General features: G+C 41.1%; 58 protein-coding genes (2 of these 58 cut by a window edge). 2 read left to right on the top strand and 56 right to left on the bottom strand.

Going from position 1 to position 57,671, the window contains the following annotated elements; all coding sequences use genetic code 11:
• The 36 genes from BN2425_RS06255 to BN2425_RS06080 all read right to left on the bottom strand — a co-directional run.
• Positions 1-310: the 5' portion of an isoprenyl transferase gene (locus BN2425_RS06255; RefSeq protein WP_042456378.1), read on the bottom strand. It extends 467 nt beyond the left edge of the window; 310 of the gene's 777 nt are visible here — the first part of the coding sequence; the start codon lies at positions 308-310; its stop codon lies off the left edge, out of view.
• A 254-nt stretch (positions 311-564) separates the two neighbouring features.
• Positions 565-1,122: a ribosome recycling factor gene (frr, locus tag BN2425_RS06250; protein ID WP_042456375.1), complete on the bottom strand. Its 558-nt coding sequence runs from the start codon at positions 1,120-1,122 to the stop codon at positions 565-567.
• Positions 1,122-1,847, bottom strand: a complete 726-nt coding sequence (gene pyrH / locus BN2425_RS06245) for a UMP kinase (protein ID WP_042456372.1) — start codon at positions 1,845-1,847, stop codon at positions 1,122-1,124. Before pyrH ends, frr begins: the two co-directional genes overlap by 1 nt.
• Positions 1,848-1,971: 124 nt before the next feature.
• Entirely contained in the window at positions 1,972-2,856 is an 885-nt protein-coding gene (gene tsf, locus BN2425_RS06240) for a translation elongation factor Ts (protein WP_042456369.1), read from the bottom strand.
• 177 nt (positions 2,857-3,033) lie between these two features.
• Complete coding sequence (gene rpsB, locus BN2425_RS06235) at positions 3,034-3,738, bottom strand: 30S ribosomal protein S2 (protein WP_042456366.1); 705 nt, start codon at positions 3,736-3,738, stop codon at positions 3,034-3,036.
• A 196-nt stretch (positions 3,739-3,934) separates the two neighbouring features.
• A complete protein-coding gene (gene codY, locus BN2425_RS06230) occupies positions 3,935-4,714 on the bottom strand; it encodes a GTP-sensing pleiotropic transcriptional regulator CodY (RefSeq protein WP_042456363.1) in 780 nt (259 codons plus the stop codon).
• A gap of 99 nt (positions 4,715-4,813) precedes the next feature.
• Positions 4,814-6,217, bottom strand: a complete 1,404-nt coding sequence (hslU, locus tag BN2425_RS06225) for an HslU--HslV peptidase ATPase subunit (RefSeq protein ID WP_042456361.1) — start codon at positions 6,215-6,217, stop codon at positions 4,814-4,816.
• 22 nt (positions 6,218-6,239) lie between these two features.
• Positions 6,240-6,782 carry an ATP-dependent protease subunit HslV gene (gene hslV / locus BN2425_RS06220; protein WP_042456359.1) on the bottom strand — a complete coding sequence of 181 codons (543 nt, stop codon included), beginning with the start codon at positions 6,780-6,782 and terminating at the stop codon, positions 6,240-6,242.
• Positions 6,783-7,297: 515 nt separating this feature from the next.
• Positions 7,298-9,376, bottom strand: coding sequence for a type I DNA topoisomerase (gene topA / locus BN2425_RS06215; protein ID WP_042456355.1), 2,079 nt, complete (start codon positions 9,374-9,376; stop codon positions 7,298-7,300).
• A 320-nt stretch (positions 9,377-9,696) separates the two neighbouring features.
• The gene (gene dprA, locus BN2425_RS06210) at positions 9,697-10,569 is read right to left on the bottom strand and encodes a DNA-processing protein DprA (RefSeq protein ID WP_042456352.1); all 873 of its coding nucleotides are present in this window, start codon (positions 10,567-10,569) and stop codon (positions 9,697-9,699) included.
• Positions 10,570-10,656: 87 nt separating this feature from the next.
• The gene (gene sucD / locus BN2425_RS06205; protein ID WP_042456349.1) at positions 10,657-11,559 is read right to left on the bottom strand and encodes a succinate--CoA ligase subunit alpha; all 903 of its coding nucleotides are present in this window, start codon (positions 11,557-11,559) and stop codon (positions 10,657-10,659) included.
• 23 nt (positions 11,560-11,582) lie between these two features.
• Positions 11,583-12,743, bottom strand: a complete 1,161-nt coding sequence (gene sucC, locus BN2425_RS06200) for an ADP-forming succinate--CoA ligase subunit beta (protein ID WP_042456347.1) — start codon at positions 12,741-12,743, stop codon at positions 11,583-11,585.
• A 499-nt stretch (positions 12,744-13,242) separates the two neighbouring features.
• A complete protein-coding gene (locus tag BN2425_RS06195; protein WP_042456344.1) occupies positions 13,243-14,025 on the bottom strand; it encodes a ribonuclease HII in 783 nt (260 codons plus the stop codon).
• Between the two features lie 52 nt (positions 14,026-14,077).
• On the bottom strand, positions 14,078-14,950 hold the full coding sequence (gene ylqF / locus BN2425_RS06190; RefSeq protein WP_042456342.1) for a ribosome biogenesis GTPase YlqF: 873 nt from the start codon (positions 14,948-14,950) through the stop codon (positions 14,078-14,080).
• A gap of 21 nt (positions 14,951-14,971) precedes the next feature.
• Positions 14,972-15,529, bottom strand: coding sequence for a signal peptidase I (gene lepB / locus BN2425_RS06185; protein WP_042456339.1), 558 nt, complete (start codon positions 15,527-15,529; stop codon positions 14,972-14,974).
• Between the two features lie 198 nt (positions 15,530-15,727).
• Entirely contained in the window at positions 15,728-16,072 is a 345-nt protein-coding gene (gene rplS / locus BN2425_RS06180; protein WP_042456336.1) for a 50S ribosomal protein L19, read from the bottom strand.
• A 147-nt stretch (positions 16,073-16,219) separates the two neighbouring features.
• The gene (trmD, locus tag BN2425_RS06175) at positions 16,220-16,957 is read right to left on the bottom strand and encodes a tRNA (guanosine(37)-N1)-methyltransferase TrmD (RefSeq protein WP_154663468.1); all 738 of its coding nucleotides are present in this window, start codon (positions 16,955-16,957) and stop codon (positions 16,220-16,222) included.
• On the bottom strand, positions 16,957-17,475 hold the full coding sequence (rimM, locus tag BN2425_RS06170; RefSeq protein WP_042456330.1) for a ribosome maturation factor RimM: 519 nt from the start codon (positions 17,473-17,475) through the stop codon (positions 16,957-16,959). Before rimM ends, trmD begins: the two co-directional genes overlap by 1 nt.
• A gap of 14 nt (positions 17,476-17,489) precedes the next feature.
• Positions 17,490-17,876: a YlqD family protein gene (locus BN2425_RS06165; protein WP_042456326.1), complete on the bottom strand. Its 387-nt coding sequence runs from the start codon at positions 17,874-17,876 to the stop codon at positions 17,490-17,492.
• Positions 17,877-17,964: 88 nt separating this feature from the next.
• Complete coding sequence (locus BN2425_RS06160; protein WP_042456323.1) at positions 17,965-18,195, bottom strand: KH domain-containing protein; 231 nt, start codon at positions 18,193-18,195, stop codon at positions 17,965-17,967.
• A 12-nt stretch (positions 18,196-18,207) separates the two neighbouring features.
• Positions 18,208-18,480, bottom strand: a complete 273-nt coding sequence (gene rpsP / locus BN2425_RS06155; RefSeq protein ID WP_042456320.1) for a 30S ribosomal protein S16 — start codon at positions 18,478-18,480, stop codon at positions 18,208-18,210.
• Between the two features lie 140 nt (positions 18,481-18,620).
• Positions 18,621-19,973, bottom strand: coding sequence for a signal recognition particle protein (gene ffh / locus BN2425_RS06150; protein ID WP_042456318.1), 1,353 nt, complete (start codon positions 19,971-19,973; stop codon positions 18,621-18,623).
• Between the two features lie 12 nt (positions 19,974-19,985).
• Positions 19,986-20,318, bottom strand: a complete 333-nt coding sequence (locus BN2425_RS06145) for a putative DNA-binding protein (RefSeq protein ID WP_042456315.1) — start codon at positions 20,316-20,318, stop codon at positions 19,986-19,988.
• A gap of 84 nt (positions 20,319-20,402) precedes the next feature.
• Positions 20,403-21,392 carry a signal recognition particle-docking protein FtsY gene (ftsY, locus tag BN2425_RS06140; RefSeq protein ID WP_042456313.1) on the bottom strand — a complete coding sequence of 330 codons (990 nt, stop codon included), beginning with the start codon at positions 21,390-21,392 and terminating at the stop codon, positions 20,403-20,405.
• 18 nt (positions 21,393-21,410) lie between these two features.
• Positions 21,411-24,977, bottom strand: coding sequence for a chromosome segregation protein SMC (smc, locus tag BN2425_RS06135; RefSeq protein ID WP_042456310.1), 3,567 nt, complete (start codon positions 24,975-24,977; stop codon positions 21,411-21,413).
• 54 nt (positions 24,978-25,031) lie between these two features.
• The gene (gene rnc / locus BN2425_RS06130) at positions 25,032-25,769 is read right to left on the bottom strand and encodes a ribonuclease III (protein WP_042456308.1); all 738 of its coding nucleotides are present in this window, start codon (positions 25,767-25,769) and stop codon (positions 25,032-25,034) included.
• A 251-nt stretch (positions 25,770-26,020) separates the two neighbouring features.
• Positions 26,021-26,254 (bottom strand): acyl carrier protein, encoded by a 234-nt coding sequence (acpP, locus tag BN2425_RS06125; protein WP_042456305.1) that lies wholly within the window; start codon positions 26,252-26,254, stop codon positions 26,021-26,023.
• 66 nt (positions 26,255-26,320) lie between these two features.
• Positions 26,321-27,064: a 3-oxoacyl-[acyl-carrier-protein] reductase gene (gene fabG / locus BN2425_RS06120; protein WP_042456301.1), complete on the bottom strand. Its 744-nt coding sequence runs from the start codon at positions 27,062-27,064 to the stop codon at positions 26,321-26,323.
• Positions 27,061-28,008, bottom strand: a complete 948-nt coding sequence (gene fabD / locus BN2425_RS06115) for an ACP S-malonyltransferase (protein ID WP_042456298.1) — start codon at positions 28,006-28,008, stop codon at positions 27,061-27,063. Before fabD ends, fabG begins: the two co-directional genes overlap by 4 nt.
• A 25-nt stretch (positions 28,009-28,033) precedes the next feature.
• Positions 28,034-29,026, bottom strand: a complete 993-nt coding sequence (gene plsX / locus BN2425_RS06110) for a phosphate acyltransferase PlsX (RefSeq protein ID WP_042456295.1) — start codon at positions 29,024-29,026, stop codon at positions 28,034-28,036.
• 12 nt (positions 29,027-29,038) lie between these two features.
• Positions 29,039-29,605 (bottom strand): transcription factor FapR, encoded by a 567-nt coding sequence (fapR, locus tag BN2425_RS06105; protein WP_042456292.1) that lies wholly within the window; start codon positions 29,603-29,605, stop codon positions 29,039-29,041.
• A 139-nt stretch (positions 29,606-29,744) separates the two neighbouring features.
• Positions 29,745-31,793 carry an ATP-dependent DNA helicase RecG gene (gene recG / locus BN2425_RS06100; RefSeq protein ID WP_042456289.1) on the bottom strand — a complete coding sequence of 683 codons (2,049 nt, stop codon included), beginning with the start codon at positions 31,791-31,793 and terminating at the stop codon, positions 29,745-29,747.
• Positions 31,790-32,674 (bottom strand): L-serine ammonia-lyase, iron-sulfur-dependent, subunit alpha, encoded by an 885-nt coding sequence (gene sdaAA, locus BN2425_RS06095; protein WP_042456286.1) that lies wholly within the window; start codon positions 32,672-32,674, stop codon positions 31,790-31,792. Before sdaAA ends, recG begins: the two co-directional genes overlap by 4 nt.
• Positions 32,675-32,740: 66 nt before the next feature.
• Positions 32,741-33,403 carry an L-serine ammonia-lyase, iron-sulfur-dependent subunit beta gene (sdaAB, locus tag BN2425_RS06090; protein ID WP_042456282.1) on the bottom strand — a complete coding sequence of 221 codons (663 nt, stop codon included), beginning with the start codon at positions 33,401-33,403 and terminating at the stop codon, positions 32,741-32,743.
• A gap of 93 nt (positions 33,404-33,496) precedes the next feature.
• Positions 33,497-35,170 (bottom strand): DAK2 domain-containing protein, encoded by a 1,674-nt coding sequence (locus BN2425_RS06085; RefSeq protein WP_042456278.1) that lies wholly within the window; start codon positions 35,168-35,170, stop codon positions 33,497-33,499.
• A 15-nt stretch (positions 35,171-35,185) separates the two neighbouring features.
• On the bottom strand, positions 35,186-35,548 hold the full coding sequence (locus tag BN2425_RS06080; protein WP_042456275.1) for an Asp23/Gls24 family envelope stress response protein: 363 nt from the start codon (positions 35,546-35,548) through the stop codon (positions 35,186-35,188).
• A gap of 278 nt (positions 35,549-35,826) precedes the next feature.
• On the opposite strand from BN2425_RS06080, the gene rpmB reads away from it, so the two are divergent.
• Positions 35,827-36,015 (top strand): 50S ribosomal protein L28, encoded by a 189-nt coding sequence (rpmB, locus tag BN2425_RS06075; RefSeq protein WP_007087786.1) that lies wholly within the window; start codon positions 35,827-35,829, stop codon positions 36,013-36,015.
• Between the two features lie 137 nt (positions 36,016-36,152).
• Here rpmB and spoVM read toward each other — a convergent pair whose 3' ends face one another.
• From spoVM to BN2425_RS05990, 17 genes are all read right to left on the bottom strand, one after another.
• Positions 36,153-36,236: a stage V sporulation protein SpoVM gene (gene spoVM, locus BN2425_RS06070; RefSeq protein ID WP_042356285.1), complete on the bottom strand. Its 84-nt coding sequence runs from the start codon at positions 36,234-36,236 to the stop codon at positions 36,153-36,155.
• 156 nt (positions 36,237-36,392) lie between these two features.
• Positions 36,393-37,040 (bottom strand): thiamine diphosphokinase, encoded by a 648-nt coding sequence (locus BN2425_RS06065; RefSeq protein ID WP_042456271.1) that lies wholly within the window; start codon positions 37,038-37,040, stop codon positions 36,393-36,395.
• A gap of 50 nt (positions 37,041-37,090) precedes the next feature.
• Positions 37,091-37,735 carry a ribulose-phosphate 3-epimerase gene (gene rpe, locus BN2425_RS06060; RefSeq protein WP_042456268.1) on the bottom strand — a complete coding sequence of 215 codons (645 nt, stop codon included), beginning with the start codon at positions 37,733-37,735 and terminating at the stop codon, positions 37,091-37,093.
• A 2-nt stretch (positions 37,736-37,737) separates the two neighbouring features.
• Complete coding sequence (gene rsgA, locus BN2425_RS06055) at positions 37,738-38,619, bottom strand: ribosome small subunit-dependent GTPase A (RefSeq protein WP_042456265.1); 882 nt, start codon at positions 38,617-38,619, stop codon at positions 37,738-37,740.
• Between the two features lie 44 nt (positions 38,620-38,663).
• Positions 38,664-40,643 (bottom strand): Stk1 family PASTA domain-containing Ser/Thr kinase, encoded by a 1,980-nt coding sequence (gene pknB / locus BN2425_RS06050; RefSeq protein WP_042456262.1) that lies wholly within the window; start codon positions 40,641-40,643, stop codon positions 38,664-38,666.
• Positions 40,644-41,396, bottom strand: coding sequence for a Stp1/IreP family PP2C-type Ser/Thr phosphatase (locus BN2425_RS06045; RefSeq protein ID WP_042456259.1), 753 nt, complete (start codon positions 41,394-41,396; stop codon positions 40,644-40,646). It lies immediately after the preceding gene.
• Positions 41,397-41,399: 3 nt separating this feature from the next.
• Positions 41,400-42,488 carry a 23S rRNA (adenine(2503)-C(2))-methyltransferase RlmN gene (gene rlmN, locus BN2425_RS06040; protein ID WP_042456257.1) on the bottom strand — a complete coding sequence of 363 codons (1,089 nt, stop codon included), beginning with the start codon at positions 42,486-42,488 and terminating at the stop codon, positions 41,400-41,402.
• A gap of 3 nt (positions 42,489-42,491) precedes the next feature.
• Positions 42,492-43,844, bottom strand: a complete 1,353-nt coding sequence (gene rsmB, locus BN2425_RS06035; protein WP_042456253.1) for a 16S rRNA (cytosine(967)-C(5))-methyltransferase RsmB — start codon at positions 43,842-43,844, stop codon at positions 42,492-42,494.
• Position 43,845: 1 nt separating this feature from the next.
• Complete coding sequence (gene fmt, locus BN2425_RS06030) at positions 43,846-44,790, bottom strand: methionyl-tRNA formyltransferase (RefSeq protein ID WP_042456252.1); 945 nt, start codon at positions 44,788-44,790, stop codon at positions 43,846-43,848.
• Entirely contained in the window at positions 44,787-45,272 is a 486-nt protein-coding gene (gene def, locus BN2425_RS06025; RefSeq protein ID WP_042456249.1) for a peptide deformylase, read from the bottom strand. The genes fmt and def overlap by 4 nt, the downstream gene beginning before the upstream one ends.
• Before the next feature lie 99 nt (positions 45,273-45,371).
• Positions 45,372-47,783 carry a primosomal protein N' gene (gene priA, locus BN2425_RS06020; RefSeq protein ID WP_042456248.1) on the bottom strand — a complete coding sequence of 804 codons (2,412 nt, stop codon included), beginning with the start codon at positions 47,781-47,783 and terminating at the stop codon, positions 45,372-45,374.
• Complete coding sequence (gene coaBC, locus BN2425_RS06015; RefSeq protein ID WP_042456247.1) at positions 47,770-48,993, bottom strand: bifunctional phosphopantothenoylcysteine decarboxylase/phosphopantothenate--cysteine ligase CoaBC; 1,224 nt, start codon at positions 48,991-48,993, stop codon at positions 47,770-47,772. Before coaBC ends, priA begins: the two co-directional genes overlap by 14 nt.
• 194 nt (positions 48,994-49,187) lie before the next feature.
• Positions 49,188-49,412, bottom strand: coding sequence for a DNA-directed RNA polymerase subunit omega (gene rpoZ / locus BN2425_RS06010; RefSeq protein ID WP_042456246.1), 225 nt, complete (start codon positions 49,410-49,412; stop codon positions 49,188-49,190).
• 1 nt (position 49,413) lies between these two features.
• Positions 49,414-50,028 (bottom strand): guanylate kinase, encoded by a 615-nt coding sequence (gene gmk / locus BN2425_RS06005; protein ID WP_042456245.1) that lies wholly within the window; start codon positions 50,026-50,028, stop codon positions 49,414-49,416.
• A gap of 12 nt (positions 50,029-50,040) precedes the next feature.
• The gene (gene remA / locus BN2425_RS06000; protein ID WP_042456244.1) at positions 50,041-50,304 is read right to left on the bottom strand and encodes an extracellular matrix/biofilm regulator RemA; all 264 of its coding nucleotides are present in this window, start codon (positions 50,302-50,304) and stop codon (positions 50,041-50,043) included.
• A 61-nt stretch (positions 50,305-50,365) separates the two neighbouring features.
• Positions 50,366-51,241, bottom strand: a complete 876-nt coding sequence (locus tag BN2425_RS05995; RefSeq protein ID WP_042456241.1) for a YicC/YloC family endoribonuclease — start codon at positions 51,239-51,241, stop codon at positions 50,366-50,368.
• A gap of 98 nt (positions 51,242-51,339) precedes the next feature.
• On the bottom strand, positions 51,340-54,018 hold the full coding sequence (locus BN2425_RS05990) for a calcium-translocating P-type ATPase, SERCA-type (RefSeq protein ID WP_042456239.1): 2,679 nt from the start codon (positions 54,016-54,018) through the stop codon (positions 51,340-51,342).
• A gap of 181 nt (positions 54,019-54,199) precedes the next feature.
• Here BN2425_RS05990 and BN2425_RS05985 point away from each other — a divergent pair, with 181 nt between their 5' ends.
• Positions 54,200-55,912, top strand: coding sequence for an Rqc2 family fibronectin-binding protein (locus tag BN2425_RS05985; protein WP_042456236.1), 1,713 nt, complete (start codon positions 54,200-54,202; stop codon positions 55,910-55,912).
• Positions 55,913-55,957: 45 nt separating this feature from the next.
• Here BN2425_RS05985 and pyrE read toward each other — a convergent pair whose 3' ends face one another.
• The 3 genes in view from pyrE to BN2425_RS05970 are tightly spaced (each overlapping or abutting the next) and all read right to left on the bottom strand, a layout consistent with a single transcriptional unit that may run on beyond the window.
• Complete coding sequence (pyrE, locus tag BN2425_RS05980) at positions 55,958-56,608, bottom strand: orotate phosphoribosyltransferase (RefSeq protein ID WP_042456234.1); 651 nt, start codon at positions 56,606-56,608, stop codon at positions 55,958-55,960.
• A complete protein-coding gene (gene pyrF, locus BN2425_RS05975) occupies positions 56,605-57,318 on the bottom strand; it encodes an orotidine-5'-phosphate decarboxylase (RefSeq protein ID WP_042456232.1) in 714 nt (237 codons plus the stop codon). Before pyrF ends, pyrE begins: the two co-directional genes overlap by 4 nt.
• Positions 57,290-57,671, bottom strand: partial view of a dihydroorotate dehydrogenase gene (locus BN2425_RS05970; RefSeq protein WP_042456230.1) — the 3' portion only. Its footprint extends 560 nt past the window's final position; only the last 382 of its 942 coding nucleotides appear in the window; its start codon lies beyond the right edge, outside the window — the gene reads right to left on this strand; it ends in the stop codon at positions 57,290-57,292. The genes pyrF and BN2425_RS05970 overlap by 29 nt, the downstream gene beginning before the upstream one ends.

Here is a 57,671-nt window from a genome sequence, read left to right as displayed (position 1 = left end):
ATTCTTCAGGCAGTTTCATTATATAATCTACTTCATTCTTTGGCCGTTTCCAATTTTCTGTTGAAAATGCATATAACGTTAAGGTTTTAATCCCTAAGTCATTTGCCAGCATGGTGGTTTTTCGGACAACCTTCATTCCCTCATGATGGCCTGCTATTCGCGGCAATGCCCGTTTTTTGGCCCAGCGTCCATTGCCGTCCATGATAATGGCCACATGCTCAGGAACAGGCCTAGATTTTATTTGTTCGATTTTATCTCGGAGTGTGGAAGAGGTTTTTTGGTTCTTCCAAAGCTTCATCTTATTTAACATAATATTGCTCCTCCAATAAAGTATTGTTTCCTCCGATAATAAAGTGAAACTTAAGATTCCTTGGTTATGTAAAAAACAAAGATAATATGCTTTAATCATACCAAAATTATAAGAAGATCGCTCTTAAATTAACATATGTACAAGAGGATGATTTAAGAATAACGCTGAAAAACTTTCAATCATTAACTTAATCACTAAAACTGCCTATAATAGTTAAAAAACCCCCTAAAAAAGAGGGTTGGCCTGCTTAAGAATCACACTTCCATAATTTCTTTTTCTTTATCTTTGGTTATTTGGTCAATTTTATTTATGTGTTCGTCAGTCAATTTTTGAATATCATCCGAAAATCCACGAAGTGCGTCTTCTGTTATTTCACCAGATTTTTCGAGTTTTTTCAAATCATCATTAGCGTCACGACGAATATTCCGGACAGCTATTTTTGCTTCTTCGGATTCTTTTTTCACCAATTTAACAAGCTCTTTACGGCGCTCTTCTGTTAGTTGAGGAATGGCAAGTCGAATAACAGAACCATCATTTGTTGGATTTAGGCCTAAATCTGATTTTAAAATGGCTTTTTCAATCTCTCCAAGAACAGATTTATCATAGGGTTGAATCACTAGCAGCCTTGCTTCTGGTGTAGTAATCCCAGCCAATTGATTGACAGGTGTTGGTGCACCATAGTAATCAATTGTAATTCTGTCCAGCAAAGATGCGCTTGCTCGGCCAGCACGAATAGTAGCAAGTTCACGGGTGTAAGCTTGAATTGCTTTCGTCATTCTTTCTTTTGCTTGATTAATGACTTGTTTTGCCATCAGTTTTTCCCCCTCACAACAGTTCCAATTTTTTCGCCCATAACGGCTCTCTTAATATTGCCTTGTTCCATAATAGAGAAAACAATTAGCGGGATATCATTATCCATACAAAGCGAAGATGCTGTGGAGTCCATAACTGCCAACCCTTCCTTTATAACATCCAAGAATGATAAATCATCATATTTCTTGGCATTAGCATCAATACGAGGGTCCGCTGAATAAACGCCATCTACATTATTTTTGGCCATTAGAATAACTTCCGCATCAATTTCTGCTGCTCTTAATGCTGCTGTCGTGTCTGTTGAAAAATAAGGATTACCTGTTCCCGCGGCAAAAATAACAACTCTGCCTTTCTCAAGGTGACGCATTGCCCGGCGTCTTATGTATGGTTCAGCCACCTGGCGCATTTCAATTGAGGTTTGAACTCTCGATTCGATTCCCAACTGTTCCAAACTGTCTTGGAGCGCCAACGAGTTCATGACAGTAGCCAACATACCCATGTAATCAGCTGTTGCCCGATCCATACCCATTTCACTGCCAATTTTACCGCGCCAAATATTGCCGCCGCCAACAACGACTGCCACTTCAACACCGAGTTCGGCGATTTCTTTTACTTGAGTGGCAATTGATTTGATGATTGAAGGTTTAATCCCAAAGCCTGATTCACCAGCAAGCGCCTCTCCGCTTAATTTTAACACAACGCGTTTGTACTTAGGACTGTTCATATAAACCTCCATAAAATAATTGCTTTATACCTTTAAAAATAGGGAACACAATCGTGTCCCCTATTCAATAAAATTATTGCAGTAACTTTCCCATTTTTACCTGTTGGAACTAGAGAATAGTTGACTATTGTCTATTTACTTGGTTCATTACTTCTTCAGCAAAGTTATCTTCACGCTTCTCAATGCCTTCGCCTACTTCGTAGCGGATGAATTCACGAACAGTTGCACCTTTTGATTCAACAAACTTGCGAACTTTTTGATCTGGATCTTTTACGAATGCTTGATCAAGTAAGCAAACATCCTCGAAGTATTTGCCAAGACGTCCTTCTACCATTTTTTGAACAATGTTTTCAGGTTTGCCTTCATTTAATGCTTGCTGAGTTAGCACTTGACGCTCATGCTCAACTTCTTCCTGTGATACTTGGTCACGGGACACATACTTAGGATTCAATGCGGCAATGTGCATAGATACATCTTTAGCAGCATCTGCATCTGTAGTTCCCTCTAAAACTGTTAACACGGAAATACGTCCACCCATATGAAGGTATGCACCGAAAGCATCATTATCAGATTTAGAAACAACTGTAAAACGGCGAAGAGTTAGCTTCTCGCCAATTTTAGCAATTGCAGCATTAATGTGGTCCGCAACAGTTGCACCATTTTCCATGGTTTGGGCTAAAGCCTCGTCTACAGTTGCTGGTTTCTGTGCAAGCAGGTGTTCAGCAACCTCTTTCACAAGCGTTTGGAAGCCTTCATTCTTAGCAACAAAGTCTGTTTCAGAGTTAACCTCTAAAATCACTGCGTCGTTGCCTTTCGTTACGATAGAAGTTAAACCTTCTGCTGCAATACGGTCAGCTTTTTTAGCGGCTTTTGCAATTCCTTTTTCACGAAGGTAATCAATCGCTTTATCCATATCACCATTTGTTTCAGTTAAAGCTTTTTTGCAATCCATCATGCCAGCGCCAGTTTTTTCACGTAATTCTTTTACCATTTGAGCAGTAATTGCCATAATTATTTCCTCCTTAAACTTTCCTATGTACTATACTCCTATCTTAGCCATTAGGGACTAAGATAAACATTCATCTTAATTGCAATTTTTCTAAAAGTCTCGCTAGTCAGCGAGTTTTTCTTTAAAAAAAGGTGATAAAGGGTCTCCCTCTTATCACCTTTTCTAAAAACACTTTAATTAAGCTGTAGGCTGTACTTCTTCACCTTGTTTAGCTTCAAGGATGGCATCAGCCATTTTACCAGTTAAAAGTTTAACCGCACGGATAGCATCATCGTTTGCAGGAATTACGACATCGATTTCATCTGGGTCGCAGTTCGTATCAACAATACCAACGATTGGAATGTTTAGTTTTTTAGCTTCTGCTACTGCAATTCTCTCTTTACGAGGGTCGATAATGAACAGTGCATCTGGAAGCTGTTTCATATCTTTAATTCCGCCCAAGAATTTCTCAAGACGTTCTTGCTCTTTCTTTAATTGTACAACCTCTTTCTTAGGAAGTACATCGAAAGTGCCATCTTCAGCCATTCTTTCAATATCTTTTAAGCGGCCAATACGTTTTTGAATGGTTTCGAAGTTTGTTAAAGTACCACCTAACCAACGATGGTTTACGTAGTACATGCCAGAACGTTGTGCTTCTTCTTTAACAGAATCTTGAGCTTGTTTCTTAGTACCTACAAATAGCATAGTACCGCCATTAGCAGAAAGTTCCTTCACCCAGTTATAAGCTTCTTCAACCTTTTTAACTGTTTTTTGAAGATCGATAATGTAAATGCCGTTACGCTCTGTGAAGATATATTTCTTCATCTTAGGGTTCCAACGGCGAGTTTGGTGTCCGAAATGCACACCAGCTTCAAGCAATTGCTTCATTGAAATTACTGACATGATAGTTCCTCCTATTGGTTTGTTTTCCTCCGCTCAGCTCATTTTTGCCCAGAAACTGTTCTACGCACAGCACCATCCGGACAAATCCCCAAGCGTGTGTATTAACACCATGAACTAATATAGCATATGGCTTTTAAACAATCAAGGTTTAGTTTCGAAAAAAAATTCCCAGCAGTGCTGGGAATCTGACAGAGCATTAATGAGATTTAAGCTTTTCAAGTTCTACCAAGAATTTATCATTTAGAACTTTAATATAAGTGCCTTTCATTCCAAGGGAACGAGATTCAATGACACCAGCACTCTCAAGTTTTCTTAATGCGTTAACAATAACGGAACGGGTAATTCCGACGCGGTCAGCAATCTTTGAAGCAACCAATAGGCCTTCTTGACCGTTTAACTCTTCAAAGATATGCTCAATTGCTTCAAGTTCACTGTAGGATAGAGAGCTAATTGCCATTTGAACAACGGCTTTGCTTCTAGCTTCTTCCTCAATTTCCTCTGACTTTTCACGTAAAATTTCCATACCAACAACGGTTGCGCCGTATTCACCAAGGATGAGATCATCGTCATGAAACTTTTCATGCAAACGTGCAAGGATTAACGTACCTAGACGTTCGCCGCCGCCAATAATTGGAACGATCGTGGTCAAGCCTTCATTAAACAATTCTTTGTTTTCAACAGGGAATGCTGTATAATCACTTTCAACACCAAGGTTTGGAGACGTTTCCTTGATATCAAACAAACTATTGGTATATTCCTCAGGAAATTGACGGTCTTCGAACATTTTTTTCATCCGCTCGTTTTCAATTTGCTGATAGATGGAGAAGCCTAACAGTTTCCCACGGCGGCTTACAATATAAACATTTGCTTCGATTGTTCCACTTAAAGTTTCTGCCATTTCCTTGAAGTTTACTGGCTTTCCTGCTGCTTTCTGTAATAATGCATTAATTCTTCGTGATTTTGTAAGTAAATCCATCTGTTTCTTCCTCCTAGTTAACAACAACCATTATTAAATTTTAAGTTTTAACCTCTAGCGTATTTATCCATATAAAAGAATTCTTTAGATATTCTTTATTTATAAGATAAACTGACTTAGGTCTTTGTTTTTGGAGATAGCTCCTAATTTTTCATCCACATATTGCGGAGTAATCGTGATTTTGTCCATGGAAATGTCTGGCGCTTCGAAAGAGAGATCCTCCAATAGCTTCTCCAAAATCGTATGCAGTCGTCTTGCTCCAATGTTATCAGTATTTTGATTCACCTCGAAAGCAATTTCGGCTATTCTACGAATAGCATCGTCAGAAAATTCAATTTGTATACCTTCAGTTTCCAATAATGCTTGATATTGTTTAATTAGAGCGTTATCTGGTTCCACTAAAATCCGATAAAAGTCCTCAACTGTAAGCTTAGTCAACTCGACACGGATTGGGAATCTTCCTTGAAGCTCAGGGATTAAATCCGACGGTTTGGCGATGTGGAACGCACCGGCAGCAATGAACAAAACATGGTCGGTTTTAATCGGGCCATATTTTGTTACCACTGTTGACCCTTCGACTACAGGGAGAATATCTCTTTGGACGCCTTCCCTAGAAACATCTGCCGAGGAACCACCATGATTTTTGCTGGCAATCTTATCAATTTCATCGATAAATATGATACCATTTTGTTCTGCGCGGAAAATGGCTTCACTAGTGACTTCATCCATATCAATCAGCTTCGAAGCTTCTTCACTCGTTAAAACCTTCCTAGCCTCCCGAACGGTCAGTTTTCTTTTTTTCCGTTTTTTAGGCATAAAACTGCTAAGTGCATCCTGCATATTCATCCCCATTTGTTCAATGCCCGAGCCTTGTAGCAAATCAAACATAGAAGGAGTTTGTTCTTCCACCTCGACCGTGACAACTTCTTCCTCTAATTGTCCTAAGGCTAATTTTTCTTTGACAATTTTCCGTTTTTCATAAACGGAATAGTCTTCTTGGGGCGCTTCTTGATCCTGTGTAGGATTTCCGCCGCCAAATAACATTTCTAATGGATTTTTATAGTTAGATGTCTTTTTCGTAGACGGAACTAACAATTCTACCAATCTGCTGTTTGCGTTTTCCTCCGCCCGTTCTTTGACACTTTGCATCCGCTCCTCTTTGACAAGACGAACGGAAGTTTCGGCCAAATCTCGTACCATTGATTCTACATCTCGTCCCACATAACCCACTTCAGTAAATTTTGTAGCTTCTACTTTAATGAATGGAGCTCCAACCAGTTTGGCAATTCTCCTGGCAATTTCCGTTTTACCAACGCCCGTTGGACCAATCATTAATATATTCTTTGGAATAATTTCGTCACGCAGCTTATCAGGCAATAAGTCTCGTCGATATCGATTGCGAAGCGCAACAGCAACCGCTTTCTTCGCATCCTTTTGCCCAATAATATACTGATCAAGTCTTTCTACAATTTGACGGGGGGTTAAATCAGTTGTTCTGACCATTTTTTAAAATCTCCTTCCCGTATTATAATTCTTCAACAATAATATTATGGTTGGTGTATACACAAATATCTGCCGCTATTTCCAATGCGGCCTTAGCAATATCCTTTGCAGACAAATGATCGCCAGAATAACTTTTCAAGGCACGACCAGCAGCTAATGCATAATTGCCACCTGAACCAATGGCAAGTATTCCGTCATCCGGTTCAATTACTTCCCCGGTACCTGATACCAACAGCAAGCTCTCACGATCCATCACAATTAACATGGCTTCGAGTTTTCTAAGTACTTTATCGCTTCTCCACTCTTTCGCTAACTCCACAGCAGCCCGTTGAAGATTTCCATTGAATTCCTCTAATTTTCCTTCAAACAGTTCAAACAGTGTAAACGCATCAGCAACAGAGCCTGCAAATCCGGCCAAGACCCGACCGTTAAAAATTTTTCTGACCTTCCTAGCTGTATGCTTCATCACTACCGCATTTCCCATTGTCACCTGTCCGTCTCCGGCCATCGAACATTTACCGTTATGATGAATGGCGAATATCGTTGTCGCATGAAATTGGTCCATTTTTGCTGTTCCTCCTTATCGGGAGCATTTTTCTTCCGTTCTGCGTATAAGATATGTAACAAAAAAATATTATATTTCCATGATGAACAAAAATTTATTTATTTATTACCATGGGGATGACTATCTTAGCATATGTTGCTGGTTACATGCTATGTTCAGCCTTGAACAAGGAAATCACTGATTTCATGTTGAAAATATTCAATTTGTATTTTGAAGGTATAGGCTTTATTTGTAAATACAGAAACCACAAAGTTAAAAAAATATTCACAAATTGCAGAAATCTCCCTCAGTCAATGGCTACTAAATAGTATCACAATTCAACAACCCTTGCAATAAATTTTACAAAACCTTCACAAAGTTCTGAATTGTTTGTGCTAAATTTAGTACACTCAACTATTATCCCTTTGGTAAAAGGAAGTCCATTTTGCATTTTACTATACGAATGTAAAACAAAAAAGTTTTTTGTTTCGGAGATTATTGTCCATAACAAAGCATAAGAGTGGACACACCCACTCTTATGCTTGCGGTTCTTCCTTATAATCACAGGAAACACATTGAACCTGAATACCTTTTTTTAATTTTTTCTCAACCAAGAGCCCTTCGCACTTCGGACAGCTTCTTGGTAGTGGTTTATCCCAAGAGATAAAGTCACACTCTGGAAACCGGCTACAGCCGTAGAATATCCTGCGCTTCTTGCTTTTTCTCTCAACAATAGTCCCCTCATGGCAATTAGGACATTCAACGCCTATTTCCTTTACAATTGGTTTGGTATTACGGCAATCAGGGAAATTGCTGCAAGCCATAAACTTTCCATACCGGCCCATTTTAAAGACCATTGGATGACCACAGATTTCGCAATCTTCACCGGCTGGTTCATCCTTTATTTCAACTTTTTCCATCTCTTGTTCTGCAACTTTTAAATGCTTTTCAAAGCCCTGGTAAAATTCGTCAATTACCTTAACCCATGGGACCTTGCCTTCCTCAACATAATCCAGACCTTTTTCCATCCTAGCTGTAAATTCTACATCAATAATTTCCGGGAAGAATTCAAGCATGATTTCATTTATAATTTCGCCCAACTCCGTAGGGACAAACCGTTTATTATCTAGGGCGACATATCCCCGTTTTTGGATCGTATCTAATGTCGGAGCATAGGTGGAAGGACGGCCGATTCCAAGTTCTTCGAGAGTTTTCACCAATCTTGCTTCTGTATATCTTGGCGGAGGCTGAGTAAAGTGCTGCTTGGGCTCAATATCCTTCTGGAATACTTCGTCGCCTTCATTTAAATCAGGCAGCATTTTGTTTGATTCTTCTACCTGGTCATCTGTTCCCTCCACATAGACCTTCATAAAACCTGGAAACTTTATTTTTGAACCTGTCGCCCTAAACACAATATCTCCATTTTGCAAGTCAACGCTCATCGTGTCCATCACTGCCTGGGCCATTTGACTTGCTAAAAAGCGCTCCCAAATCAATTTATATAGCCGCAACTGATCCCTTGAAAGATGTTCCTTTAAACTATTAGGGTCTCTAAACGTACTTGTCGGACGTATTGCCTCATGGGCATCCTGGGCGTTTGCCTGTTGTTTCTCTTTCTTTTGTTCTGTCTTTAAAAATTGTTCACCAAATTCAGATTTAATATAATCAACAGCTTCTGATTGCGCTACTTCAGAAACCCGGGTGGAATCCGTTCTCATGTAGGTTATTAAACCAACTGTCCCTTCCTTGCCAAGCTCAATCCCTTCATACAACTGCTGGGCAAGCATCATCGTTTTCTTGGCCCGAAAGTTTAACTTCCTGGCAGCTTCCTGTTGAAGTGACGATGTGGTAAACGGCGGAGCCGGGTTCCTTTTTCGTTCTTTCTTTGCTACAGATGTAACCGTAAATTTATTGCCCTTCAATTGTTTTAATATTTTTTGCACGTCTTGTTCCGAGCTTAGTTCCGCTTTATCATGACCAACAATGCTATGGAAACTAGCACTAAATTGATCTTTCCCTTTCAAAAAATCACCATTAATTGTCCAGTACTCTTCAGGTATAAATGCTTGAATCTCTTTTTCACGGTCAATAATCAGTCTTACAGCAACCGATTGAACCCGGCCGGCACTTAAACCCTTTTTCACCTTTTTCCAAAGCAATGGACTGATATTATAACCGACGAGACGATCCAAAATTCTTCGTGCCTGCTGGGCATCTACCAAATCCATATTGATTGGCCGTGGATGCTTGAAGGATTCTTTTATCGCATCTTTGGTAATTTCGTTAAAAACCACACGGCAATCCGTGTTTATATCGACATCTAAACTATGGGCTAGATGCCACGCAATTGCTTCCCCTTCACGGTCCGGGTCAGCTGCGAGATAAACTTTTTTCGCCTTTTTTGCTGCGGTCTTTAATTCCTTTAGTACAGGACCTTTACCACGAATTGTAATATATTTTGGTTCGTAGTTATTCTCAACATCCACGCCTGTCTGACTGCGGGGCAAATCCCGGACATGGCCCATTGAAGCTCTTACTTTATACTTACTGCCTAAATACCGCTCTATCGTTTTCGCCTTTGCTGGCGATTCTACAATTACAAGAAAATCTGACATTCTAAAAAGTCCTCCTTAAGAGGGAGTGTTAAGCTAAGAAAGAGGCAAATGCCTTTTTCTAAAATGCTTATCGTTGGGAAGGTTTCTAAATTCAGTTATTACACCTTTGCTTTAAAAAAATACCTTTACAAAACTCCCCTATCCCAGTCTAGTTAAATTCTATATTTATGACACCATTATTTGTTTTATTTCAGTTATTCTTTTTTTCGAACATCTGTTGGAAAATGTAATACATATTAGAAAGAATTTCAACCTTTTTAGTTGATTTTTTTTCATTTTTTCGAAAAAGCCACAAAAATCCCCAATATATTGTCACTATTTTATCTCATTTCTTCTAATATATCTGCTGCACATGTTACTAATTTTGCCCCTTGCTGAATTAATTCATTAGCACCAACTGAAAAAGGGTTAAAAATGCTTCCGGGCAATGAAAACACATCTCGACCCTCATTAACGGCATAATTGGCTGTAATCAGGGAACCACTTTTCCTTTTTGCTTCAATAATCAACGTCCCACGTGACATACCGCTAATAATACGATTTCTAGCGGGAAAATGCCACCTTTGCGGCTTGGTATCTGGCGGATATTCCGATACCACAAGCTGTGTTTTCATTAATTCTGTTGCTAAATCCACGTTTTCTTTTGGATAGATGTGATAGTGTCCACCTGCTATCACAGCTATGGTATTGCCCCCGTTTTTTACAGCATATTCATGGGCAAGTGCATCAATTCCTCGAGCCAGCCCACTAACAATTACAATGCCATTTTGGATTAATTCCGGGAAAATTAATCGGATCGCATTTCTTCCGTACTGTGTTGCCTGGCGTGAACCTACAACTGCAAGCATATATTCTCTTTTTAGCAGTGATACATCGCCTTTTACAAACAATGCCCAAGGCGGCTGATATATTTCTTTTAAATTGGATGGGTATTCTGGGTCAAAGATGGTGATCACGGAAATATCATTGGATTGGTATTGACGAATTTGTTCATGCAGAGTTTCAGCAGAATGAGAAAAACTTACGGGATTATTCGGAGAATAGGAATTTGAGGAAGTGACCAGTTGAAAACTTAGTTGTGCGGGTTGAAAAGTTTGAAGCATCGGGTCCCTTTTTAAGGTTTGATAGACAAAGTTCCAAGAACTGTTGGGATAATGGAGCAATGCAATCAGTTTTTCTTTAAATTCATCCATATATATGAATCAGCCTCCATCGTGATAAACCAAATAGCCCCTCACGTTAAGAGGGACTATCTGTCTTTTCTCGCAGTTTGCTACATATTAGTGAGTTTTACATTCTTCGTATAGACCCTTCTCTTTAAGGACCTCAATTAACGTTTCTCCCATTACCGAAGGTGTCTCAGCTACTTTAATTCCTGCAGCATTCATCGCTTTAATTTTTTCATCTGCTGTTCCTTTTCCTCCGGAAATAATCGCACCAGCGTGGCCCATGCGTTTTCCTGGAGGTGCCGTACGTCCGCCGATAAAGCCGACGACCGGTTTAGTCATGTTGGCTTTAACCCACTCTGCAGCTTCTTCTTCCGCAGTACCGCCAATTTCACCAATCATAATTACGGCATAAGTTTCTGGGTCTTCATTAAATGCTTTTAGCACATCGATGAAGTTTGTTCCGTTTACAGGGTCGCCGCCAATACCAACTGCAGTTGTTTGGCCGATTCCTGCCTGTGTTAACTGATGTACAGCCTCGTATGTTAATGTTCCAGAGCGCGATACAACTCCAACATGGCCTTTCTTATGAATATAACCTGGCATAATACCAATTTTGCATTCATCTGCCGTAATGACACCTGGGCAGTTAGGACCAACAAGACGAGTTTTCTTACCTTCCATATAACGTTTTACTTTTACCATATCTAGTACTGGAATATGCTCAGTGATACAAATAACTAAATCTAGTTCTGCATCTACTGCCTCAATAATAGAATCAGCAGCAAATGGAGCTGGCACGTAAACAACAGAAGCGTTTGCACCGGTTGTTTCTACTGCTTCTTTTACCGTATTAAATACAGGAACTCCTTCGACTTCTTGACCACCCTTGCCTGGTGAAGTACCACCGACAATTTTAGTTCCATATTCAAGCATTTGTTTAGTATGGAACCGTGCAGTCCCGCCGGTGATTCCCTGAACAATTACTTTGGTATCTTTATTAATAAAAACACTCACGATTATTTCCCCTTTCGTCGATCCTATTTCACTAATGAAACGATTTTTTGTGCACCGTCTGCCATGGATTCTGCCGCAAGTATGTTCAGTCCTGACTCAGAAAGGATTTTCTTTCCTAAGTCTACGTTTGTTCCTTCTAAACGAACAACAAGAGGAATGGAAAGCCCTACCTGCTTGGCTGCTTCAACGACACCTTCAGCAATTACATCACATTTCATGATTCCGCCAAAGATATTGACAAAAATACCTTTTACGTTTGGATCAGAAAGGATAATTTTAAATGCTTCCGTTACTTTTTCAGCAGTAGCACCGCCGCCCACATCAAGGAAGTTGGCTGGGTCACCGCCATAATGCTTGATAATATCCATTGTTGCCATCGCTAGTCCAGCACCATTAACCATGCAGCCAATATTGCCATCTAGAGCGATATAGCTCAAATCATATTTGGAAGCCTCAATCTCTTTTGGATCTTCTTCCTCTAAGTCACGATATTCCAAAACATCTTTTTGACGGAACAAAGCATTAGAATCAAAATTCAATTTGGCATCTAAAGCCATAACTTTTCCATCACCAGTTACCACAAGAGGATTAATCTCGGCAATTGAGCAGTCTTTATCTATATAAGCATTGTACAAACCAGTCATAAACTTGACTGCTTGATTCACAAGCTCTTTAGGAATATTAATATTGAAAGCCAGTCGACGTGCTTGATATGGCATCAAACCTAAAACGGGATCAATTTCTTCTTTAAAAATTTTCTCTGGCGTTTTGGCTGCCACCTCTTCAATTTCAGTACCGCCCTCTTCAGAGCCCATAAGAACCACTCTCGATGTAGCACGATCTAAGACTAAGCCAACATAGTATTCCTTTTTAATATCACAGCCTTCTTCAATTAGGAGGCGCTTTACTTCTTTTCCTTCAGGGCCAGTTTGGTGTGTTACCAAGGTTTTTCCTAAAATTTCACTGGCATATGTACGAACCTCGTCAAGGTTTTTCGCCACTTTAACTCCGCCAGCTTTTCCCCGTCCGCCGGCATGAATTTGTGCCTTCACAACACAAACCTGTGTGCCTAGTTCTTGTGCGGCTTCAACCGCTTCTTCAACCGTGAATGCCACTTTACCATTTGGAACGGTAACCCCATATTTTCTGAGGATTTCTTTCCCTTGATACTCATGGATATTCATTTCCCATCCTCCTAAAATCATACTCTTTGAAAAATTGACTCCGTTTTCATTTTATATAATGTAACATACCTTGTCTACTTTTTAGTTCAAAAAATTATACTCATCTTAATATTATGAATAATATATTGGCTTAAAAAATAAGTAAAAGCGGCTAAATCATTGGAATCTAGTATTTTTTAACCATAATAAAAAACGGGCTAAGCAGCCCGTTTAAATAGTAGAGTTCGTGTATTTCTTGGTTTTATTTTATTTTGTTTGGAATTTAATATTCAATTTCCGAAGGGCCTGTCTGCTATGAGGCCTGTTTTCCGCCCCAAGTGCTTCTAACGTGCTGGGGGGGAGCCTCCTAGGCACTCAGAGCGACTGCGGGATTGTCATAAGCTAAGCACTCCCGGAGGTCTAAAAATTACAACCCTGAACCATTCCACGCGTCTTCACACTTCTACTCTAATCACAGTAAGTAGAGTAACCTAAAGAAGTGCAATGCACAGCCTGCTTTCTAGTGCTTTTGTAAATCGAGAACTTCTTTTACCGGTGCAAAGCTTTTTCGATGATACGGCGTAATGCCAAACTTGTGTATGGCTTCAATATGTTCCTTCGTTCCGTAACCCGCGTTATGTGCAAAACCATAGGCTGGATATGTAGCAGCTAACTCCTTCATTAATTGATCTCTTGCCACCTTAGCCACGATGGATGCTGCCGCAATCGAGATACTTTTGGCATCACCCTTTACGATGGATTCCGAAGGAAATGGTGTCTCTAATTTCATGGCATCAATCAGCAAAAAATCGGGTGCGGGTGTTAACGAAGCAATGGCTGTTTTCATCGCCTTTTTCGTTGCTTGATAGATATTGAGTTGATCAATTTCCTGTGCATCAATCATTGTGACACTTACCGCTAAAGCTTTTTCTCTAATGATTGCATCGAACTCCAAGCGTTTCTTTTCTGTAAGCTTTTTAGAATCATCAATCCCTGCTAAAAAAAAGTCCTCAGGTAAGATGACTGCAGCAGTCACCACTGGCCCTGCAAGCGGTCCGCGGCCAACTTCATCGATTCCCGCAATCATATGAAAACCTTGACCGCGATACAAGCGCTCAAAGTGTGTCATTTCATAAAATTTTTCCTTAAGAGATTTTTCGTGTTGCTGTTGCTTTTTCCATTTTACCAGGAGTGATTGTACACCCTTGCGCTCATCCTGCTCAAGTTCTTGAATCAACTGTACGGAGATGCTTTCAGTGGTTTTAAGGATTTGTTCAATTTCTGCAATTGATTTCGGTTTCATGTTCTACACCTGTGTTTTCATAATAAGGGAGCCCTTCAAAGAGAGCTCCAATCTATTCATTTTCTTGTAAGTTTTGTATATCGGCGGGGCGTTCAAACGAAAGAGGTCCAAATTTTTCAGAGCGAATTTCTCTGATGACCAGTTCAGCCACCTTATCATAATCAATCAGTCCCCCACCTGACAGACAGCCGCGAAGTTTGCCGATATGATCAAATAAAGCGACCACATCCTCAGGTATATCGGTTAACTGATAACGTTCCTGCAATCGTTCAGGATATTGCCGTTCTAAAAACCTTATGGCATAAATCGTCAGGTCCTGAAGATTCAACAAAGTATCTTTAATCGCTCCAGTGATGGCGAGTTTCATCCCAACCTCTTGGTCCTCAAACTTTGGCCACAGAATCCCCGGTGTATCTAAAAGCTCCATTTCCTTACCGACCTTTATCCATTGCTGAGCCTTCGTCACACCTGGCGTGTTCCCCGTTTTAGCAATATTTTTCTTGGCTAACCGGTTAATTAAAGTAGATTTTCCTGCATTCGGGATTCCTACAATCATAGCCCGGATAGCCCTAGGCTTTACCCCTTTTGCCCTCATCCGGTCAAATTTTTCTTTTAAAAGCCCTTGGGCGGCCTGGGTAATTTTTTTCATTCCTTCGCCAGCTTGAGAATTAATTGCGATAGCCTTTACACCTTGTTTCTCAAAATAGGCGATCCATTCCTTGGTGACATCTTTATCAGCCATGTCCGCTTTGTTTAATAAAACAAGTCTTGGCTTGTGTTGGATAATTTCGTCAATCATTGGATTTCTTGATGAATAAGGAATTCTCGCATCTACTAATTCAAAAATAATATCAACTAATTTTAACTTTTCTGTGACCTCTCTGCGAGCCTTGGCCATATGGCCAGGAAACCATTGGATCGTCAAAGCAGTCACCTCCCAAACATTCTATTTTACAGACACAATATGAGCATCTTTTAAAGGCCAATAAACAATACTGGTTTTGCCAATGACTTTTTCCATTGGAACGGTACCGATATGCCTGGAATCCTTACTAAAACGGCGATTATCACCCATAACAAACAATTCGCCTTCAGGAACAGTCTTACGGCCAATTTTTTCTTCCAGCGTAAACGGATCCGTCAGCGGACCATCTTGAACCTGCTTTTTATATTCATCCAAGTACGGCTCTTTATACGCTTTTCCATTCACATACAAAGTATCATTTTTATATTCAATGGTATCGCCTGGCAGACCAATCACGCGCTTTATGTAATCTTTTTGTTCAGGTGCATGAAACACGATGATATCAAATCGTCTAGGTTCACCGATTTTATAGCTTATTTTACTGACAATCATTCTGTCCTGGTCCTTTAAAGTCGGCATCATAGATAATCCATCTACTACAATAGGCGCAAACAGAAAATAGCGAATTACAGCCGCCAATATGACCGCTATTAACAGTGCCTTTGTCCATTCCCAAAGTTCATTCTTCTTTTTTGTCATTCTATGTCCCCACCATTCCTGCACAAAAATATCTTATATAAAGCCTATTTTACATAAATAACATCCAATTAACACGATGGGATAAGGGTTTTAATGAAACTTTAATATTTTGACCAATCAGGTTCCATTTATCCCCTATTTTCTCAGTTGTAGGTTATGTATAAAAAAAGAGCCTGCACAGCAAGCTCTTTTCTCATATTATCGGATTTCTTTAATACGAGCTTTTTTACCGCGAAGGTTACGCAAGTAGTAAAGTTTTGCACGGCGGACTTTACCGCGGCGAATAACTTCAAGCTTCGCAATTTTTGGTGTGTGTACAGGGAATGTACGCTCAACGCCTACACCGTAAGAAACTTTACGTACTGTGAAAGTTTCGCTGATTCCACCACCACGACGCTTAATCACAACACCTTCAAAGATCTGAATACGCTCACGAGTTCCCTCGATAACTTTTACGTGTACACGTACAGTATCACCAGGACGGAACGTAGGAAGATCTGAACGAAGTTGTTCTTTTGTGATTTCTTCAATAATTTTATGCATCGTTTTCAACTCCTTCCAACAGATGCTCATGCATAACAATCATTGTAATAAAAAATGCAGCGGAACATCGTTATAAGACTTAACCTGAAAACTATCAGCTCAAAGTCACAAGATGTATCATAACATAAATGGCAGGAGTCCGCAATACTACTTAGATTCTTTTTTCACTTCTTCTAGCCATTTTTTTTGCTCCGGAGTCAGTTCTATTTTGTCTAATAAATCAGGCCTTCTGGTCAATGTTCGTCTCAATGCCTCTTTATTGCGCCATTCTTCAATATGCCGATGATTTCCGGACATCAGTACTTCTGGTACCTTCATGCCACGGAAATCAGCCGGTCTAGTATAGTGTGGATGCTCCAGAAGACCGGTTGAGAATGAGTCCTTTTGGTGTGATTCCTGATTTCCCAGAACTTCAGGCAAAAGCCTGACCACACTATCAATCACAACCATCGCCCCGAGTTCACCGCCAGTTAATACATAATCCCCGATGGAAATTTCATCCGTGACCAGATGCTCCCGAATTCGTTCATCATAACCCTCGTAGTGTCCACAAATAAAAATCAGATGTTCCTCTTTGGCTAATTCCTCCGCCTTCTTTTGGTCATGCCTTGTCCCTTGGGGACACAACAGAATAACCCGGGGGGTGGTACTTGCCTTTTCCTTAATGGCCGCAACCGCATCAAAAATCGGTTGCGGCATTAAGACCATCCCCGCGCCTCCTCCATAAGGATAATCATCAACCGTTGAGTGCTTGTTATCCGCAAATTCACGAAAGTTGACCAAATTATATTCAACGGCCTCCTTCTCTTGCGCCTTATGTAACATGGAGGAACCTAATACCCCGGCAAACATTTCCGGAAAAAGTGTCAGGATGTCAATTTTCATCATGATAATAATCCTTCCATTGGTTCAATGGTCACTAACTTTTCCTGAACATCGACTTTCTGTACGACATCTTGGATATAGGGGATTAGAACTTCCTTACCATGAGCATCTTTAACTACCCAAACATCGTTAGCACCGGGCGTTAGAATCTCGGTAATTTTCCCGATTTCATTTCCAGAAGTTGTCACGACACGGCAGCCGATGATTTCGTGAAAATAAAATTCATCCTCTTCAAGATCAGTTAACTGCGACTCAGGTACTTTTAAAATTCCTTCTTTGAATTTTTCAACCTCATTCATATTTTCATAACCTTCAAAAACCAATAAATCAAAGTTTTTATGGGTCCGGTGGCTTTTAACTGTCAATTCAATCGGGGCTTGCGCTTTTGGTAAAAATAAGAACAGCTTATTTCCTGGTTGATAACGCTGTTCAGGAAAATCTGTTTTGGAGATGATACGCACCTCTCCTTTGACTCCGTGAGTATTGACAATTTTGCCGACATTAAACCATTGTTCCATCCATCTATCACCCTCTATCTAATTTCCTCAACGATTCCATCTTTAATAATAATTGCGTGCTCTTTGGAAACAGCCTCCCAAACATCGCCCGCCTTGACCTCTATAAGAGCCTGAACTTCCTTTTCTGCTAACTCACTGCCTATTGGTAGGATATGTAGTTGTTCCATTTGAAACTCAAGAAGCTTCACTTTTTCCTTCCGAACTTGAATCTCTTTATCAAAATGTTTTTTTAGTGTATCGACAGAATAGGTTTTGGTTTTCTCCATCCGTTTAAATTCAAACAAGAGCTGGTCACATTCCTTCTGCAACTGCAGCCTTTGTGTCTGATACTTTGCCAATAGCCCCTGCTTGCTTTTTTCCGTTAGAATTTGTTTGACCACAACCGTTTGAATAATTTGCATTAGGCAGCCTCCTTCACGTATCCAGGTCATAAAGGTTATAGCAAAAAAGGGGGGATTTTTATCCCCCCTTTCCTCTAGATGCAAAAAGCTATTCACCAATTTCCAGAAAAATTTTCTTTTGTTGTGATGATCCTGCTGCATAAACAACAGTCCTAATGGCCTTTGCAACACGCCCTTGTTTACCGATCACTTTACCAATGTCTGTTCTGTTGACAGTTAAATGATAGGTAACTCTAGTTGGCTCCTCCATGACATTCACTTGAACATCTTCCGGAAAATCAACAAGGGGCTTTACGATTGTTTCAATAAGTTCTTTCATAGGAACCTATGATTATTTGCCTAATTTTGCATTGTGGAATTTTTCCATAATGCCTTGATTAGAGAACAGGTTACGTACTGTGTCAGATGGCTTCGCACCATTTTGTAACCATTTAAGAGCTAGTTCTTCGTTGATTTCAACTACAGCTGGTTCAGCAACTGGATTGTAAGTTCCAACTGTATCAATGAAACGTCCATCACGTGGTGAACGAGAATCAGCTACTACAATACGATAGAAAGGAGTTTTCTTTGCTCCCATACGTTTTAAACGAATTTTTACTGCCATAATTAATAAGCACCTCCGAATAGTTTCACACAAGATAGTATAATATCAATTGTTAAATGATTTGTAAAGTGTTTTTTCTTTACATCACATTATTACCATAAAATAACATCAACAAACTTCTGAAGACCAATCTATTTTTGTTAGAACGGTTTAAACGGGAATTTGAATCCGCCCTTTTTCTTTGCTTTCATCTGCATGCCAGACATTTGTTTCATCATTTTTTTCATATCCTCGAACTGTTTTAACAGTCGGTTAACTTCTGCTACCGGCCGGCCGCTGCCTTTGGCAATCCGGCGCTTACGGTTCGAATTAAGAATTTCTGGATGAGTTTTTTCTGCCTTGGTCATTGATTTAATAATGGCTTCAACATGGGCAATTTGTTTTTCATCAATTTGTAGATTATTAAGTCCTTTGATTTTGTTGGCGCCTGGCATCATTTTCAGCAATTCATCAAGTGGTCCAAGCTTGCGGACCTGTCCAAGTTGATCGAGAAAATCATCTAATGTAAACGTTGCAGTCCGCATTTTTTGTTCTAATTCTTTTGCCTTTTGTTCATCCACACTTGCTTGTGCTTTCTCAATGAGTGTTAACACATCACCCATGCCCAGAATCCTGGAAGCCATACGTTCAGGATGAAATGGCTCTAGGGCGTCCATTTTCTCACCTAAACCAATAAACTTTATCGGTGTTTGAGTTACTGCCCGGATGGAAAGCGCAGCCCCGCCACGAGTATCGCCATCAAGCTTGGTCAGTACAACTCCGGTAAGACCGAGCTGTTCATTAAAGCTTTGGGCGACATTGACAGCGTCTTGCCCTGTCATTGCGTCGACCACAAGAAAGATTTCATCAGGTTTAGCTAGCTCTTTAATATCCTTTAACTCTCCCATTAGCGCCTCATCAACATGGAGACGACCAGCGGTATCAATCAGGACATAATCATGATGTTCTTCCTTGGCCTTTTCGATCGCTTGTCTGGCGATTTCCACAGGACTTACTTGATCGCCTAGTGAGAATACAGGCATGTCTAGTTGTTTGCCAAGCGTTTCGAGCTGTTTAATCGCTGCAGGCCGATAAATATCAGCTGCAACGAGCAATGGCTTTCGATTGTACTTTTTTCGAAGCAAAAGCGACAACTTACCAGTTGTTGTAGTTTTACCAGCTCCCTGAAGCCCAACCATCATGATGACCGTTGGTGGACGGTTGGAAACAGCAATTTTGCTCTGTTCGCCTCCCATCAGAGCGGTTAATTCCTCATTAACGATTTTAATAATTTGCTGGCCAGGGGTTAGGCTTTTTAACACCTCTTGCCCAACAGCACGTTCACTGACTTTTCTTACAAAGTCCTTGACGACTTTAAAGTTAACGTCGGCTTCTAATAAAGCAAGACGAACTTCACGCATCATTTCCTTTACATCCGCTTCGGAAACTTTGCCTTTGCCGCGGATTTTTTGGATTGTATTCTGCAGTCGGTCGGCTAATCCTTCAAATGCCATTTATGCCGCCTCCTAATCTAATTTTCCAAGCTCAGCGACTATTGCCTGCATCGCTTGTTTGGATGGGTTCTCCTCATTAAGCAATTGATTCAATTGTTTAATGAGAGCGGAACGCTGCTGAAATTTATGGAATAATAAGAGCTTTTCTTCATACTCCTCGAGCATGGCTTCAGTCCGTTTGATATTATCGTAGACGGCCTGACGGCTGATCTCATATTCTTCCGCAATTTCGCCAAGCGAATAATCATCTAAATAATAGAGAGACATATAGCTTTGCTGTTTGGGAGTCAGAAGCGAATAATAAAAATCATACAGATAATTCATTCGCGTTGTCTTTTCAAGCATGCTAATCCCCCTTGTTAAGTGAAGCACCTTTACAAAGTAGTTTACCCAGTTCCCTGCTAGCTGTCAAGAAAATTCTCTTTACAGTCATTCATCAGTCTGTTCTATTTGTTCAGCAAATAAACCATATACATATTTTTCGGGATCAAACTTCTGCAGGTCATCCATTTTTTCTCCTAAACCTACGAACTTAACAGGAATTTTCAATTCATTTCGGATTGCCAATACAATACCACCTTTGGCAGTTCCGTCCAATTTAGACAATACAATGCCGGTTACATTGGTAGCTTCTTTAAATGTTTTGGCTTGGACTAGTGCATTTTGACCGGTTGTTGCATCCAATACAAGCAAGACTTCATGCGGAGCGCCAGGGATTTCTCTTTCAATGACCCGTTTGACTTTTTCCAGCTCCTTCATTAGGTTTACTTTGTTCTGGAGCCGTCCCGCCGTATCGCACAGCAGGATATCAGCGTTTCTTGATTTTGCCGCTTGAATCGCATCAAACATGACCGCTGCCGGATCAGAGCCTTCCGCCTGCTTAATGGTCTCTACCCCGACACGATTGCCCCAAACCTCAAGCTGATCAATCGCTCCCGCACGAAAGGTATCGCCTGCAGCCAAAAGAACTTTTTTTCCTTCACTCTTAAACTTATAGGCAAGCTTTCCAATTGTCGTTGTTTTTCCGACCCCATTTACGCCGACAAATAGGATGACTGTCAGGCTGCCCTGCTGGATATTTAAGTCGGAAGATTGTTCCTCTCCCGCGTTATAAATGTCAACCAACTTTTCGGAAATGACACTTTGCACATCAGCTGGATCTTGGATGTTGCGGCGCTTCACTTCAAATTTTAATTCATCAATTAGCTTCATAACCGTATCAAAACCGACATCAGCTTGAATTAATATCTCCTCAAGCTCTTCAAAAAACTCCTCGTCTACCTTGCGATAGCGGGCAATCAGGTCATTTACTTTACCGGAAAAACTATCTCTGGTTTTCGCTAACCCATCCTTAAACTTTTCGGTCACGTTATCCGTTGATTTCGTGATTTTTTCCTTTAATTTCTTAAAAAAACTCATTGTCTCACACCCTAATCATTATGATTCTACCAGTTCTTTTGTATCCTCTAAGCGGACTGAAACCATTTTTGAAACGCCAGATTCCTGCATGGTTACCCCATAGAGGACATCGGCCCCTTCCATAGTCCCTTTTCTATGGGTAATCACGATGAATTGTGTTTCTGTGCTGTACCGTTTCAAATATTGAGTAAAGCGGTGGACATTAGCTTCATCAAGCGCTGCCTCCACCTCATCAAGAATACAAAATGGAACGGGGCGCACCTTTAGAATCGAGAAAAGCAGGGCAATGGCCGTCAAAGCACGTTCACCGCCAGATAATAACCCTAAGTTTTGGAGCTTTTTCCCTGGGGGTTGAGCAACAATCTCGACCCCTGTGTTTAAGATATCTTCCGGTTCAGTCAAAATCAAATCGGCCCGGCCGCCGCCAAATAAAGCGCGAAACACCGGTTCAAAATGCTCGCGTATTCCTTCAAACGTCTGCGTAAACCGTTTTTTCATCTCTTCATCCATTTCATCAATTACTTGGAAAAGAGTATCCTTGGCTTCTTGAAGGTCCTGCTTTTGTACACTCAGAAATTCATAGCGTTCGGAAACCCGTTCATATTCCTCAATCGCTCCCAAGTTGACATTTCCAAGCTCTTCAATCGCTAATTTAATTAGTTTTACCTTCTTACGTGCTTCTTCAAGTGGTACGGTGAGTGGATATTGTTCTTTCGCTGCCTCAAAGGTCAACAAATACTCTTCCCTTAAATGAGTAAGGCGTGTTTCCATTTCAACATCCAACCGTGTCATTTTGACTTCTTCGTCCTTGGTTGTTACCGTTAATCCTTTGTGAAGCCGTTTTAGTTCTTTCGTGTCTATTTCCATATTTTCAAGCGCATCTTGAAGTTTCAGACGCTCTTCCCTTCTCGTGGCAATTAGCTTCAGTGTGGCCTCTTTATCCTGGAACTTCCGCTTGGCAGCAGCGGCTAATTGTTCTTCACCTGTAGAGCTATTGGACATCTCTGAAGTTAAAAATTGAAGGTCCTCGGAATATTCAGCAAGCTTATGTTCACTTTCTTGCAAATCCTGTTCCGTTAACAGCAAGCGTTCTTTCGCATGCAGATATTGTTCATTTTTGGAAGCAAATTCGATCTTTAATTCGTTGATTTCACTACTTAGTGCTTCTTTTGAAGAAGTATCCTGTGTTTTTTTATCTGTAAGTTGTTGGATCTGAACTTCCATTTCTGCAATGCTCGCCTGATAGCTCTCCATTGCTTTGGCTAGTTCCGACTTTCTATTTAGCAATACAGTCTGTTCACTGGTAATTTGTTGTTTTTCTAAGTCATATAATGCCAATCGCTCATTAATATTCTTTTCTTCGAGTTCAGCACCTCGAAGATCCCCTTTTACCGTTTGTTCTGAAACTCTGAGCTCTTCACCGGTTTTTCGGATTTCCTCATTCAGAGTTTCTGACTGGTGCACTTCATCCTTTAACGATTTTACTGTTTGTTCTAAAACCGCAGTTTTTTGTTCCATAATGCCTAGCTTATTTTTCAGCTCTTCAAGCTCAGCTTTACGGGATAAAAGGGAAGTTGTCTTTTGTTTGATAGCCCCTCCGGTCATGGACCCGCCTGGATTAACTACATCACCGTCGAGCGTAACGATCCGGACACGATACTGAAGCAGCTTGGCCAGTTCGTTCGCACCTTTTAAATCTTTGGCAATCACTACACTGCCTAATAGGTTATTCATTATTTCTGTATAGCGGTTCTCAAATGAGATTAGGCCCACAGCTGTTCCAATGAAAGAGGGATGCTTTGAAATGAGTGACAATTGAGCCGCCGACAGCGGCCGCCCTTTAATGACATTTAACGGCAAAAACGTAGCTCGGCCATATGAATGCTGTTTTAAAAATTGAATTGCAGCCCGGGCGTGTTCTTCTGTATCCACCACAATATGCTGCAACGCCGCACCTAGCGCCGTTTCAAGCGAGATTTGATACTCCTTCGGAACCGTTACAAGTTCAGCTACAGCACCTTCTATTCCCTTTAACTTTTTCCCGCGTTCCTTTAGAACCTCTTTTACGCCTTGATAAAAGCCGGAAAAATCCTCTTCCATTTCCTCCAGCATATCTTTCTTTGATTTGGCTTGTTGAAGCAGCTGATAGGCTTGGTATAAGGTTTTCTCCTGCTTTTGGTAATTATTTTTTAAGGATTCTAGTTTTCTTTGCTGCTCCCTAAAAGCAACTACCTGGTCCGAAAGCTTTTGTTCAATTTGTTTCAAGGATGTTTGAATACTAGATTTTTTTTGTTCTATGGCCAATCGATCCTGCAAATACTTTTCATTTTCTGAATCGAGCCGCGAGCTTTTTCGTTCATGTTGGGCCAATTGTTCATCGATATACCGAATTTCATTTTTTGCTCCTGCTTGGCTGTTAAGTGTTTCAATATACTCACTCTTTAAGCTTTCGATTTTTTCCTCGATTCCTTCAGCGTACAACATGAGCCGATCCTGCTTTTCCTTCAAAGAAGTTCTTAGTGCATTAACTTGTACTTCAAGTTGATGGGCAGCAGCATCGTAAGTTTCTTTGTTGTTTTTTAACTGGGAAATTCGTTCGGTCAGTTCTGCTATCGTCAATTTCAACTGTTCTTTGTTTTGCGAGGCATTTTTCTTTCGTTCGATCAGGACTTCTTTTCTACCTTCTAATTTCTCTAGTTCCTCAGTTGCGCGCAGGAGAACGTTTTGAAGATCGGCTACCGATTCATCTAAGGCGGACATCTGATCTCTTAGCTCCGTCATTCTTGCTTCCTTTACCTGAAGTTCAGTTGATAGCTTTAATTCTTCCTGTTGATGTTCCTCCAGTTGTTTTCCGAGGTTTCGCCAGTTTTGATGCAATTCCTCAATTTCATGAACAGTTAATGCCACTTCAAATTTTTCCAGCTCATCCTTTTTTTCAAGATAATCTTTTGCCATGGAGGCTTGGATTTTCAAGGGCTCAACTTGGCTTTCCAATTCATGAATAATATCATTGACCCGGTTTAAGTTCTCTTGGGTCTCTGTTAGTTTAATTTCTGCTTTTTTCTTACGGGTCTTGTATTTTAATACACCGGCCGCTTCCTCAAAAATCGTCCTTCTGTCCTCAGCCTTGCTATTTAGAATTTCTTCCACTTTACCTTGGCTGATAATAGAAAAGGCTTCCCGGCCAAGACCCGAATCCATAAATAGATCTATGATATCCTTTAATCGGCAAGGCTGCTTATTAATGTAAAATTCACTATCACCAGAACGGGATACCCGCCTTGTGACACTAACTTCATTATAATCAATGGACAGTCCTTGGTCCTGGTTATCTAAAGTCAAAGTCACTTCCGCAAAGTTTAAGGCTCTCCTCGTGTCACTTCCAGCAAAAATGATATCTTCCATTTTGCTTCCTCGGAGTGATTTGGCTGATTGTTCCCCTAATACCCAGCGAATGGCATCTGTAATATTACTCTTTCCGCTGCCATTTGGCCCGACCACGGCGGTTATCCCTGGGACAAAATCGACACCGATCCGTTCAGCAAATGATTTAAAACCGATAATGTCCAAACGCTTTAAAAACATTTAAAATCCTCCCTAAATGCTAAGGGATTTCTCCTCTCAAACATTTTGTCTATCTCAAGTTGTTTTAGTTTTAAGCACCTCTAATGCCATTTGGGCAGCATGCTGTTCTGCTTCTTTTTTGGACTTGCCCGTTCCGGTTCCAAGTTCTTCCCCATTGAGGGTTACCTTTGATACAAACTCTTTATTGTGGGCAGGTCCCTTTTCTTGAAGTACCCGGTATTCAATCACTCCGATACCATCTCGTTGAATAAACTCTTGTAATTGACTTTTAAAATCCATCACATGAGAAAAAGCACCTGCATTAATTTTAGGATAAACGACTTGCTCAAGGAACTTAATCACGACGTCAAGTCCTTTGTCCAAAAAGAGTGCTCCAATGAATGCTTCGAACACATCGGCTAAAAGCGCTGGACGTTCGCGGCCTCCCGTCATTTCCTCCCCTTTTCCCAACAAAATGAACTTGCCAAAACCAAGTTCACTAGCAAACGAGACTAGTGACGGTTCACACACGATGGCCGCCCGCAGCTTAGTTAATTCACCTTCGGTCATAGTTGGGTATTTGTTAAAAAGAAATTGGGATATGGTCAGTTCCAAGACCGCATCTCCTAAAAATTCAAGCCTTTCGTTATCCTCAAAAGGCTTTCTGCGATGCTCATTCACATAGGATGAATGTGTGAAAGCCTGCTTCAGTAATTTTTCATTGCTAAATAAAATTCCAAGGGAATTTTGCAGTTCTTTAAATAATTGTTCGTTTGCGCGATTCAAATCTGTTTCCTTTCCGTTTTTGCGCATTGTATTCTCCACCTTGCTTCAAATTTACACTTTCTCTATATTCTAAGTGAAACATTGATAAAACACAAAGAAACCTGGCAAAAAAAGTTCTGCCAAGTTCTATCATACAATAAGAATAGCAGCGGCGCCATATGGTTAAAAGAAAAGCTTTAGCGCTGTTTAACGTCGTATGGCAACCCAGAAAAACATTCCAACCATCCCATAAATAAAGCTCCGTCTTATATAACGGAGCTTTGAAACATCCAAACGAATTACTTGCGGCTATTTATGTAGTTAACAGCATCTCCAACTGTGCCGATATTTTCAGCATCCTCATCGGAAATTTCCATATCAAACTCATCTTCTAATTCCATTACTAGTTCAACTACATCAAGGGAATCAGCACCAAGGTCTTCTTTGAATGAAGCTTCAAGCGTTACTTGTGATTCGTCAACTCCTAAACGATCAACGATAATCTTGGTAACACGTTCTAATACATCTGCCATGCTCGTTCACCTCCCCTCAAGATATTATAGTGTATTTCTGAAAAATGTACACCGTTTTTTACAAAATTACATGACCATTCCGCCATCAATATGCAAAGTTTGCCCTGTCATATAGGATGCGCTGTCAGATGCCAAGAAAGCTGTCACTTGAGCAACATCCTTTGGGTCACCGAATCTAGCCAAGGGAATTTGCTTTAACATTTCCTGTTTCACATCTTCCGATAATTTATCAGTCATATCTGTAGAAATAAATCCAGGTGCCACGGCGTTCACCGTAATATTTCGAGAAGCGAGTTCCTTTGCCGTTGTTTTTGTCAAGCCAATCACCCCTGCTTTAGCCGCTACATAGTTGGCTTGTCCAGGATTGCCACTGACCCCGACAATGGATGCAATATTAATAATTCGCCCTTGTCTCTGCTTCATCATTTGCCTGGTCACTGCTTTTGTACAGAGGAATACACCTTTAAGATTAATATTCAGCACATCATCCCAATCTTCCTCTTTCATCCGCATTAATAAATTATCTTTTGTAATGCCGGCATTATTCACCAAAATGTCGAGTTTGCCAAAACGGTCTATTGCTGCTTTCACCATTTCTGTCACTTCTTCGGAATTGGAAACATCACATTTAATGGCAAATGCATCGCGGCCTAAGTTTTTTATCTCCTCCACCACTTCATTCGCTTTTGCCTCACTGCCGGAGAAATTAACAGCTACATTCGCCCCTTGCCTCGCTAATTCAAGTGCGATTTCACGGCCAATTCCCCTAGATGCCCCTGTTACAAGAGCGGCTTTTCCTGCTAAGCTCATCTTTGCTCCTCCTTTAATGCATCCATGACAGCATGGGCGCTTTCTTCATCCGAAACAGCATACGTTTTAACCGATTTATCTATTTTTCTAATCAGACCGGATAACACCTTGCCAGGACCAATTTCAATAAATGTATCGACTCCCAATGCAATCATTTTCCGGACAGAGTCCTCCCACAAGACGGGAGAATAAAGCTGTTCAATTAATTTAGCTTTTATGGTCTGGGCATCTGTCATTGGTTCAGCCGTAACATTAACCACTACAGGGAGCTTCGCGTCTTCCATCGTTATTTCGTTTAAAATACTGTTCAATTGTTCTGCTGCAGGTTTCATTAAAGGCGAATGGAACGGTCCCGACACTTCTAACGGCAGAACCCGTTTTGCCCCTGATTCTTTCGCCTGCGAACCAGCCAGTTCCACTCCTTGTCTGGTGCCAGATATGACGATTTGTCCAGGACAATTTAGATTGGCGAGCGCAACAGTGGATCCGGATTCTGTGACTTCTTCGGTTATTGCTGACAGTTTATCCCGATCCATTCCAAGTACAGCAGCCATGGTTCCCTCGCCATTGGGAACTGCACGTTCCATGAACTCTCCACGTTTTCTTACCAAATATACAGCATCTTCAAATGAGAGCGCCCCTGCGGCGGCCAGAGCTGTATACTCTCCTAAGCTGTGGCCAGCAGCATAATCAGCTGTTATACCTGATTTTCGGAAATATTCTAAAATAGCTAGACTTGTCGTTAATAGAGCAGGCTGGGTATTAATGGTCTGTGTTAATTCTTCCTTTGGTCCTTCAAAAATCAGCCGGCTAAGAGATGCGTCCAATTTTTGGTCTGCTTTCTTAAAATAATCCATAACTTCAGGGTATTTTTCAGCTAAATCTTTTCCCATTCCAACTGCCTGTGATCCTTGCCCAGGAAACACGAATGCTATCTTGCCCAATGGTTATCCCCCTAACATTTTATTTTTATACTGAAGCCGTTTCTTCTACAGTTTGTTTAATTAGCCCGATAACATCATTTTCAACCATTTCCCTAGTTTGCTTGATGGCGCTATAAATAGCTTGTGCATCAGATGAACCATGGGCTTTAATAACCGGCGCCTTTAAACCAAAAAGACTTGCCCCGCCATATTCTGAGTAGTCCAATTTACTTTTCAATGAACCAAATTCAGGTTTCAAAACGGCTGCAGCCAGTTTACTTTTCATACTGGACATTAAGGTACTTTTCAACATTTTAAACATCCCTAGTGCTGTCCCCTCAATGGTTTTTAACACCATGTTTCCAGTAAAACCATCCGTAACCACAACATCTGCGACACCTTCAAGCAAATCGCGGGCCTCTACGTTGCCAATGAAATTTAAATTTGTCTGTTTAAGAAGCGCAAACGCATGCTTTGTCAGTTCGTTACCTTTCTTTTCTTCTGTTCCAATATTAAGGAGTCCGATTCTCGGGCTTTCAATTCCTCTAACTTTTTTACTGTAAATGGAACCCATGATGGCATATTGCAGCAAATGTTCTGGTTTAGCATCTGCATTCGCACCCACATCTAATAAAAGAAAACCTTCTCCGCCAATTGTTGGAAGGGTCGGGGCTAAAGCGGGCCGATCAATTCCTTCAATTCTGCCAACTACAAACAATCCTGTTGCCATCAAAGCACCAGTATTTCCTGCAGACAAACAGGCATTCGCCTTTCCTTCCGCTACCTGAGTAGCTGCTAGCACCATAGAGGCAGTTTTTTTTCGGCGGACTGCCCTCACAGGCTCATCTGTGCCTAATATGACTTCTTCGGTATGTATAATCGTAATTCTTTCTTGATTGGTTAATGTATTTTTTATTTTTACTTCATCACCCACAAGAGTGATTTGTAAATCTGGAAATTCCTTTATGGCTTTCATGGCACCGAGAACAATCTCTTTCGGTGCGTTGTCTCCGCCCATTGCGTCTATGGCAATATTCATTGGTCTCATCCCTTATTGATTATTCGAGCGATACATTTCAAAGTCTCCAGTAAAAACCAGTTCATTATTGACGAAGCTTCTCACTTGGACAAATGTTCTGCCCTTTGCTTCATCAATTTTTTCTACCTTTGCTTTTGCAATCACTCGTTCATGTAGTTTAACCGAGCGAATAAATTGAATATTCGCTTTTGCTGTCAGTGCCAATTCATCATTGATGACTGCCACCGCAAGAGAATTTGCCTGAGCAAAAACATGATGTCCGCGGGCAATTTGATTTCGTTTAAATACATGTTCTTCCTTAACATCAAATATGGAAATCGCATTTTGATCGAGTTCAATATCAATAATTTCTCCAATTACTTCTTCGATTGGCAGTGATTTAACTTCATCGTCGAACCGTTTTTCGGCTACCGATTTAATTCGTTCCCGAAGTTCAGGTATCGATAACTCTAAGCGATCCAAACGAATCGTTTGCACACTAACTTGAAATTTTTCCGCAAGCTCCTCGTCCGTTACAAAGGGATTATCTTGAATCGTGGACATTAACAGCTGCTGTCGTTCCTTCTTACTTTTTCTCATCTTCCACACCGTCCGAGTTCTTATGACTAGGTACTAAGAGTAGTATAAAATTTAAAAAAGCAGAATGCAAGAATAAGTTTATTATTCCTGAAATCTGCTCTTTGTGTCTTACAGGTGGTATAAGCAGGAAGACCTATCCTTAATCAAGCTTTTCTCCTTCTAAGACACCTGATGCCTCAAGCTGGTTCCGCAAATACTTATATTCTGGTGAATGCCAGAAGGTATTGGATTCAAGAAGCTTGGCTGCGTCATTTCTGGCCGTTTCAAGGGCACGATAATCGTGGACCATATCAGCAATTTTAAATTCCGGGATCCCGCTTTGTTTTTTTCCAAAAAAGTCCCCGGGTCCTCTGAGCTCCAAATCCTTTTCACTCAGCGCAAATCCATCGTTTGTTTCGGTCATAATCCGCATTCGTTCCTGTCCTATTTCCGTTTTAGGATTGGCTAGCAAAATGCAGTAAGACTGGTCACTGCCACGTCCTACCCGGCCCCGAAGCTGGTGAAGCTGGGACAATCCAAATCTCTCCGCATCGTAAATAACCATCATTGTCGCATTGGGTACGTTGACCCCTACCTCGACAACTGTAGTCGAGACTAAGACTTGAATTTCATTGGAGCTGAATTGTTTCATAACCGAATCTTTTTCTTCTGCCAGCAATCGTCCATGCATCAGCCCCACTTTATAGCGATTCATAAAGTATTGGTTTAGGGCTGCGTGCACATCAATTGCATTTTGTACATCGAGCTTGTCCGACTCCTCAATGAGCGGGCAAATAACATACGCCTGATGGCCTTTCCTTAATTCCTTTTCAACCATGGCTAGTACTTGATCAAGCATCTCCGGTTTGGCCCAATAGGTTTCAATCGACTTTCTTCCTGCAGGCATTTCATCAAGAACTGACACATCCATTTCCCCAAATACGGTAATAGCAAGTGTCCGCGGTATTGGGGTTGCCGTCATAAACAGGACATCAGGGTTTTCCCCTTTTTCCCGCAGCACCCTGCGTTGTTCTACACCAAACCGATGTTGTTCGTCTGTAATAACAAGTCCTAATTTTTTAAAGATAACTTCATCCTGAATCAGTGCGTGGGTGCCTATAAGAATATCTATATGACCTTCTTGCAGTTCATGAAGGATTTCCTTTCTCCGTTTTCCCTTGATGGAGCTCGTCAACAGCTCGGACCTAACCTTGAAAGGCTCGAGTAACTGTTTTAATGATTCTGCATGCTGTTCAGCTAATATTTCCGTTGGGACCATGAGCGCCCCTTGAAAGCCCGCTGTCACACTAGCATACAAACCAATTGCAGCTACAACCGTTTTTCCTGACCCAACATCTCCTTGCAATAAACGATTCATCCGATAGGGTGATTTTAAATCCTTAACAATTTCATTTACCACTCGTTTTTGAGCGTTGGTTAACGGAAATGGAAGCTGGCTCAGAAACTCCTTCAATTTTTTTAAATCGTAGTTTTGACTAACGCCAGGGGAATGTTCCCGCTCAAATTTTCGTAACCCTTGCATTTTAAGTTGAAAAGTCAAAAACTCCTCGTATACAAATCGGCGCCGTGCTTGCTTTACATCTTCCTGGCTGGCAGGAAAATGCATAGCTCTAATGGCATCCTTCCGGTTTAGGAGCCGATAATTTTGTAAAAAGTGACCCGGCAAAGTTTCTTCAATGTAGCTTCCGTATTGCTCGTAGGCTAGCCGGATGAACTTTCTCATGCCCTTTGTCGTTAAGTTTCCCCTTAACGAGTAGACCGGCTCAAAATCCGTTGCTTTAGCATTCGTACCCAGCTGAAGCTCATTTGCAGTTATGGTTTGCCGATGGGCATCCCATTTTCCAGTCACGGTAATAGTATCATTGATGGTCAGTTTATTTTTTAAGTACGGCTGGTTAAAAAAGACTACTTTGACCAAATAACGGTCCACCAAAACCCGTATCGTCAGCTTCGATTTTTTTCTGCCATAATAGGCAAGAGAAGGCTCGCTGTGAACCTTCCCTTCCACAGTCACTTTTTCATCATGCTGTACCTCCGCTAAATCACGCAGGCGGTAATCCTCATATCTATAGGGAAAATATTCTAATAAATCGTGAATTGTAAAGATATTTACCTCGGAAAGAATGGCAGCTGTTTCTTCTCCAATGCCCTTAAGGGCGGTTACTGGTTGAATGAGATATGAATTCACTGCTCATTAAGCGGTATACCAAAGATCTTGGCTGCTAATAGCCGCCCTGTTGGTGTAGCCGCTAACCCTCCCTGTCCAGTTTCTCGTAAAGCAGTCGGCATGGATTGACCAATTTTATACATCGCATCAATGACCTCGTCACATGGAATTCGACTTTTGATTCCTGCCAAGGCCATATCGGCAGCGACCATGGCATTAGCTGCCCCCATGGCGTTTCGTTTAACGCACGGCACTTCTACCAGTCCTGCAACAGGGTCACAGACTAAGCCTAGCATATTTTTTAATGTAATAGCCATCGCATCAGCACATTGCTCCGGACTACCTCCAGCCATTTCGACTATGGCTGCCGCCGCCATTCCTGCTGCAGAACCAACTTCTGCCTGACAGCCTCCCGCAGCGCCCGATATGAAAGCATTATTGGCCACAACAAAGCCAAATGCACCGGAAGTAAATAAAAACGAAACCATTTGTTCTCTAGTAGGGTTAAGCTTCCTCTTAACAGCAAACAACGTTCCCGGAACCACACCAGCAGAACCAGCAGTTGGTGTAGCACATATCGTGCCCATTGCCGCATTTACTTCATTGGTTGCGACCGCTTTACTTACTGCATCAAGAATGGTTTCCCCTGATAGAAAATTACCTTTTTCAATATATTTTTGCAGGAGGACGGCATCCCCGCCGGTTAATCCGGAATGGGAAGTAACGCCCTTTATTCCTCGCTCTACCGCTTCTTCCATTACCGTAAGATTACGGTCCATTTGTGCGATAATTTCTTGTCTCGACCGTCCTGTAACAGTTATTTCCTGTTCAATCATAATTTCGGAAATCTTTTTGTTTTTACTGACAGCGAGTTCCACTAATTCAGCAACATTGCGGAACATAGAGGTTTCCCCCTTATTATTAATTAATAAAATTTTTGGTATAAAAAGTTTCAGTGAGTTTATTTATTACTCAACAATCTTGGTTACTTTTAGTATGTTAGGAAGTTTTTCAAGTTCTTCTATTAAATGCTGATCTATATTTTGGTCTACCTCAATTGTCATCAGGGCCATCTTTCCCACTTCCTTTCGGGCAACTTCCATATGGCCAATATTAATTTCATATTTTGCCAGAGTATTAGCTACACCTGCAATTGCACCGAATCGATCGTTGTGGACCACAAGAATTGCCGGATGATTACCGGATAATTTCAGTTTGAAGCCGTTTAACTCAGTTATCTCAATTTTCCCGCCGCCAATGGAAATACCCACCAATTCAAGCTCCCCATTATGGTCACCAATCATGATTCTGGCCGTATTAGGATGCTCCGGTACAGCATCCTCCTCAATAAAACGTATTTTCATGCCATGCTCATCTGCAATCTTTAGGGCATCAATAATCCGGGTATCATCCGTATCAAAATCCAATAAACCTCCGATAATGGCCACATCGGTTCCGTGACCTTTATAGGTTTCTGCGAATGAGCCGTACAAAGAAATGTTTGCCCATTTCGGCTCCCTGCCAAATAGACTCCTAGCCACTCGGCCAATTCTGGCTGCTCCCGCTGTATGAGAACTCGATGGCCCGATCATTACCGGCCCAATAATATCAAACACACTTCTATACTTCACAGATAACTCTCCCTTTGTTTATCCGGATTGTTCATATAGTATATTCCACAACAAAAAAGAAGGGATAACACACCCTTCTATTTTAGCCGTTTCTTATTCAACTGAAAAGATGTAGGAATATAATGGCTGTTTGCCATTGTGCAATTCAATCTCCACATCACTGTAGTGTTCTTCTACAAATTGTGTAAGGTCTGCCGCTTCTTGTTCAGTAACATCTTCCCCGTAAATAATGGTTAGTATTTCCGATTCGCTATCCAGCATTTGTGCAAGAAGCTCCTCGGCCGCTTTTCCTCTGTCTTTATCTTTAACGGTAATTTTACCTTCTAAGATCCCCATAAAGTCATCTTTTTCGATATCGAGGCCATCAATTTGGGTATCTCGAACCGCATATGTGATTTGTCCTGATTTCACATGATTTAATGCATCATTCATGGACGCTTCATTGACTTTGGCATCCGTGGAAGGATTGAAAGCCAGTAATGCTGCTAGGCCTTGCGGGACAGTTTTTGACGGAATCACGTAAATATTCTCTTCAGCCACATCAGCAGCTTGTTGAGCAGCCATAATTATATTTTTATTATTTGGCAATATAAATACTTTTTTTGCATTTACCTGTTTTACTGCCTTCACAATATCTTCCGTACTTGGATTCATGGTTTGTCCGCCTTCAATCACGGCATGGGCTCCTATACTTTTAAATAGCTCAGCTATTCCAGAACCCATCGATACAGTCACAATCCCGAATTCTTTCTGCTCCTTTGGCAGCTGTTCTGAAACAAGCGGCGTTTGCGTGCCTACAATTTCAGAATGCTGCTGGCGCATATTTTCAACTTTTATTTTAATTAAGCTTCCATAGCGCTGACCATAAGAAAGCACTTCTCCCGGCTGTTCAGAGTGAATATGCACCTTGGCAATTTCGTCATCAGAAATGACCAATAATGAATCTCCATACTTACTTAAGTCATTGCGGAAATCTGTCTCATCGAAAGGAAACTTATCAGTTTTTTCCTTTTCAAATCGAACCATAAATTCTGTACAATAGCCAAAAACAATATCTTCCGTACTCATAAATCCTTGAACATTTTTGTGGTGTTCAGCGTTTACCATTTCATCCATAGAAGGCATCTCGGTTGGCACGTTTGGAAGTTCTTCTCCTTTTAACTGGGCCAAAAATCCTTCATAGACGCAAACCAGTCCTTGGCCGCCGCTGTCAACAACGCCAACCTCTTTTAATACTGGAAGCAGGTCAGGTGTCCGCTTTAAGGAAGCTTTTGCTTCTTTAGTAATTTCTTCCATTACAACAATAATGTCGTCTGACTTTTGAGCAGCCTGAACTCCCTTTTTGGCGGCATCCTTTGCCACTGTTAAAATCGTTCCTTCTACTGGTTTCATAACGGCTTTATAAGCTGTCTCCACACCTGACTCAAATGCTTGGGCAAATTCTTTTGCTGTTAAGCTTGATTTAGATTCAATCGCTTTAGAGAATCCTCGGAATAATTGAGACAAGATCACCCCGGAATTCCCCCGTGCCCCCATTAATAGTCCTTTTGACAGGGCGATACCGACTTTGCCTATATGTTCCTGCACATTATTTTTAACTTCTTTTGCCCCGGAGGTCATGGATAAATTCATATTTGTCCCAGTATCACCGTCGGGCACTGGAAAAACGTTTAATGCATCTACCATTTTTGCATTGACTGCCAAGTTGTTGGCACCTTGTATGACCATCTCAGCAAAACGTTTTCCATCTAATGCTGTAATTGACACAAACCTTCCTCCTTACTATGGGTTCGTCACACGAACTCCCTGAACGAAAATATTTACCGAATCGACGGCAAGTCCGACCGTTTGGTCGAGGGTATATTTTACTTTCGATTGCACGTTGTGAGCAATTTCGGAAATTTTTGTTCCATAGCTTACAATTATGTACATATCAATATGTATTGCCTCGTTTTCTTGGCGAACGATTACACCGCGAGTAAAGTTTTCTTTTCTTAAAATTTCGGTAAATCCATCTTTAATTTGATTCTTAGAGGCCATTCCAACGATTCCATAGCATTCAATTGCTGCACCACCAGCAATGGTTGCGATTACTTCGTTTGCGATATCAATTTGTCCGTACTTTGTTTTTAATTCAATGGACATGAATCGTTCCCCCTTCAGATAATTGCTCAATAACTACAGTCATTTTACTATACTGGCAAAAATAATAAAAGTCATACCTGCTTGTTTATTATAAACCATTTATCCTTGACAATTGTCAAGGCTTTTTTCTTGAAAGCTTTTAATACAACTATTGCAATCACTTCACTTGTATGATAAATTATTAAGGTATCTTTAGGCTAGAAAATTTGGCTAGGCCATTTTTCTATATCCAATGATTTTTTGTTTTAAGTGATTGGTAAGTTAAGGAGGGAAAATAGATGCCACGCAAATGTGTAGTAACTGGTAAGAAAACCACAACTGGTAACGCACGTTCACACGCTATGAACGCTAACAAGCGTACTTGGGGTGCAAACTTGCAAAAAGTACGTATTCTTGTTGATGGAAAACCAAAACGTGTTTGGGTTTCCGCAAGAGCACTAAGATCCGGTAAAGTTGAACGCGTATAATACATCGTGTCAGAGCATCCTGAATTAGGATGCTTTTTTCTATGTCCGTCCTATTACTTTATGCTTCCCCAATTACACAAAAATTAAAAAGCACCCAAATCAGGGTGCTGTCGGTTTACAAGTTTGACTCTTTTATACTATTCTTTCTTATTAAACACACCAATCATCGCCCGGACAATTCCGCCTAAAAATCTCGGCAGTTTAATCGTATAAAATTTCATACTGTCCCTCCTCACAAATCTCACATATGCTTATTCATGAAAGCTTTCGCTGCCCCTACCATACTATTCAATCGGAAAAAATCAGTACCAATAAAATAAGGCAATAGCACTTCAAGCAGGGCATCAGGTTTCCTTCGGATAGTAGCAATAACCATATTAATCATGACTTCTTATCACTATTAATATGCCTTCGGAAAATGAAAAAGTACCATAATCGCTAATTAGTTCATTACTTATACACAGTGTGGAACCAAGTGAAATATGATGATTTGTCAGCGGATATTTAAATCCTTCCAGCGTAAGATTGTTAACATCGAGCGTTAATGGAACAAATGAAATGTACTTCATTGCCTCTATTTTTGTTAAGGTATATATACCAGGACTCCTAAGAAAAACAATATTATTACGGTCTATTAAAGATACCTCAGCTTGGCTTTTTTTATTCAGCGATACCATTAGCAACTGAATATTGGCCAATAAATGGTCCAGCCTGCCCCCGGTTGCTCCAAATATGTGAATTGTCTTAGGATCTTGATCCAGTGCCCAATTTAACGCGAGCTCCATATCGGTTTCGTTCTTTTCCGGCTTAAACCGTCTTAATTCGCTCACTGAGTTTTCGATATACTCTAACTCAAGCGATGATACTGAATCAAAATCGCCAAAGGCAATGTTAGGGGATATTTTTCTTTTCAACAAATGAAAAACCCCACGGTCGACACCCACCCAAACCGTATTCTTCTCATTATATTCCGTTAAATCAGGAAGAAGGTCTTCAGGGCCACCTGCTAAAATATTAATAATCATTACATTCTCCCGTCCGGATAGCAAAAAGCCGGCATCGGCCGGCTTTTTTATTACCCTCTTAAGCTCAAAATAGCCTCAGCATATTCCGGCTGATTATAAATGGCCGAACCCGCAACAAGAACAGTGGCTCCAGCTTCTATGCATTGCTTGGCAGTCTGGGGATTGACTCCTCCATCGATTTCAATTTCAATGTTCGCACCCTTTTGTTCAGCCAATTCTTTCACCTTGGAGATTTTCGGAAGCACCTCAGGTATGAACTGTTGGCCGCCAAATCCAGGGTTTACTGACATCAATAAAACCATGTCTACATCCTTAATGATATGTTGGATGGTCTCCACAGGAGTCGCTGGATTAAGGACAACCCCAGCCTTCACACCAGTTGATTTTATATTTTGAATGGTTCGGTGAAGATGGCGGCATGTTTCCACATGGACAGTTAAATAATCGGCACCAGCCTCAGCGAACGCTTGTATATATTGATCGGGATTTTCGATCATAAGATGAACATCTAACGGAAGTTTAGTAATTGGGCGGATCGCCTCAACAATCAAAGGTCCAATTGTAATATTCGGCACAAAATGCCCATCCATTACATCAATATGGATATAATCCGCTCCAGCTTTCTCCACTGCTGTTATCTCCATACCTAATTTTGAAAAATCAGCAGAGAGGATTGATGGTGCAATTTTCACCATAGTTAATACCTCGGCTTTCTATCTTTTATTTCCTGTAGGAAATTCAAATAATGTTCATAGCGATAATCAGGAATTTCCCCGGATTCCACCTTTTCTTTCACCCCGCATTTAGGTTCACTGACATGAAGACAGCCACGAAATTTACAATTTTCGCTAGCTCTCTGTATTTCAGGGAAACAGTTAGTTAATTGTTCCGCCTCTATTTCATTAAAATCTAATGAACTAAAGCCAGGGGTATCTGCCACCAGACCGTTTCCAACCCAAATCAATTCTACGTGTCTGGTAGTATGCCTGCCTCTACCAAGATGGGTTGAGATATCATTTGTCTTTAAGTCAAGGTCCGGTCGTAATACATTTAATAAAGAAGATTTGCCGACACCAGACTGTCCGGCAAATACAGATATTTTGTTCTCCAAATGAGGCTGCAATTGTTCTATGCCGGTTTCTGTTTCGGAAGAAGTTAAAATAACCTCATATCCAGCCTCTTTATATTGGTCCGCATAATTCAATATCTGCTTTTCCTGTTCTTGGTTCGTTAAATCCATCTTGCTAATGCAAATAATCGGGATGATTTGATTAAATTCCACTAGCACCAGAAAACGGTCCAACAGGACTGTGCTAAAATCTGGCTCTACAGCTGAAAAAACAAGGATGGCCTGGTCAATGTTTGCCACTGGTGGACGGACCAATTCATTTTTTCTTTCCTTTACCTCCAAAATATATCCATCCAGTTCATTTTCAGCTTGAAATACAACATCATCGCCAACAAGAGGGGTTACTTTGTTTTTCCGAAAAACCCCTCTGCCGCGGCATTGGATTAACTGATCATGATGAAGAACATAATAAAAACCGCTAAGTGCTTTTATAATTTTCCCTTCAGGCATAGCAAGCCTCCTTGCCTTTTCTTTTCATTTTTATCCACATAGGTCTATTCTTCGACTTCCGCATAGTTGACTTTTCCTTTTTCAATCACTTTATCTCCACTAATTACCTGGTAACTCGCCACCCCGTTGTAAGGAATTTCTAATTGTATCTGAACAACTTTAGGTTCGGTTATTTCCAGTGTTTGTGCAGGTTCCGTAATGTTATGATGCATATCATCTATATAGATGATAACCGTTTGTTTTTGCCCTGGCGGTCCAGGTACCGTCGGATCATATGGGATATTGATTTCTACATTCTCGATCCTTGGCGGTTTTTCTTCTTTCCCCTTTGATATAATCACCTTTACCTTATCACCTTTTTTCAATTCGGTATTGGGTGCAGGGTCCTGAGAAATAACCAATCCCTTTGGTACTGTCTCACTATATTGTTCTTCAGTGGCATCAAGTGTCAAACCAACTTGTGAGGCGTATTCCTGAGCACTTTTTAAAGTGTATTCTTTAAGATCCCATAAAACAATCTTTTCAGGTCCTTTACTAACCTCAAATTCTAATACAGTGTCCTCTGGGATTACCTTTTTGCCGTTTTCTGGCATCTGGCTGATAATGGTGCCAGGATCCCGCTCGTCAAAAACTTCTGTTTTCTTGATATCTTTAAAGTTTAAATCATCTAATAGGCTTACGACATCATCATATAATCGTCCTGTGTAATCAGACAATTCATATTTTTCCTTACCAAGACTAATATATAAGGCAACCTTGGAATTTTCCTTTAATGAAGTTCCTGCTTTTGGATCCGTTTTGATGACCTGGCCCTTTTTAAATTCCTCGTCGTTTATTTCAATTTTTTCACTAACACTGAGGCCCTCAAGCTTCAGCTTTGAAACAGCGTCATCCACATTCATTCCGCTAACATCTGGAACCTTGATCTCTTTAGCTGTCAACATGTCTGGCAAAAATAAAAAGGATAAAATACCAATGATGGCTAGAACAACAAAGGTGGAGATAAGAACAATGGGCCATTTTTTCTTCTTTTTCTTTTTATTCTCTGGATTATCTTGATTCATTACAGGGTTTATGTGCTTTTTATTACCGTGCACCAAAGTCTCATCTAAGTTTTTTAATGGTTTATCATTGGTAATGATAGGGATGGCTTTTGTTGCCTCATCATCTATTGGAATTGTAAACTTTGGTTCGTCCATACGTTCTGGATTCAGAGCAGTGCGCAAATCCTCCTCCATCTCATCTACAGTGTTGTATCGATGAAATGGGTCTTTAGCCGTTGCTTTTAACACGATGTTTTCTACGCTTTGTGGAATATCAGGATTCCACCTTCTTACAGATGGTGTTTCTGAATTAAGATGCTTTAGGGCTATAGACACAGCAGATTCACCGGAAAATGGCAGCCTGCCAGTCAATAATTCGAACATAACAATTCCCAATGAATAAATATCTGATTTACGATTTGCCATCCCACCGCGTGCTTGTTCCGGTGACAAATAATGGACTGATCCTAAAACAGAATTAGTTTGCGTAATGGCCGTTGCGCTAAGGGCCATAGCAATCCCAAAGTCTGTAACTTTCACATTGCCGTCATGGTCTATTAAAATATTATGCGGTTTAATGTCCCGATGAATGATGTGATTATGATGAGCGTGGGAAATGGCAGAAGTCAGTTGCCGCATAATTTCTATGGTCTCCTCGACTCTTATAGGAGAGTTCTGCTGTATGTATTGTTTCAATGTTTGACCATCGACGAATTCCATCACAATATAATAAAGTTCGTTTTCTTCCCCAACATCATATATATTGACAATATTAGGATGTGCTAAACTGGTAGCTGACTGTGCTTCTCTATGGAACCGGCGGATAAACTCTTCATCATTAGCAAAATCAAGCCGGAGCATCTTTACGGCTACATCTCGGTCAAGGATCATATCATGGGCCAAGTAGACATTTGCCATGCCCCCTCCGCCAATCATGTCCAATATTTTATAGCGGCCGCTTAATCGTTTACCGATTAACATCTAAACATCACCCTCAATGCTCTCAGAAAACTCAACAATTACCAAAGTAATGTTATCCTCGCCGCCATATTGATTTGCAAGTGAAATTAATGTAGTTGCTTTTTGTTTCAGTTCTTCGTCCTTTTTGAGAAGTTCTTCCATTTCCTTTTCACTGACTTTATTGGAAAGCCCATCAGAGCATAAAAGGAGAACATCCCCTTCTTCAAACATGATAGTGGAAATATCCATATCCACTACTTTTTCAGTGCCCAATGCCCTAGTTAATACATTTTTTCGTGGATGGTGTTCCGCATCTTCTTTAGAAATTTGTCCAGTTTTGACCAGTTCATTGACAAGAGAATGATCTTCCGTTATTTGTTTGAAGCCGGTCTCATTTAATAGATAACCACGGCTGTCACCAATATGGGCAACCGTAGCAAATCCATCCGTAATAATAGCGGCTACAATGGTGGTTCCCATGCCATCACATTCACTGTTATTAGTGGCATGGTCTAAAAGCAATCCATTTACTTTTGTAATATATTCCTTTAACCATTTCTCTGCATGATCGGCTGTTTCAATTCCAGTCGCTTTTTCCCACTCGCTTTTGAGTTGCGTTAATGTCATATCACTTGCTACATCACCCGCACGGTGACCGCCCATCCCATCTGCAACAATGGCAAGACGGATGCCGTCAGGGTTTAAAAAAACACCACCGGCATCCTCATTGTGAAGACGTACTTTTCCTCGGTCTGTCAAGAATACTGCTTTCATACCTTACCTCGTCTCCTCTTTCCGCTCCTTTGCACGAAGTTGTCCACATGCTGCATCTATATCATGACCGTGCTCTCTGCGAATTGTTACATTAATTCCGCGATTTTTTAAAGTCCGTTCAAAAGCAAAGATTTTATCTCTAGGGGTTCGGACATAATCACGTTCCGGTACATAATTGACCGGGATTAGATTGACATGGCACTTAATCCCTTTGATCAGATCGGCAAGCTCCTCGGCGTGCTCTGTCGAGTCATTTACTCCGCCGAATAACCCATACTCAAAGCTTATACGCCTACCTGTCTTATCGATATAATAACGCACTGCTTTCATTAAGTCATCAAGTTTAAAAGCTTTATTTATTGGCATAAGTCTTGTTCTAAGCTCTGTGTTAGGGGCATGAAGGGAAATAGCAAAATTTATTTGCATGTTTTCATCAGCAAATTGATAAATTTTTGGAATAATTCCGCTGGTGGAAACTGTAATATGCCGCGCACCAATATTTAGCCCTTTATCATGATTGATGATTTTTAAAAAGGCGAGCATATTATTGTAGTTATCAAAAGGTTCTCCAATACCCATAATTACAACAGAATCCACTCGTTCGCCAAATTCATCAAGAGCTTTTTGGACCTTAACGACCTGTGCCACAATTTCTCCTGCTTCCAAGTGCCTCTTTAACCCACCAAGTGTGGAGGCACAAAACGTACAGCCGATTCTACAACCGACCTGGGTGGTTACACAAACAGAGTTTCCATAATCATGCCGCATCAGTACCGTTTCAATGGAAAATCCATCATGCAGTTCAAAAAGAAATTTGATGGTTCCGTCAGAGGAAGTTTGCTGAATGACAGTATTCAATGTTGTAATTTGATATTCTTCTGTCAATTTTTCTCTTAGAGTTTTTGACAAGTTGCTCATATCCTCAAAAGAGGTTACTCGCTTTTTATACAGCCAATCATAAATTTGCTCGGCACGGAAGGCTTTTTCACCATTTTCGGAAAGCCAATCCTTTAGTTCCTGCAGCTGCAGAGAATAGATTGATTTTTTTACGTTTAAAGTTGGTTTTGTCTTAGTTGTTGTAATTTGTTCCAACCGTTACACCTTCTTTCTTAAAACTGCAATATAGAATCCGTCAGAGCCAAAGTCTTGCGGAAATATCTGGAGATCGTAACCAGCAATAAGTGGTTGAATGGCTGCAGGCATTCTAGTTTTGAAATGTGGATCTCCCTCAAACTCGGAATGACTGTTTAAAAAAGCAGCGATTGTATGTTCATTTTCCTGTTTATCGACTGTACAAGTGCTATAAACAAGTGTCCCTCCGGGTTTAACAAGAGAAGCAATGGACTCTAATAATTCCTGTTGAATATGACTTAATTGTGTGATATCTTGTTCGGTTTTTGTATATTTCATATCTGGCTTGCGTCTCATCACTCCGAGTCCAGAGCAAGGTGCATCCAGGAGAATTTTGTCAAAGGACTCTGGATCAAATTGGTCACTTACCTTTCTTGAGTCCAAGGCCATTGTTTCAATATTATCTAACCCTAATCGATTTGCATTATCCCTAATTAATTTTACTTTATGTTCATGAAGATCAAGCGATACAACCTGTCCGCCTGCATTTAATTTTTCGGCTATGTGGGTACTTTTCCCTCCAGGAGCAGCACATGCATCCAAAATTGTTTCATTCCCGTTAATCCCTAGAGCATAAGCAACAAGCATGGAGCTTTCGTCTTGAATGGTGAGTAAACCATTGTGATAAGGCTGGGAAGCAGCGATATTGCCTTTTAGGCAACGGATGGCTTCAGGAACGATTGGGCTCTTCTCAATTTGATAGCCTTCCTCTTCTAGAAGGTTCACACATTCATCCCTTGAAATTTTCGAAAGGTTGACCCGTGCTGTTTGCAGCGGCGCAGTGAGGTTGATTTCGCACATAGCTTTTGTTTTGTCAAAGCCAAATTGATCAACCCAGCGTTTTACCAGCCAAATAGGATGACTGGTTTCAATTGCTAATCGCTCTTGCCGATCTGCCACTTTGTCAAGGGAAGGCAGTCCTTCACGTTGGATTGAACGTAAGACTCCATTGACCAAACCAGAGATACCCTTATGTCCCCGTTTTTTAGCAATTTCAACTGCCTCATGGATGGCCGCACGATCTGGAATTTTATCCAAATAGACCATCTGATAAACGGTCAGGCGTAACAGTTGCAAAACCCAGCCCTCTAATTTCTTGGTATTCTTAATAAAAGGCTTTAAATAAAAATCCAACAAGGATCTTCTTTGCAGGGTACCATAGGTTAACTCGGTTAATAAACCTACATCCTTTTGCGGGATTTGATGATTTTTTATGGTCTGATTGAGCAATAAATTACTATAGGACTGATTTTTTTCTATTGCAATAAGGAGATCCATAGCCGTTTCGCGTACATTTTTTGTGGTTTTTGTTGTCATATCATTCTCCCAGTTTATTGCCTATTGAAATTTTTGCTCCCGCTCCCCGTAAATATTGTTCGCTGGTCATTCTTGTTTTTCCCGAAGGCTGTAGTTCTATAATTTTTATCGCTGTGTCATCACCGGTACTCACAATAAAACCATCCTGTTCAATTCCAACCACTGTTCCAGGTAAGGGACCAGTTACCCCAGATCTCTTTTCCGCACGCCAAATTTTTAAAACTTGGTTATCAAGAGTAGTAAACGCAACTGGCCATGGATTTAGCCCACGGATTTGGTTATAAATTGCCAGTCCGGTTTTTTCCCAAATAATTTTTTCTTGTTCCCGTTTAATATTGGGAGCATAGGTTGCTAAGGCATCATCTTGTGGGATTGATGTTAGCTTATTGTTGAGTAATAATGGCAGTGTTTCCGCCAATAGATCGGCACCGGCTGCACTCAGCTTGTCATGTAGTGTTCCCACATTATCCTCATCCGTAATCGGGACTTCAACAGTTGTCAAAATATCCCCAGCATCCAGTTTTTCAACCATATACATAATCGTAATCCCGGTTTTATTTTTTCCCTGGAGAATGGCATAATGAATGGGAGCCCCTCCGCGTAATTCAGGAAGTAGTGAGGCATGAACATTGATGCAGCCATGTTTCGGAGCCTCTAGCAATTCTTTTGGTAATATTTGTCCAAAGGCAGCCGTAACAATTAAATCCGGTTTTAGAGATAGGATTTTATTAAGTTCTTCTGGCTGCCTTATTTTTTCAGGCTGATATACAGGTATTCCTAGTTTTAAAGCTTCCACCTTTACAGGAGGAGGTGTGAGGGCTTTTTTTCTTCCTACCGGCCGATCGGGCTGAGTGACTGCAGCAATTACCTCGTACCCTTCTTCAACCAATCGCCGCAGAACGGGTACCGAAAAGTCCGGAGTCCCCATGAATACAATTTTGGTCATTCCACTTCTACCCCTTTTAACTCATCATCTGTTAGATATCTTAATACTTTGGTGGTAAACAGGACTCCATCAAGATGATCCATTTCATGCTGAATTGCTCTGGCAAGAAAGTCTTCTGCTTCAAGCGTATACTTTCTTCCTTTTCTGTTAAACGCCTCTATTTTTACATAGTAAGGGCGCATGACTTCCCCAAACAATCCTGGAAAGCTTAGGCAGCCTTCTGGTCCTGTTTGTTCTCCAGAGGCCGCGAGAATGCGTGGGTTAACCATTTCAATTTTGCCCGCTTCATCATCAATATCGACTACAGCTATCCGGGCATCTATTCCAATCTGGGGTGCGGCAAGTCCAACACCATCATATTCGATCATCGTATCGTACATATCATCGAGAAGTTTCGCTAGTTTTTTATCGAACTTTTTCACTTCTTGGCATTCCTTCTCAAGAATTTCATCTGGATACATTACTATTTTACGTATAGCCAATTTGGTTCCTCCATTATGGGTCTAGTATTAATTGCCAAAGTACTTTGAAAATTTTCCAAATCTAGGACACTTCCGCTTTTCTATTCATTTTCGCCTAGTTTACATCATGATAAACGGATTGACGTCAATTGATACCAGGGGTCCATTTTTAGCAGTTGTTTGATATTGGTCAAGGATTTTTTTCAAGGTTTTATACAGGTTCGGTTCCCGCTTGTATTTTATCAGACATTGATAACGATATCTATTATTTATCCTAGCGATTGGTGAGACGGTAGGACCTAGTACAACCGTCTTGTTTGAAACTTGTGAGGAAATAAACTGTACAATTTTCTCTGTTTCAGAAACAACGGTCAAGAGTTGTTCATGACTTACTGTTATCATTGCCAAGTAATAGAAAGGCGGATAATGGCGCATTTTACGCACCATCATTTCCCGTTGGTAAAACAAATTATAATCCTGTGTACCTGCCAGTTCGATGCTGTAATGCTCAGGCGTATAGGTTTGGATAATGACTTCTCCTGGAAGCTTGTGGCGTCCAGCACGACCACTAACCTGTGTCAGCAATTGAAACGTTTTTTCCGAAGACCGAAAGTCGGGCAAATGCAGCATTGTATCGGCTGACAAAACTCCCACTAGAGTAATGTTAGGGAAATCAAGTCCCTTAGCAATCATTTGCGTACCTAAAAGAATATCTGCTTTTCCCTCTTTAAATTCCGTTAATAATTTTTCATGTGCTCCCTTTCTTCCAGTTGTATCAACATCCATACGAATTACCCTTGCCTCAGGGAGAATTTTCCCAAGTTCATCCTCTACCTTTTGTGTTCCCGTTCCAAAGTAACGAATATATTCGCTTGAACATTCCGGGCACACACTTGGAACAGGAGCTTCGTAGCCGCAATAATGACATTTCATCCGAACCCCAGCCCGATGGTAAGTGAGCGAAATATCACAATTTGGACAATTAACAACATAACCGCAATCCCGGCACATAACAAAGGAGGAATGACCGCGTTTATTCAAAAATAAAACCGATTGCTGTTGTTTCTCCAAACGGTCCTTTAGCAATTCTAATAACTTTCGAGAAAACATGGATCGATTACCAGAGCGTAGTTCTTCCCGCATATCAATGATTTCCACTGATGGAAGCGCCTGATTATTCATTCTAGATGGAAGTGTTAATAACTGATACACATTTTTCTGTGCTCGTGCAAAAGATTCTAAAGAAGGTGTGGCACTGCCCAAAACTACTGGGCAATTGTAGGTCTGTGCCCTTCTGATAGCTACGTCTCTTGCATGATAGCGCGGCATATCTTCCTGCTTATAGCTCGTTTCATGTTCTTCATCAATAATAATAATGCCAATATTCTCAAATGGAGCAAAGATGGCCGATCTAGCCCCAACAACTACCTTTACTTCTTTCCGCTGAACTTTCCGCCATTCATCATATTTCTCACCGGCTGATAATCCGCTGTGCATGACAGCTACCAAATCGCCGAATCTACTTTTAAAACGATGGACCATTTGTGGGGTAAGAGAAATTTCCGGAACAAGCACAATCGCTTCTTGACCCTTCTCAATCACCTTTTGTATTGATTGCAAGTAAATCTCCGTTTTTCCGCTGCCTGTTACTCCGTACAGTAAAAATACTTCATGCTTGCCAGTTTCTACAGCATTTCTAATCGGTGTTATCACCTTTTCTTGGTTTTCTGTTAATGGCAGCGGCTCCGTTTTTTGAAAAACCCGATGGTCAAATGGGTCACGGTACACCTCCATCTCCATCCCATCCAACAGGCCTTTTGATTCTAGTGCCTTTATGGCAGAAGGAGATAATTGATATTGTGACGTTAGCTTCTTATATTCCGTTTCCTGATATTGGTCTATAAAATACAGCAGCACCTGTTTTTGTTTTTCGGCATTGGCAGGAAGTTGTTTCAACTCCTCTTTTAATTGGACAGCAGCTACGGCAGGACGAATTACCTTTATGTGCTTTTTCTTTACCCGTTCTTTTACCAGGTAGATTACTTCAATATTCCCCTTAATGGCTTCTCGGTGCAAAACTCCAACCAGTCCTTGCTTTAAAGCCTCCTCCCAGTCAAGCATCGCACCCCCATCAAGAAGGTGAGAAAGTGGGGATGGCAGGTCGGAAGCCTTTACCCCTGCAGCCAATTTCACCTTTTTTTCGTATTTTGCCTTTAACGCGGCCGGCAGCATCACCTGATAGGCAAAAATTCTAAAACAAAGGGTAGTATCTGTCAGCCAGTTACCAAGTTCGAGTAATTCTTTACTTAGTACTGGCTCGAGATCCATTGGTTCGATAATTTCCCTCAAGCTATTAAATTCCGAATGGGATTTTATTTCAGTAACAAAACCTTGGATATTGCGAGGCCCAAACGGAACTATGACCCGCATTCCAGGGACGACTAGATGGTTCCATTGTTCCGGAATCAAATAATCGAACGTTTTATCTGTTTGCTTCGTTGGGACATCCACGATCACGCTAGCAATTTTCATGTTTATCCATATCCTTAAGGAGGGCTGCAATTTCCTCCATTATTTCTCCTGCAACAGCTGTTTTCGCCATAAGTGGCAGTTCTCTTTTCGTACCATCTTGTTTAAACAAAGTGACGATGTTTGTATCTGTTCCAAAACCTGCTCCTTGTTGTTTGACATTGTTGGCCACAATCATATCAGCATTTTTAGTAAAAAGCTTCTTTTGAGCGTATTCCTCGAGATTATTGGTCTCAGCAGCAAATCCAACCAACAATTGATGAGATTTCCTTTGACCCATTTCAAATAAGATATCTTTTGTCCGTTCTAACTCCATTACAGTATCGCCGGACTGTTTTTTCACTTTATGGTCAAAAGATACTTTAGGACGATAATCAGCAACAGCTGCAGTTCCAATCATGACATCGGCTTGTTCAAATCGTTCCAAAACAGCATTGTACATTTGCTCTGCATTCTCAACCTTGATGTGCTCAACACCCGTCGGTGTAGAAATTTGGACGGGTCCGGAGACCAATTGAACTCTTGCTCCTCGTTTTACGGCCTCTTCTGCTAATGCGTAACCCATTTTGCCGGTAGAATGGTTCGAAATAAACCGGACCGGGTCAATTCTTTCCCTTGTAGGTCCAGCAGTAATTAAAAAGGTTTTACCCTTAAGTGGTGTATTGGCACCTGCTGCAAAATATTCTTGAACAAGTTTCACAATCTTTTCAGGCTCTTCTAAACGCCCCTTGCCGACATACCCACAAGCAAGATACCCTTCTCCAGGCTCGATAAAACGGTATCCATATTCTGCTAAACGGGCTATGTTCTGTTTCACAGCTGGATGTTCATACATATGGACATTCATAGCCGGCGCAATCCAAACAGGAGCAGTAGTAGCTAAAAGGGTGGTAGTAATCATATTATCTGCGATTCCATGAGCGAGTTTAGCAATAGTATTAGCTGTTGCAGGGGCCACCATGATCAAATCTGCCCAATCCGCCAAGTCGATATGGGCAATGACTTGTGGATTTTTCTCATCAAATGTATCTGAATAGACGGCATTTCTTGATAGCGCCTGAAAGGTTAATGGAGTAACAAATTTCGCTGCCGAGTCACTCAAAATCACTTTTACTTGTGCCCCGGTTTGAACAAGCTTACTTGTTAGGGCAGCCGCCTTGTAGACAGCAATTCCTCCTGTTACACATAAAAGGATCTTTTTTTCCTTAAGCATTTTATATCCCCCGCTTTTTTGCCAACATTATATCTTTTCTTTATTATGCTGTAATGACGCTATTTTTTCATCAATTTCTACTCAAAGCCGACAAATATCTTGCTCCGTGCCAAACCAAATAAAAAAGGCTGACATGTAAGGAAATTTCCTAAACGTCAGGCCCTTCTAGTAATAATTAAAATTCGAAAGCTTTATTAAACAGTTTCAACAGGAGTTTCTGCTTTTTTGGCAATTCGATAGGTTAATTCGCCCTTATAGATTTCCTCAAGAGCTTTACCAACATACTTGTGGGAAACATACTTTGGAAGCCGCTCATCTTTTGCTTGCGACATTAATCGGGCACGTTTTGCTGCCACTGAAACCAGTGAATATTTTGAGTCTATTTTTTCAAGCAAAGAATCTATAGAAGGATACAACATATTATTCAGCCTCCAGTAACTTTTTGTAACGGTGTTCCACTCTTTCCCTGCGGCAATGCTCGGCAGTCACAATCGCCTTAATCCGCTCACAGGCGAGCTGAACTTGGTCATTTTCTACAACATAATCATATAATTCCATCATTTCAATTTCTTCACGTGCTGTTAGCATCCGGTCCGAAATAATGTCTTCGGTCTCAGTTCCCCGAGTTACAATCCTGTTCTTTAACTCGCCTAGGCTAGGGGGCATCAGAAAGATAAATAATCCTTCAGGGAATTTCTCCCTGACCTGGCGGGCGCCCTTGACTTCAATCTCTAAAAAGACATCTTTTCCCTCATCCAGGGTCTGCCTTACATAATCAACTGGTGTACCATAATAATTCCCTACAAATTGAGCATACTCCAGTAACTTGCCTTGCTCAATTAAATCTTCAAATTCCTCTCTTGTTCTAAAAAAATAATCGACCCCGTCTACTTCTCCCTCACGGGGTTTGCGGGTAGTAACGGAGATAGAATATTCGAATGCAGTGTCAGGATGGGAAAAAATTTCTTTTCGAACCGTTCCTTTACCTACACCAGATGGTCCAGATAGTACAATCAGCAAACCTTTCTCTTGCATTTTTAAAAATTCCTACCCTTCCTCAATAGTATCATCACGGTCCGTCAAGCGGTGGGCAACTGTCTCCGGCTGGACAGCTGACAGGATGACATGATCGCTATCCATCACAATCACAGCACGAGTTCTTCTTCCGTACGTAGCATCAATTAATGAACCCCTGTCTCTGGCATCTTGAATGATTCTCTTTATTGGAGCCGATTCCGGGCTGACAATGGAAATGATTCTGTTTGCCGAAACAATATTTCCAAATCCAATATTAATTAACTTAATCGACATTGCTTTTCATCCAATCATCAATAATATATTTTGGCCGTGTCCAAACATTTCTAAACCCTATTTACTCAATATTTTGAACCTGTTCCTTCAGCTTCTCAAGTAAACTTTTTATATCGACTACTTTTTTGGCGATGGTTGAGTCATTTGCTTTTGAGCCGATTGTATTCGCTTCACGGTTCATTTCTTGAACAAGAAAATCCAGCTTTCTTCCAATTGGTTCCTCGGATGCTAGTGTTTGGATAAATTGCCCAATATGACTTTTTAATCTGGTCACTTCTTCATTAATATCCGCTTTTTCAGAGAAGACAGCTGCCTCCGTTAATAGACGGGTTTCATCAAGTTGTCCATTCGTAAATTCGAGCATTCTTTTCATTAAGCGCTCTTTGAATATATCAACTACTTGCGGTGCCTGCGACTCAAGTTCCGTAAGGTTAAGTTCTATTTGGCTGATAATCACAAGCAAGTCCTTTTTTATTTCTTCCCCTTCGGCTTGCCTCATTCGTTTCAACAAAATAGCTGCCTGTATGGTTGCATCAAGCACCAATTGATTCAATTCTTCATTCCCAACTTCACTTTCTTCAATATGTATAAGTTCAGAATAGCTTAATAAATCCCTGAGCGATACTGGCTCTTCGATCCGGTATTTCTCGCGGGCCTGGTTCATAAATTGGTAGTATTGCTCGACCAAACTCCAATCAACATGCAGTTTTCGGGTGACGGCGCCCTCCCCCTCTAAACTCACATAAACTTCCACTCTTCCACGACGAATATATTGGTTTAATGTTTTTTTAATTTTATCTTCTATTTGTAAAAGCTGCCTTGGCATCCGGATATTCATTTCGCAGAACCGGTGATTTACTGTTTTTACTTCTACATTCACAATAAATAGTTCAGATTCTGCCCTTCCTCTTCCAAAGCCTGTCATACTCATAACCATCTTGCGCACATCCAATCCTTGAAAAATGATCGGGTTTACTACGAAAAAACCAAAAGGCAATAGAACCGATTCTATTACCTTTTGGATTATAACATACTTTATTTCGTTTTTCTTAATAAAAATGTTCCGGCTAGTAAAAAAGTTGGTATCGCCGATAAACCTAGAATTAGCAACCAGTCCTTTGCTGCAATTGGAAGTGTATGGAAAATAGGCTGCAGCGGCGGGTAATAAATAACAACTAAGACCAACAATAGGGATGATACAACAGCCCAGACTAAATATTGATTTCCAAACGGGTTTCGTGTCAAAACTGACTTTTCACTGCGGCAATCAAATACATGGATAAGCTGAGCCATTACCAGCGTGGCAAAGGCAACTGTCTGGGCATAAGCTAACCTGTTTGGGTCATTATGATACACTATTATAAAAGCTAATAGTGTGACTAGCCCAATTAAAAATCCGCGTGACACAACCTTCCATCCTAAACCGCGGGAAAAGACGCCTTCATTTGGACTTCTAGGACCACGTTTCATTACATTTTCTTCTGGTCGATCCAGACCAAGGGCCATTGCCGGCAGTCCATCGGTTACAAGGTTTACCCATAAGATTTGTATCGGAACGAGCGGCAGCGGCAAAGCTAAGATCATGGCAAACAACATCACTAAAATTTCTCCCACATTGGAGGCCAGCAAATAACGAACGAACTTTCGAATATTTTCGTAAATATTCCTTCCCTCTTTGATTGCTGCCTTGATGGTTGCAAAATTATCATCCAATAACACCAATGCTGAAGCTTCTTTTGCAACATCCGTTCCGGTAATTCCCATCGCGACTCCAATATCTGCCGCTTTGATGGCCGGCGCATCGTTTACTCCGTCACCGGTCATGGCGACAATATGACCACGATTTTGAAGCGCATTAACAATTTTCAGTTTATGTTCCGGTGAAACCCGAGCAAAGACTGAAACATCATCTACAATAGCTTCCAGTTCTTCAACTGACATCGCAGCAAGTGCGTTTCCATCCAATACCTTGCTTTTATTTGTTAAAATCCCCAGTTCTTTGGCAATTGCCTTAGCCGTAATCACATGGTCACCCGTAATCATCACCGTCTTGATTCCTGCCTCTTTACACTCCTTTACAGCCTCCTTCACTTCAGGTCGAGGCGGATCAATCATCCCTTGAATGCCAATAAAGGTTAACTTTTTCTCCGCTTCTTGCTCACTTAACAGCACTGTACTAGCAGAAACAGGTTTATAGGCAATCGCAATTGTCCTCAGCGCATTTGACGCTAAATCGGAGATAGCCCCCTGCACTGTTTCTTGACTACTTTTATTTAGGTATTGTGTTCTTCCGTCCCAAAGAATTGATTCACAAACACCTAATACAACATCAGGTGCTCCTTTGGTTACAATAAAATGACGGCCTTGTTTGTCCTTTACTTGGACGCTCATCATTTTTCTTGATGAATCAAAAGGAAATTCTTTGATAATAGAAAATTCCTCGAGAAGCTTTGTCCTGCTAAACCCTGCTTTCATGGCGCTGACAAGCAATGCTCCTTCTGTTGGGTCGCCATCTAGAACATAATCATCGTCGTTTTGAATAATATCAGCTTGATTGCACAGCATACCAAAAATCAGCATTTGCTGAAGGGCTTTTTCCTCACTTGGAGAAACTTGCTGTTCTCCACGATAAAAATTCCCTTGTGGCTGATAGCCCACACCATCAACTGTCCAGGTATTTCCCCCGCTCCACAAATGGGTGACGGTCATCTTATTCTGTGTCATGGTTCCCGTTTTATCAGAACAAATCACCGATGCACAACCTAACGTTTCGACTGCAGGAAGTTTTCGGACAATTGCATTTTGCTTAATCATTTTTTGAACACCAAGGGATAATGCTACGGTCACGATGGCTGGCAGCCCTTCAGGAATAGCCGCAACTGCAAGGGATACTCCGGCTAAAAACATCGTATACAACTCATGCCCTTGAATAACTCCGACCACTACTACTAACACGGTTAACAGCAATGCCACCGTAATGAGGATTTTGCCTAACTGTTCGAGACGGCGTTGCAATGGAGTTTCTTGGGATTCGGCACTTTGAAGCAAACCAGCGATTTGCCCCATTGCTGTATCCATTCCCGTAGCTATAACAACACCTACCCCGCTTCCCCTCGTAATCATGGTGCCCATAAAGCCTGTGTTTTCCATATCACCTATCCCTGGATTGGGATTGTTTAACGGTTCTATATACTTCGATACTGGCACTGATTCACCAGTAAGCGCTGATTCTTCAATTTCTAGACTATTTGATTGAATGATTCGTATATCTGCACCAATACGGTCACCACTGGAGAATTTAATTACATCTCCCAAAACAATTTCCTTTGAAGGGAGCTTTTGCCATGAGCCATCTCTTAATACGGAAACCTGGGGAGCAGAGAGCTCCTTTAATGCCTGTAACGACTTTTCTGCCCGCCGCTCTTGGAAAAATCCCAAAAAACCGTTTATAATCACAATGGCAATAATCGCAATTGCATCAATATATTCACCAAGCAATCCGGAAATTAGGGTCGCAGCAAGTAATACCAGCACCATAAAATCTTTAAATTGACTGAAAAATAGCAGCAGTGCTGATTGCTTCTCGCCTTCCTCCAGTTCGTTATAGCCGTAACGCTTGATCCTTTTTGCTGATTCTTCTTGTGATAACCCAGAAGTAAAGTCGGTTTCTAAAGCCTTTTCTACCTGATTTAACTCCATCTCATGGAACTTCATCCGACCATCTCACATCCCCCTTATAATGCTAATCTAAAGAAAGCTTATTCAGGGTCGTCCAAAAAAATGCTATGATTATAGAGACAGGTAGAATCTCTCGGGCAAAATTAAAAATAGGACAACAAGTTCATGTCTAGGATATACTTATAAAATCAATAGTTCCAAGCAAAGGATGTTTTCCATGTCATTTGATGGTTTATTTACAAAAGCAATGTGCAATGAATTATCGCATTCACTTACAGGTGGCCGTATTAATAAAGTTCACCAGCCCTATAAAAATGAGGTTATTTTGACGATCCGGGCGAATGGAGTAAATCATAAGCTGTTATTGTCAGCCCACCCTAGTTACGCTAGAGTCCAGCTTACACGGGAGGGATACGATAATCCAAGCGAACCGCCTATGTTCTGTATGCTGTTGCGCAAACATATTGAAGGACATATTGTCGAAGATATTTATCAGATAGAGAATGACCGGATTCTTATATTCGAGATTAAAGGGCGCAACGAAATTGGCGATATTAGCTATAAGCAGTTAATTGTTGAAATTATGGGCCGACACAGCAATATCATTTTAGTGGATAAAGAGCGCAATCTCATCCTTGATTCAATTAAACACATATCATTTGCTGTTAATAGCCATAGAGCTATTTTACCCGGACAATCGTATGTTTCCCCTCCGGAGCAGCACAAATTAAACCCTTTTCAATCTAGTACGGAAGACGTTTTACGTCTTTTGGATTTTAATCAGGGCAAACTGGACCGCCAGCTGGTTGACCAATTTGCGGGCATTTCCCCACTGTTTGCCAAGGAAGTCATTTTCCAAAGCGGATTGGCTAATCGCTCCACAGTCCCAGAAACGTTTGTCCGGTTAATGAACCAAATTGCAACTGGCAGCCTATCCCCCTCTATTATGCTGGCTGAGGGAAAAGAAAACTTCTATCTTTTCCCGCTAGAGCATTTAAAAGGGGAGGTCAGCCAGTATTCTTCCTTAAGCGAAATGCTGGACCGATATTATTTTGGCAAGGCGGAACGGGACAGAGTAAAACAGCAGGCACATGATATTGAACGGTTTATCCTGAATGAGAAAGAAAAAAACGAGAAAAAAATTGTCAAGTTAGAAGCCACGTTAAAGCAAGCGGAGCAGGCAGATGAGTATCAGCGGTACGGTGAACTGTTAACCGCCAATCTTTATGCGGCCAAAAAAGGGATGAAGGAAATTGAAGTATTAAATTACTACGATGAGGCAGGTGGAACCGTCACGATTCCACTCGACCCGCGTAGGACACCATCGGAAAATGCCCAAAAGTACTTCTCAAAATACCAAAAAGCAAAAAATGCAGTCTCCGTTGTGATGGATCAAATCGAAAAGGCACAGGAAGAGGCCGCCTACTTCGAGAACCTGTACCAACAAGTTCAAACAGCTTCCCCCAAAGACATTCAAGAAATTCGTGAAGAATTGGTCGAAGGTGGTTATATACGGGAACGCCAGAAAAAGCAGGTTAAAAAGGCCCATAATGCAAAGCCTGTGCTAGATTATTTTCAAGCATCCGATGGTACAGAAATCATTGTTGGTAAAAACAATAAACAAAATGATTATTTAACGAATAAGCTGGCAGCACGTGATGAAATTTGGCTGCACACCAAAGATATTCCAGGTTCACACGTAGTGATTCGCAGTAAAGAGCCTAGCGAGGGTACGCTTAAAGAAGCGGCAATGCTTGCCGCATATTTTAGCAAAGCAAGGAATTCCAGCTCTGTTCCTGTTGATTATACAAAGGTACGTTTCGTAAAGAAACCAAGTGGTGCCAAGCCTGGGTTTGTTATTTATGAAAACCAGCAGACCATTTATGTTACGCCGGATGAAGAATTGGTACTTTGTCTTAAAAACAATTAGCTCCATGAAAGTAGCCCCGGAAATTCCGGGGCTTTTTTACTGCAATTATATTGTTACACTTCGCCGCTCGATAAGCTTGCTCCATTCAGCAGGATTACGGCTCCACTCGAGCAGGCTTTTTTTGTCAGCTTCACTTATATAGTCCTTTTCAATTGCAATTTCTACTAATGCTGGAAAATCAGTTAGGGATTTGCTAATAATCCCCGCTTCTTCAAAGGCTTGTTTTCCTTTTTGCAGCCCGTAGGTAAAAATGGATACAACCCCCAGTACTTCACAGCCGGCTTCCCTTAGTGCCTGAACGGCCGTAATCACACTGCCGCCTGTGGAAATTAAGTCTTCCACTACAACGGCCTTTTGTCCCTTTACCACCTTGCCTTCAATTTGATTTCCTTTGCCATGTCCTTTCGCCTTAGAACGAACATAACACATTGATAAGTCGAGGACTTCACTCACCCATGCAGCATGAGGGATTCCGGCCGTTGCCGTGCCGGCAATCACTTCCGCCTCAGGGAAGTTTTCACGTATTAGTTCACTAAGGCCTTGAGCAATTTCTCTTCTGATAGTTGGATACGATAACGTAAGACGATTATCACAATAAATCGGGGACCGGAGTCCAGAAGTCCAAGTAAATGGATCATTAGGTTTTAATGCTACAGCCTCAATGGATAATAACTTTTCCGCAATCAATTTTTTCATTGTGTTACTCCTCCCCATGCTTGAATCCAATTTTGATAATTTTGTAAGGGGTCGACTGCCTTCGTAATAGACCTTCCTACTACAATAGCACCTACTCCTGCCTCTCGTGCAAACTCCGGTGTTGCTGTACGCTTCTGATCTCCTGTCTGGTCGGATTGCAAGCGAATCCCTGGGCATACTGTCATAAAGTCCGGTCCGATCTGTTTACCAATCGCAGCAGCTTCATGTGCAGAACAAACCACACCATCTAAGCCTGCTGCCTTTGTTAGCGAAGCATAATGCAGCACCGATTCCATTAATGTTGCCGGAATCAACTGTTCTTTTTGCATTTGCGTTTCTGATGTACTTGTTAACTGTGTGACAGCAATACAGGCAGGGCGCTTACCTGTTGCAGTTCCAGCCTCCAGACCTTCGATGGCGCTCTCCATCATCTCCCGTCCGCCAGCTGCATGAACATTGACCATATCAACGTTCAGTCGGGCCAACCCCTTCATTGCTCCATAAACGGTATTAGGAATATCATGTAGCTTCAAATCTAAGAAAATATGGTGTCCTTGGTCCTTTAATAAGGAAACAATCGACGGGCCCTCTTGGTAAAATAACTCCATTCCAACTTTTACAAACAGCTGTGTTCCTCTAAAAGGCTGCAAAAATTTTTCTACTTCCGCCCTTCCGGGGAAATCAAGCGCGATGATAAGCGGGTGATTCATGTTTTTTCCAGCTCCTTCCCGTACATTCACTGATGTGTTCATACCCCAATTGCTCCAGAAGCTCTGGCAGGTCATTTATAATTGTCGGACAGATAAATGGATCGACAAAATTTGCTGTCCCAACAGCAACTGCGCTGGCTCCGGCATAAAAGAATTCAATAACATCCTCAGCAGATTGGATGCCGCCCATGCCGATAATCGGGAGCGATACAGCCTGGCTCACTTCATAAATCATGCGAATCGCTACTGGTTTAACCGCTGGACCAGATAAACCGCCTGTCCGATTGGCTAGAATCGGCTTCCCTGTTCTTAAATCCAGCCTCATCCCTACGAGTGTATTGATCATGGTGATT

It is taken from the genome of Neobacillus dielmonensis (genome assembly GCF_000612665.1).
GTDB lineage: Bacteria > Bacillota > Bacilli > Bacillales > Cytobacillaceae > Neobacillus > Neobacillus dielmonensis.
The sequence above is the reverse complement of the archived record's forward strand: the minus strand, read 5'-3'. Positions and strand labels throughout refer to the sequence as shown.

Coding starts and splice junctions, on each gene's coding strand:
- fmt (WP_042456252.1), bottom strand. CDS start 44,790: ATGACCAAAATTGTATTCATGGGGACTCCGGACTTTTCGGTACCCGTT.
- rnc (WP_042456308.1), bottom strand. CDS start 25,769: ATGCGCAAAAACGGAAAGGAAACAGATTTGAATCGCGCAAACGAACAA.
- pyrF (WP_042456232.1), bottom strand. CDS start 57,318: ATGAATCACCCGCTTATCATCGCGCTTGATTTCCCCGGAAGGGCGGAA.
- BN2425_RS06065 (WP_042456271.1), bottom strand. CDS start 37,040: ATGATTATTAATATTTTAGCAGGTGGCCCTGAAGACCTTCTTCCTGAT.
- rsgA (WP_042456265.1), bottom strand. CDS start 38,619: ATGCCTGAAGGGAAAATTATAAAAGCACTTAGCGGTTTTTATTATGTT.
- tsf (WP_042456369.1), bottom strand. CDS start 2,856: ATGGCAATTACTGCTCAAATGGTAAAAGAATTACGTGAAAAAACTGGC.
- BN2425_RS05990 (WP_042456239.1), bottom strand. CDS start 54,018: ATGAAGTTCCATGAGATGGAGTTAAATCAGGTAGAAAAGGCTTTAGAA.
- topA (WP_042456355.1), bottom strand. CDS start 9,376: ATGTCAGATTTTCTTGTAATTGTAGAATCGCCAGCAAAGGCGAAAACG.
- BN2425_RS06145 (WP_042456315.1), bottom strand. CDS start 20,318: ATGCTTGAAAAGACAACGCGAATGAATTATCTGTATGATTTTTATTAT.
- hslU (WP_042456361.1), bottom strand. CDS start 6,217: ATGGTCAGAACAACTGATTTAACCCCCCGTCAAATTGTAGAAAGACTT.
- gmk (WP_042456245.1), bottom strand. CDS start 50,028: ATGCAAGAGAAAGGTTTGCTGATTGTACTATCTGGACCATCTGGTGTA.
- plsX (WP_042456295.1), bottom strand. CDS start 29,026: ATGAATATTGCCATAGACGCAATGGGCGGAGACAACGCACCGAAAGAG.
- hslV (WP_042456359.1), bottom strand. CDS start 6,782: ATGGACCAATTTCATGCGACAACGATATTCGCCATTCATCATAACGGT.
- dprA (WP_042456352.1), bottom strand. CDS start 10,569: ATGGATGAATTTAAAGAAAAACTGATTGCATTGCTCCATTATCCCAAC.
- pyrE (WP_042456234.1), bottom strand. CDS start 56,608: ATGAAAAAATTGATTGCGGAAAAGTTATTATCCATTGAGGCTGTAGCA.
- codY (WP_042456363.1), bottom strand. CDS start 4,714: ATGGATTTACTTACAAAATCACGAAGAATTAATGCATTATTACAGAAA.
- BN2425_RS05995 (WP_042456241.1), bottom strand. CDS start 51,241: ATGGTTATGAGTATGACAGGCTTTGGAAGAGGAAGGGCAGAATCTGAA.
- fapR (WP_042456292.1), bottom strand. CDS start 29,605: ATGAGAAAAAGTAAGAAGGAACGACAGCAGCTGTTAATGTCCACGATT.
- remA (WP_042456244.1), bottom strand. CDS start 50,304: ATGTCGATTAAGTTAATTAATATTGGATTTGGAAATATTGTTTCGGCA.
- sucC (WP_042456347.1), bottom strand. CDS start 12,743: ATGAATATCCATGAGTATCAAGGGAAAGAAATCCTCAGAAAATATGGG.
- frr (WP_042456375.1), bottom strand. CDS start 1,122: ATGGCAAAACAAGTCATTAATCAAGCAAAAGAAAGAATGACGAAAGCA.
- ffh (WP_042456318.1), bottom strand. CDS start 19,973: ATGGCATTTGAAGGATTAGCCGACCGACTGCAGAATACAATCCAAAAA.
- lepB (WP_042456339.1), bottom strand. CDS start 15,529: ATGACAAAAAAGAAGAATGAACTTTGGGAATGGACAAAGGCACTGTTA.
- BN2425_RS05985 (WP_042456236.1), top strand. CDS start 54,200: ATGTCATTTGATGGTTTATTTACAAAAGCAATGTGCAATGAATTATCG.
- acpP (WP_042456305.1), bottom strand. CDS start 26,254: ATGGCAGATGTATTAGAACGTGTTACCAAGATTATCGTTGATCGTTTA.
- coaBC (WP_042456247.1), bottom strand. CDS start 48,993: ATGCTTAAGGAAAAAAAGATCCTTTTATGTGTAACAGGAGGAATTGCT.
- rsmB (WP_042456253.1), bottom strand. CDS start 43,844: ATGACAACAAAAACCACAAAAAATGTACGCGAAACGGCTATGGATCTC.
- BN2425_RS06045 (WP_042456259.1), bottom strand. CDS start 41,396: ATGAAAGCAGTATTCTTGACAGACCGAGGAAAAGTACGTCTTCACAAT.
- sdaAA (WP_042456286.1), bottom strand. CDS start 32,674: ATGTTCCGCAATGTTGCTGAATTAGTGGAACTCGCTGTCAGTAAAAAC.
- BN2425_RS06160 (WP_042456323.1), bottom strand. CDS start 18,195: ATGAAAGAACTTATTGAAACAATCGTAAAGCCCCTTGTTGATTTTCCG.
- rpsP (WP_042456320.1), bottom strand. CDS start 18,480: ATGGCAGTAAAAATTCGTTTAAAACGTATGGGAGCAAAGAAAACTCCT.
- smc (WP_042456310.1), bottom strand. CDS start 24,977: ATGTTTTTAAAGCGTTTGGACATTATCGGTTTTAAATCATTTGCTGAA.
- priA (WP_042456248.1), bottom strand. CDS start 47,783: ATGAAAATTGCTAGCGTGATCGTGGATGTCCCAACGAAGCAAACAGAT.
- rpoZ (WP_042456246.1), bottom strand. CDS start 49,412: ATGTTGTATCCTTCTATAGATTCTTTGCTTGAAAAAATAGACTCAAAA.
- pknB (WP_042456262.1), bottom strand. CDS start 40,643: ATGTTAATCGGTAAACGATTAAGCGGCCGCTATAAAATATTGGACATG.
- trmD (WP_154663468.1), bottom strand. CDS start 16,957: ATGAAAATTGACATCCTGACACTTTTTCCGGAAATGTTTGCCGGGGTA.
- ftsY (WP_042456313.1), bottom strand. CDS start 21,392: ATGAGTTTTTTTAAGAAATTAAAGGAAAAAATCACGAAATCAACGGAT.
- BN2425_RS06165 (WP_042456326.1), bottom strand. CDS start 17,876: ATGCAAATTATTCAAACGGTTGTGGTCAAACAAATTCTAACGGAAAAA.
- BN2425_RS06080 (WP_042456275.1), bottom strand. CDS start 35,548: ATGTCCATTGAATTAAAAACAAAGTACGGACAAATTGATATCGCAAAC.
- rimM (WP_042456330.1), bottom strand. CDS start 17,475: ATGGAACAATGGTTTAATGTCGGCAAAATTGTCAATACTCACGGAGTC.
- BN2425_RS06195 (WP_042456344.1), bottom strand. CDS start 14,025: ATGAAACCGAAATCAATTGCAGAAATTGAACAAATCCTTAAAACCACT.
- rpmB (WP_007087786.1), top strand. CDS start 35,827: ATGCCACGCAAATGTGTAGTAACTGGTAAGAAAACCACAACTGGTAAC.
- rpe (WP_042456268.1), bottom strand. CDS start 37,735: ATGGTGAAAATTGCACCATCAATCCTCTCTGCTGATTTTTCAAAATTA.
- pyrH (WP_042456372.1), bottom strand. CDS start 1,847: ATGAACAGTCCTAAGTACAAACGCGTTGTGTTAAAATTAAGCGGAGAG.
- spoVM (WP_042356285.1), bottom strand. CDS start 36,236: ATGAAATTTTATACGATTAAACTGCCGAGATTTTTAGGCGGAATTGTC.
- fabG (WP_042456301.1), bottom strand. CDS start 27,064: ATGAGCTTAGCAGGAAAAGCCGCTCTTGTAACAGGGGCATCTAGGGGA.
- rpsB (WP_042456366.1), bottom strand. CDS start 3,738: ATGTCAGTAATTTCAATGAAGCAATTGCTTGAAGCTGGTGTGCATTTC.
- rplS (WP_042456336.1), bottom strand. CDS start 16,072: ATGCATAAAATTATTGAAGAAATCACAAAAGAACAACTTCGTTCAGAT.